Annotated in this window: 54 protein-coding genes (1 of these 54 cut by a window edge); 24 read left to right on the forward strand and 30 right to left on the reverse strand. The window is 71.4% G+C overall.

Features of this window, described 5'->3' with window-relative positions:
• Positions 1-58: 58 nt before the first annotated feature.
• Positions 59-961 carry a LysM domain-containing protein gene (locus tag EDF31_RS14465; protein ID WP_131846616.1) on the reverse strand — a complete coding sequence of 301 codons (903 nt, stop codon included), beginning with the start codon at positions 959-961 and terminating at the stop codon, positions 59-61.
• 140 nt (positions 962-1101) lie between these two features.
• Between EDF31_RS14465 and EDF31_RS14470 the strand changes: the two genes are divergently transcribed.
• From EDF31_RS14470 to EDF31_RS14485, 4 genes are all read left to right on the forward strand, one after another.
• On the forward strand, positions 1102-1656 hold the full coding sequence (locus tag EDF31_RS14470; RefSeq protein ID WP_131846617.1) for a hypothetical protein: 555 nt from the start codon (positions 1102-1104) through the stop codon (positions 1654-1656).
• Positions 1653-2456: a zeta toxin family protein gene (locus tag EDF31_RS14475; protein WP_123338485.1), complete on the forward strand. Its 804-nt coding sequence runs from the start codon at positions 1653-1655 to the stop codon at positions 2454-2456. Before EDF31_RS14470 ends, EDF31_RS14475 begins: the two co-directional genes overlap by 4 nt.
• 40 nt (positions 2457-2496) lie before the next feature.
• Positions 2497-3030, forward strand: coding sequence for a hypothetical protein (locus tag EDF31_RS14480; RefSeq protein ID WP_131846618.1), 534 nt, complete (start codon positions 2497-2499; stop codon positions 3028-3030).
• A 158-nt stretch (positions 3031-3188) separates the two neighbouring features.
• A complete protein-coding gene (locus EDF31_RS14485; protein ID WP_123938434.1) occupies positions 3189-4646 on the forward strand; it encodes a sugar porter family MFS transporter in 1458 nt (485 codons plus the stop codon).
• A gap of 91 nt (positions 4647-4737) precedes the next feature.
• On the opposite strand, the gene EDF31_RS14490 is transcribed toward EDF31_RS14485, so the two are convergent.
• Genes EDF31_RS14490 through EDF31_RS14500 form a run of 3 tightly spaced genes read right to left on the reverse strand, consistent with a single transcriptional unit; the run spans position 4738 to position 6657 of the window.
• Positions 4738-5712 (reverse strand): zinc-binding dehydrogenase, encoded by a 975-nt coding sequence (locus EDF31_RS14490; protein WP_131846765.1) that lies wholly within the window; start codon positions 5710-5712, stop codon positions 4738-4740.
• 27 nt (positions 5713-5739) lie between these two features.
• Positions 5740-6162, reverse strand: coding sequence for an organic hydroperoxide resistance protein (locus EDF31_RS14495; protein WP_017885422.1), 423 nt, complete (start codon positions 6160-6162; stop codon positions 5740-5742).
• A 21-nt stretch (positions 6163-6183) separates the two neighbouring features.
• Entirely contained in the window at positions 6184-6657 is a 474-nt protein-coding gene (locus EDF31_RS14500) for a MarR family transcriptional regulator (protein WP_207896235.1), read from the reverse strand.
• A gap of 81 nt (positions 6658-6738) precedes the next feature.
• Between EDF31_RS14500 and mvk the strand changes: the two genes are divergently transcribed.
• The 5 genes from mvk to EDF31_RS14525 are packed head-to-tail and all read left to right on the forward strand — an operon-like array spanning position 6739 to position 12052.
• Positions 6739-7734, forward strand: a complete 996-nt coding sequence (mvk, locus tag EDF31_RS14505; RefSeq protein WP_131846619.1) for a mevalonate kinase — start codon at positions 6739-6741, stop codon at positions 7732-7734.
• On the forward strand, positions 7734-8759 hold the full coding sequence (gene mvaD / locus EDF31_RS14510; protein WP_243650068.1) for a diphosphomevalonate decarboxylase: 1026 nt from the start codon (positions 7734-7736) through the stop codon (positions 8757-8759). Before mvk ends, mvaD begins: the two co-directional genes overlap by 1 nt.
• Positions 8756-9838 carry a phosphomevalonate kinase gene (locus EDF31_RS14515; protein WP_131846621.1) on the forward strand — a complete coding sequence of 361 codons (1083 nt, stop codon included), beginning with the start codon at positions 8756-8758 and terminating at the stop codon, positions 9836-9838. Before mvaD ends, EDF31_RS14515 begins: the two co-directional genes overlap by 4 nt.
• A complete protein-coding gene (locus EDF31_RS14520; RefSeq protein ID WP_131846622.1) occupies positions 9831-10895 on the forward strand; it encodes a hydroxymethylglutaryl-CoA reductase in 1065 nt (354 codons plus the stop codon). Before EDF31_RS14515 ends, EDF31_RS14520 begins: the two co-directional genes overlap by 8 nt.
• Positions 10892-12052, forward strand: coding sequence for a hydroxymethylglutaryl-CoA synthase (locus tag EDF31_RS14525; RefSeq protein ID WP_131846623.1), 1161 nt, complete (start codon positions 10892-10894; stop codon positions 12050-12052). The genes EDF31_RS14520 and EDF31_RS14525 overlap by 4 nt, the downstream gene beginning before the upstream one ends.
• Before the next feature lie 133 nt (positions 12053-12185).
• On the opposite strand, the gene EDF31_RS14530 is transcribed toward EDF31_RS14525, so the two are convergent.
• Positions 12186-13169, reverse strand: a complete 984-nt coding sequence (locus EDF31_RS14530; RefSeq protein WP_131846624.1) for an SRPBCC family protein — start codon at positions 13167-13169, stop codon at positions 12186-12188.
• Complete coding sequence (locus EDF31_RS14535) at positions 13169-13513, reverse strand: metalloregulator ArsR/SmtB family transcription factor (RefSeq protein ID WP_123291783.1); 345 nt, start codon at positions 13511-13513, stop codon at positions 13169-13171. The genes EDF31_RS14530 and EDF31_RS14535 overlap by 1 nt, the downstream gene beginning before the upstream one ends.
• A gap of 158 nt (positions 13514-13671) precedes the next feature.
• On the opposite strand from EDF31_RS14535, the gene EDF31_RS14540 reads away from it, so the two are divergent.
• Genes EDF31_RS14540 through EDF31_RS14555 form a run of 4 tightly spaced genes read left to right on the forward strand, consistent with a single transcriptional unit; the run spans position 13672 to position 16586 of the window.
• Positions 13672-14061 (forward strand): hypothetical protein, encoded by a 390-nt coding sequence (locus tag EDF31_RS14540; protein ID WP_123938427.1) that lies wholly within the window; start codon positions 13672-13674, stop codon positions 14059-14061.
• A complete protein-coding gene (locus EDF31_RS14545) occupies positions 14061-14966 on the forward strand; it encodes a hypothetical protein (protein WP_131846625.1) in 906 nt (301 codons plus the stop codon). The genes EDF31_RS14540 and EDF31_RS14545 overlap by 1 nt, the downstream gene beginning before the upstream one ends.
• A gap of 4 nt (positions 14967-14970) precedes the next feature.
• Positions 14971-16182 carry an alpha/beta fold hydrolase gene (locus tag EDF31_RS14550; protein WP_131846626.1) on the forward strand — a complete coding sequence of 404 codons (1212 nt, stop codon included), beginning with the start codon at positions 14971-14973 and terminating at the stop codon, positions 16180-16182.
• 8 nt (positions 16183-16190) lie between these two features.
• A complete protein-coding gene (locus tag EDF31_RS14555; protein WP_131846627.1) occupies positions 16191-16586 on the forward strand; it encodes an ATP-dependent DNA ligase in 396 nt (131 codons plus the stop codon).
• Between the two features lie 398 nt (positions 16587-16984).
• Here EDF31_RS14555 and EDF31_RS14560 read toward each other — a convergent pair whose 3' ends face one another.
• The 3 genes from EDF31_RS14560 to EDF31_RS14570 form a co-directional block, all read right to left on the reverse strand.
• Complete coding sequence (locus tag EDF31_RS14560; RefSeq protein WP_131846628.1) at positions 16985-18775, reverse strand: sulfite reductase subunit alpha; 1791 nt, start codon at positions 18773-18775, stop codon at positions 16985-16987.
• Positions 18772-24339, reverse strand: coding sequence for a glutamate synthase-related protein (locus EDF31_RS14565; RefSeq protein ID WP_131846629.1), 5568 nt, complete (start codon positions 24337-24339; stop codon positions 18772-18774). Before EDF31_RS14565 ends, EDF31_RS14560 begins: the two co-directional genes overlap by 4 nt.
• 341 nt (positions 24340-24680) lie before the next feature.
• Complete coding sequence (locus EDF31_RS14570) at positions 24681-25967, reverse strand: bifunctional glycosyltransferase family 2/GtrA family protein (protein WP_243650070.1); 1287 nt, start codon at positions 25965-25967, stop codon at positions 24681-24683.
• Between the two features lie 131 nt (positions 25968-26098).
• Between EDF31_RS14570 and EDF31_RS14575 the strand changes: the two genes are divergently transcribed.
• On the forward strand, positions 26099-26929 hold the full coding sequence (locus tag EDF31_RS14575) for a helix-turn-helix transcriptional regulator (RefSeq protein ID WP_131846631.1): 831 nt from the start codon (positions 26099-26101) through the stop codon (positions 26927-26929).
• 39 nt (positions 26930-26968) lie between these two features.
• On the opposite strand, the gene EDF31_RS14580 is transcribed toward EDF31_RS14575, so the two are convergent.
• The 9 genes from EDF31_RS14580 to EDF31_RS14620 form a co-directional block, all read right to left on the reverse strand.
• Positions 26969-27457: a hypothetical protein gene (locus EDF31_RS14580; protein WP_111084734.1), complete on the reverse strand. Its 489-nt coding sequence runs from the start codon at positions 27455-27457 to the stop codon at positions 26969-26971.
• Between the two features lie 273 nt (positions 27458-27730).
• A complete protein-coding gene (locus EDF31_RS14585) occupies positions 27731-28000 on the reverse strand; it encodes a hypothetical protein (protein WP_131846632.1) in 270 nt (89 codons plus the stop codon).
• Between the two features lie 108 nt (positions 28001-28108).
• Positions 28109-29719: a HAMP domain-containing sensor histidine kinase gene (locus EDF31_RS14590; RefSeq protein WP_131846633.1), complete on the reverse strand. Its 1611-nt coding sequence runs from the start codon at positions 29717-29719 to the stop codon at positions 28109-28111.
• Positions 29716-30438 carry a response regulator transcription factor gene (locus EDF31_RS14595; RefSeq protein WP_131846634.1) on the reverse strand — a complete coding sequence of 241 codons (723 nt, stop codon included), beginning with the start codon at positions 30436-30438 and terminating at the stop codon, positions 29716-29718. Before EDF31_RS14595 ends, EDF31_RS14590 begins: the two co-directional genes overlap by 4 nt.
• Before the next feature lie 35 nt (positions 30439-30473).
• Positions 30474-32648: a glycosyltransferase family 39 protein gene (locus EDF31_RS14600; protein WP_243650071.1), complete on the reverse strand. Its 2175-nt coding sequence runs from the start codon at positions 32646-32648 to the stop codon at positions 30474-30476.
• A 287-nt stretch (positions 32649-32935) separates the two neighbouring features.
• The gene (locus tag EDF31_RS14605; protein WP_131846635.1) at positions 32936-33748 is read right to left on the reverse strand and encodes a fructosamine kinase family protein; all 813 of its coding nucleotides are present in this window, start codon (positions 33746-33748) and stop codon (positions 32936-32938) included.
• A 45-nt stretch (positions 33749-33793) separates the two neighbouring features.
• On the reverse strand, positions 33794-34360 hold the full coding sequence (locus EDF31_RS14610) for a PIN domain-containing protein (RefSeq protein ID WP_132099842.1): 567 nt from the start codon (positions 34358-34360) through the stop codon (positions 33794-33796).
• Positions 34361-34388: 28 nt separating this feature from the next.
• Positions 34389-34823: an excisionase family DNA-binding protein gene (locus tag EDF31_RS20410; RefSeq protein WP_243650073.1), complete on the reverse strand. Its 435-nt coding sequence runs from the start codon at positions 34821-34823 to the stop codon at positions 34389-34391.
• A 74-nt stretch (positions 34824-34897) separates the two neighbouring features.
• Entirely contained in the window at positions 34898-35746 is an 849-nt protein-coding gene (locus EDF31_RS14620; RefSeq protein ID WP_131846637.1) for a LysR family transcriptional regulator, read from the reverse strand.
• A 71-nt stretch (positions 35747-35817) separates the two neighbouring features.
• Here EDF31_RS14620 and EDF31_RS14625 point away from each other — a divergent pair, with 71 nt between their 5' ends.
• Together EDF31_RS14625 and EDF31_RS14630 are read left to right on the forward strand one after the other, a co-directional pair.
• Entirely contained in the window at positions 35818-36741 is a 924-nt protein-coding gene (locus tag EDF31_RS14625) for a DMT family transporter (RefSeq protein ID WP_131846638.1), read from the forward strand.
• Entirely contained in the window at positions 36738-37607 is an 870-nt protein-coding gene (locus EDF31_RS14630) for a UbiA family prenyltransferase (RefSeq protein ID WP_243650075.1), read from the forward strand. Before EDF31_RS14625 ends, EDF31_RS14630 begins: the two co-directional genes overlap by 4 nt.
• Positions 37608-37637: 30 nt before the next feature.
• On the opposite strand, the gene EDF31_RS14635 is transcribed toward EDF31_RS14630, so the two are convergent.
• From EDF31_RS14635 to EDF31_RS14645, 3 genes are all read right to left on the reverse strand, one after another.
• Positions 37638-38819, reverse strand: a complete 1182-nt coding sequence (locus tag EDF31_RS14635) for an NAD(P)/FAD-dependent oxidoreductase (protein ID WP_131846639.1) — start codon at positions 38817-38819, stop codon at positions 37638-37640.
• Positions 38820-38912: 93 nt separating this feature from the next.
• Positions 38913-40046, reverse strand: a complete 1134-nt coding sequence (locus EDF31_RS14640; protein WP_165901437.1) for an acyltransferase — start codon at positions 40044-40046, stop codon at positions 38913-38915.
• A gap of 89 nt (positions 40047-40135) precedes the next feature.
• On the reverse strand, positions 40136-40708 hold the full coding sequence (locus EDF31_RS14645) for a TetR/AcrR family transcriptional regulator (protein ID WP_131846641.1): 573 nt from the start codon (positions 40706-40708) through the stop codon (positions 40136-40138).
• Positions 40709-40817: 109 nt separating this feature from the next.
• On the opposite strand from EDF31_RS14645, the gene EDF31_RS14650 reads away from it, so the two are divergent.
• The gene (locus EDF31_RS14650; protein WP_131846642.1) at positions 40818-41723 is read left to right on the forward strand and encodes an SDR family oxidoreductase; all 906 of its coding nucleotides are present in this window, start codon (positions 40818-40820) and stop codon (positions 41721-41723) included.
• A gap of 108 nt (positions 41724-41831) precedes the next feature.
• On the opposite strand, the gene EDF31_RS14655 is transcribed toward EDF31_RS14650, so the two are convergent.
• The 3 genes from EDF31_RS14655 to EDF31_RS14665 form a co-directional block, all read right to left on the reverse strand.
• Positions 41832-43166 carry an NAD(P)/FAD-dependent oxidoreductase gene (locus EDF31_RS14655; RefSeq protein ID WP_243650077.1) on the reverse strand — a complete coding sequence of 445 codons (1335 nt, stop codon included), beginning with the start codon at positions 43164-43166 and terminating at the stop codon, positions 41832-41834.
• 67 nt (positions 43167-43233) lie between these two features.
• Complete coding sequence (locus EDF31_RS14660; RefSeq protein WP_131846644.1) at positions 43234-43782, reverse strand: dihydrofolate reductase family protein; 549 nt, start codon at positions 43780-43782, stop codon at positions 43234-43236.
• A gap of 19 nt (positions 43783-43801) precedes the next feature.
• Positions 43802-44308 (reverse strand): hypothetical protein, encoded by a 507-nt coding sequence (locus EDF31_RS14665; RefSeq protein WP_131846645.1) that lies wholly within the window; start codon positions 44306-44308, stop codon positions 43802-43804.
• A gap of 83 nt (positions 44309-44391) precedes the next feature.
• On the opposite strand from EDF31_RS14665, the gene EDF31_RS14670 reads away from it, so the two are divergent.
• Positions 44392-45165: an alpha/beta fold hydrolase gene (locus EDF31_RS14670; RefSeq protein WP_131846646.1), complete on the forward strand. Its 774-nt coding sequence runs from the start codon at positions 44392-44394 to the stop codon at positions 45163-45165.
• Positions 45162-45893 (forward strand): alpha/beta hydrolase, encoded by a 732-nt coding sequence (locus EDF31_RS14675; RefSeq protein ID WP_347812694.1) that lies wholly within the window; start codon positions 45162-45164, stop codon positions 45891-45893. The genes EDF31_RS14670 and EDF31_RS14675 overlap by 4 nt, the downstream gene beginning before the upstream one ends.
• A 133-nt stretch (positions 45894-46026) precedes the next feature.
• Here EDF31_RS14675 and EDF31_RS14680 read toward each other — a convergent pair whose 3' ends face one another.
• Together EDF31_RS14680 and EDF31_RS14685 are read right to left on the reverse strand one after the other, a co-directional pair.
• The gene (locus EDF31_RS14680) at positions 46027-46413 is read right to left on the reverse strand and encodes a VOC family protein (RefSeq protein ID WP_131846647.1); all 387 of its coding nucleotides are present in this window, start codon (positions 46411-46413) and stop codon (positions 46027-46029) included.
• A gap of 33 nt (positions 46414-46446) precedes the next feature.
• Positions 46447-47454, reverse strand: a complete 1008-nt coding sequence (locus EDF31_RS14685; protein WP_131846648.1) for a LacI family DNA-binding transcriptional regulator — start codon at positions 47452-47454, stop codon at positions 46447-46449.
• A 164-nt stretch (positions 47455-47618) separates the two neighbouring features.
• Here EDF31_RS14685 and EDF31_RS14690 point away from each other — a divergent pair, with 164 nt between their 5' ends.
• From EDF31_RS14690 to EDF31_RS14700, 3 genes are read left to right on the forward strand one after another with little or no spacing between them, the layout of a single operon-like run.
• On the forward strand, positions 47619-48608 hold the full coding sequence (locus tag EDF31_RS14690; protein ID WP_243650079.1) for an ABC transporter permease subunit: 990 nt from the start codon (positions 47619-47621) through the stop codon (positions 48606-48608).
• A complete protein-coding gene (locus EDF31_RS14695; RefSeq protein WP_123291805.1) occupies positions 48605-49531 on the forward strand; it encodes a carbohydrate ABC transporter permease in 927 nt (308 codons plus the stop codon). Before EDF31_RS14690 ends, EDF31_RS14695 begins: the two co-directional genes overlap by 4 nt.
• 5 nt (positions 49532-49536) lie before the next feature.
• Entirely contained in the window at positions 49537-51159 is a 1623-nt protein-coding gene (locus EDF31_RS14700; RefSeq protein ID WP_131846649.1) for a hypothetical protein, read from the forward strand.
• A gap of 158 nt (positions 51160-51317) precedes the next feature.
• Here the strand turns inward: EDF31_RS14700 and EDF31_RS14705 are convergent, their stop codons facing one another.
• Complete coding sequence (locus EDF31_RS14705) at positions 51318-51971, reverse strand: CatA-like O-acetyltransferase (protein ID WP_131846650.1); 654 nt, start codon at positions 51969-51971, stop codon at positions 51318-51320.
• Entirely contained in the window at positions 51968-52660 is a 693-nt protein-coding gene (locus EDF31_RS14710; RefSeq protein WP_131846651.1) for a maleylpyruvate isomerase family mycothiol-dependent enzyme, read from the reverse strand. The genes EDF31_RS14705 and EDF31_RS14710 overlap by 4 nt, the downstream gene beginning before the upstream one ends.
• Before the next feature lie 40 nt (positions 52661-52700).
• On the opposite strand from EDF31_RS14710, the gene EDF31_RS14715 reads away from it, so the two are divergent.
• A complete protein-coding gene (locus tag EDF31_RS14715) occupies positions 52701-53240 on the forward strand; it encodes a YbaK/EbsC family protein (RefSeq protein ID WP_131846652.1) in 540 nt (179 codons plus the stop codon).
• Here the strand turns inward: EDF31_RS14715 and EDF31_RS14720 are convergent, their stop codons facing one another.
• Positions 53241-53609: a VOC family protein gene (locus EDF31_RS14720; protein ID WP_131846653.1), complete on the reverse strand. Its 369-nt coding sequence runs from the start codon at positions 53607-53609 to the stop codon at positions 53241-53243.
• Positions 53610-53783: 174 nt separating this feature from the next.
• Between EDF31_RS14720 and rmuC the strand changes: the two genes are divergently transcribed.
• Positions 53784-55373, forward strand: coding sequence for a DNA recombination protein RmuC (gene rmuC, locus EDF31_RS14725; RefSeq protein WP_243650081.1), 1590 nt, complete (start codon positions 53784-53786; stop codon positions 55371-55373).
• Positions 55374-55428: 55 nt separating this feature from the next.
• Here the strand turns inward: rmuC and hrpA are convergent, their stop codons facing one another.
• Positions 55429-56527, reverse strand: partial view of an ATP-dependent RNA helicase HrpA gene (gene hrpA / locus EDF31_RS14730; protein ID WP_131846654.1) — the 3' end only. Its footprint extends 2777 nt past the window's final position; only the last 1099 of its 3876 coding nucleotides appear in the window; the start codon falls outside the window, past its right edge; the stop codon is at positions 55429-55431.

A 56527-nucleotide genomic window follows, 5' to 3' on the forward strand; every position in this document is an offset into this window, starting at 1 on the left:
GATGTGCGCCGATGTTCCGCGGAAGAGTGTCGCTTTCGTGGAGGGGTCACCGCCGCGGTCAGCGGGCGAGCGGGTCGAGGTTGAGCGTCGTTCCCTCGTAGAGGTGCTGGTCCGTCCCGAACACCTGCACGCCCTCGTTGAGCCAGACGAGCGCCCGCACGCTGATGCCGAACCGCGCGGCGACGTCCCCGATGAGGTCGTCCGGCGCGACCGTGTACGACCGCGGCGCCCCGCCCGTCGTCGTCGCGGTGACCGGACCGGTCGCGTTCGCCCGGGCACCGGCGTCCTCCGGGTGCACGTTCGTCTGCCGCGCCGGGACGGACCACCGCACGGTCGTCACCGCGAGCACCTTGCCGGCAGCGATCTCGACCGGGACCTCCTGCCCCGGAGCCGCCGCGGAGTAGGTCACGAGCGTGGTGAGGTGCGACGGGTCAACGCCGGAGCCGCTCAGCGGGACGTCCACCGCGGTCGCCGTGCTGGTCGGCCCACCGAGCGTCCGGTCGCCGACGCCGGGGTAGGTCAGGCCGTCGCCGACCGCGCGCGGCAGGTCGAACAGGCCGACCCCGACCGGCACCGGCAGGGTCGAGGTGAAGCCGGAGTACTGCGCGGTGAACGTGTCGTCGCCGACCGCGACCACGCGGAACCGGAAGTGCACGCTGCCCTTCGGGGACGCGACGTCACCCTGGGCGAGGACGGTCCCGGCGGGGATCGGCGTCAGCGTCGGCGCCGGAGCCGCTGACTCGGTGGGTTCCGGGGTCGGCGTGCGGGGGTGCGCCGACGACTCGAGGAGGTCACCCTCCGGGTCGGCGTCCGGCGTCGGTGTCGGCGTGGCGGACGAGGTCGGCGTCGTCGCCGGGGTGGACGGGGCGGGGAGGGCTCGGTCCGACCCGCGCAGCAGCGAGCACCCCGACAGTGCCACGGTGGCCGCGACGACGACCCCGATCGCGAGCGTCCGGTTCATGATTCCCCCTCAGCTCGATGCTAACCGCGCGGTGTCCCCGGGGCGAACGCAGCGCCTCCGTCCTGTGTCTGCAGACGTACCGCGGATCCTCCGTCGTCCACGACGAGTGATACCGTCGGTATCAACGAGAGCAGGTGGTCATGGGCGTCAGGGTGGTCCCCGGGCAGCGCGGTGGGCCGGACCCGCGTCGACCCGACACGGAAGCCGTCGTGCGCGCGTTGGCCGGTCGGACCGACAGTGCGCCCGCGACCGTCCGTGCGGCGGTCGAGCACGTCCTGCACAGTCGTGAGCAGCAACACCACGCTGAGATGGAACTGCGGCGCGGGATCTTCAAGCTCGCCGACCTCGGCGTCCCGCAGCGCGAGATCGCGAAGCTCGCCGGGATCTCCCAGCCCGAGGTCTCGCGGCGGCTCTCCCGCCGGACCCTGACCACGAAGCGGCCGTCTCCGCGTGAGGTCATCTCCCGGCGCGAGGGTGGCCAGATCGACTCGGAGACGATGCTGCGCGAGCTGTCGTCGATGGCGTTGACGCACCGCACCCCGAAGCGTGGTGCGGCGTTCGACGGTGCCGCCTCGGCCACCGGCACCACCAAGGAACTCGCGGCGGCGTTCCAGGACGGCCTCCTGTCCGAGGTCGAGTACGAGACCGTCCGCCGGGCGATCGCCGAGCGGCAGACCCGCAAGCGCACCCGGTGACGGAGCTCCGCGACCGGGTGGCCGTCGAGCTGGGCCGTGCGCTCCGGGCCGACTCGCTCGACAACCCCTGGTCGGACACTGCCGGCGCGAGCACCAGGACGATCTACGCGCCGGACGGCTTCCTGTACGAGGCGAGCCGCCTGCGGTTCCACGAGTCCGTGCTCGAGGAACACCGCGCGCTGACCCCGTCGCCGGTCACCGACGGCTCGCTCGCGGTGGTCGTGACGGCCGGGCCGCCCGGGTCGGGGAAGTCGACCGCCCTGGAGCGGATGCCCGAGCTGTGCGGGTACCGGTCGATCGACGCCGACGAGTTCAAGGACCCGCTGCTCCTGCGCGCACAGGCGGACGGTCTGGTGGACCGGTGGACGGCTCGTCGCCTGGCCGACGACCGGCCGGTGCAGCTCCGTGAGATCGCCGGGTTCGTGCACGCCGAGTCGACCACCGTTGCCGACACGCTGCGCCGCCGAGCCCTCCGCAACGGCGAGAACGTCGTCGTGCACGGCACCCTGTCGAGCGTGGACTACCTCGACGACCTCCTCGCCGAGCTCGACGACGCCGGGTACGAGAAGCTGCGCATCGTCACCGTGGAGGTCCCGCTCGAGACGGCGATCGCGCAGGCCACCGATCGGTGGTGGAGCGTGCGCGATGCCGCCACGGATCCGCTCGGTGGTCGGTTCGTCCCCGAAGCAGCCATCCGTCGCTACTACCCGACCGGGTCGACCGAGTCGGTGTGCGGCGCGAACGCCCGGGTCCTCGGTGACCGGGCCGCCGACCTCGGCTGGGACGTGTCGATCGTCTGAGCGGTCGCCGGTGTCGGTCGGAACGGCTACCGTCGAGGCCATGGAGCGTTCGGAGATCCTCGCCGCGGCTGCCGCCGCGCACGCCGCCCGCATCGCAGAAGAAGGCGGTGACGACGGCGCTGCTCGTGAACGGGCGGAGAGTGTCCGGCGCCGGGCCGACGGCCTCACCGACCGGCACGACACGGTCGAGGGTGCGAGCGAGTCCGCTGCTCGCGACGCCGCGCGCCGGAGAGCGGGCGAGGCCGACCGGGCGGCCTCCCGGACCGAGGGCGTGCTGTCCGACTGGCACCGCATGGGCACCCGACGCGGTGTGACGCCGGACGCCCAGGTGCGCACGGCGTGGACGGTCACCGGGGTGCCCGAACGCGGCGACGCTCGGGCGCTGGCGAACGTCCTGCTCTCGACCGCGGGGCACGCGGGCCGGGTGGCCGATGCCGCGCGACGCAACCCGGCGCTGTCCGGTGCCGCGAGCGCAGCTGCCCGACGGACCGTCCGGCGCTACACCGACCACGGCGCGGACATCGCGTCGCTCGGTGACGTGCTGGGGGACAGCCCGACGCCCGACGAGTCCTGACGGTCGAACGGGGGCCGTTGGACCGCTCCCGTCCTGATCAGGCGTTATGTGGACCGATCCAATCGTCCTGACGACAGAATGTCCAATTGACAGGACATGGAATCGGGTTACCATCGGTGCACGCACTGAAGCGCGATCACCGACGAAGGAGTCACCGAATGGTCGACATCAAGCCGACAGCCCCGACTGTCGCACTGCCCCCGATCGGGACCGGACCACACCGACGCCGCCTCGGCGTCCTGGCCCTCGTCGCCACGTTCGGCGGGCTGCTCTTCGGGTACGACACCGGCGTCATCAACGGCGCCCTGAACCCGATGAAGGCCGAGCTCGGCCTGACGAACTTCACCGAGGGCGTCGTCACCAGCTCCCTGTTGTTCGGCGCCGCGATCGGTGCCATGCTCGGCGGCCGCATCGCCGACGGGTGGGGGCGTCGCAAGACGATCATCGCCCTCGCCGTGACGTTCTTCCTCGGCACGCTCATCTGCGTCTTCGCACCGACGTTCGGTGTCATCGTCGTTGGTCGTGTGCTCCTCGGCCTCGCAGTGGGTGGTGCATCGACGGTCGTCCCGGTGTTCCTCGCCGAACTCGCTCCGTACGAGATCCGGGGTTCGCTGTCCGGCCGCAATGAGCTCATGATCGTGATCGGGCAGCTCGCCGCGTTCGTGGTCAACGCCATCATCGGCAACCTGTGGGGTGAGGGCAACGGCGTCTGGCGCGTCATGCTGGCCGTCTGTGCGCTCCCTGCCATCGCACTCTTCGTCGGCATGCTCCGGGTGCCGGAGTCGCCGCGCTGGCTCGCGTCGAAGGGGCGGTACGACGAAGCGCTGTCCGTCCTGCAGCAGGTCCGCACCACGGAGCGTGCGACCGCCGAGCTCGACGACATCAAGCGGAGCAACGACCTCGAGGCGAAGGCCGATCGCGTCAGCGGGTGGCAGACGCTGCGCGGCAACAAGTGGCTCATCCGCATCGTGCTCATCGGTGCCGGGCTCGGCGTCGCCCAACAGCTGACCGGCATCAACTCGATCATGTACTACGGGCAGACCGTCCTCATCGAGTCCGGGTTCCAGGCATCGGCAGCCCTCATCGCGAACATCGCCCCCGGTGTGATCGCCGTGGTCGGTGGCGTGATCGCGCTGTACAACATGGAGAAGATCAACCGCCGGACGACCCTGATCATCGGCTTCTCGTTGACGACGGTCTGCCACTTCCTGATCGGCATCGCCTCGGTCGCACTGCCCGAGGGCAACCCGGCTCGCCCGTGGGTGATCCTGTTCCTCGTCGTCGCGTTCGTCGGCTCGATGCAGACCTTCCTCAACATCGCCGTGTGGGTGGTGCTGTCGGAGATCTTCCCGACCCAGATCCGCGCGCTCGGCATGGGCATCTCGGTGTTCTGCCTCTGGATCGCCAACGCGTTCCTCGGGCTCTACTTCCCGACGATCGTCGCCGCGACCGGCATCACCGGGACGTTCTTCGGCTTCGGCATCGTCGGTCTGCTCGCGCTGCTCTTCATCTGGAAGTTCGTGCCGGAGAGCCGCGGTCGCACCCTCGAAGAGGTGGAAGAGGGCGTCACCACCGGCAACATCTTCACGGTCCCGCAGAAGGCGTCGCGTGGCTAGGTAGCGCACGTGGCGCGGTGATCGCCCGCACGGACGGACGGGAGGCCCGGTGCCAGCTGGCACCGGGCCTCCCGTCCGTTCAGTGGTCGCGCTACGGGCGCAGGAGCACCTTGCCGACGCGGCCGGCGGTGTCCGAGGCACGCACGGCGTCGCGGACGTCCTCGAACGCGAAGGTCTCCGCGACGGGGAGCGTCAGCGAGCCGTCGAGCACGCGGGTGATGAGCTCGCCGAAGAGCTGGCCCTTCGTCTCGGCCGGCATCGTCTTGCTGACGACGCTGCCCCAGAAGCCCTTCACGGTGAGCTGGCCGAAGATGACCTTGCCGGACGGGATCTCGAGCGTGGGCGAGGCCATCGCGCCGAAGACGACGAGGGTCGCGTTCTCGCCGAGCACGCTGGCGATGTCGCCGGCGGCCTTGCCACCGACGGACTCGACACCGGCGACGATCGGGGCGCCTCCGGTGAGCGCGGCGACCTGGTCCTTCCAGCCGTCCGCGTCGGTGGCGACGATGCGCTCGATGCCCTGCTCGCGCAGCTCCTCGACACCGGCGGCGCGACGCACCAGGCCGATGACGTTGATGCCGCGGGCCGCGCCGAGCTGGGCGACCATGCGCCCGACGCCACCGTTCGCGGCGTTCTGGATGAGCCAGTCGCCCTCGTGCAGGTCGAGCGAGTGCAGCAGGCTGATGGCGCTGAACGGCATCGAGACGAGCTGTGCTGCGGCCTCGTCGGTCATGGCGTCCGGTACCGGGACGAGCCCGGCGGCGTTCGCGGTGTAGTACTCGGCCCAGACGCCGAAGGCACCGCCGGCGACGCGCTGGCCGACCGTCAGGTTCGTGACGCCCTCGCCCAGGGCCTCGACGACGCCGAGTGCCTCGGTGCCCGAGGCGGCGGGGAGCTCCGGCTTGAAGCCGTAGGTGCCGCGGACGGTCCACAGGTCGTGGTTGTGGATGGGGGAGAGGACCGTGCGGACGAGGACCTCGCCGGCGCCGGGCGTCGGGACGGGGCGCTCCTGCACCTCGAGGACGTCGGCGGGCTCGGCGAACGTCTCGTGGACGACGGCGCGCATGGTGGTGGGGGTGGTGGTGCTCATGGGTCAGTCCTCCGAGACGACGATGGTGACGTCGATGTTGCCGCGGGTCGCGTTCGAGTACGGGCAGACCTGGTGGGCTGCGTCGGCGAGTGCCTGGGCCTGGTCGTGCTCCAGGCCGGGGATGACGACCTCGAGCATGACGGCGAGCTGGTAGCCGCCGTTGCCGTTCGGGCCGATCTGCACGCGGCCGCCGACGGACGAGTCGGTGATCTTCACCTTCTGGCTGCGGGCGACGCCCTGCAGTGCGGAGTGGAAGCAGGCGGCGTACCCGGCGGCGAAGAGCTGCTCGGGGTTCGCGCCGTTGCCGGAGCCGCCCATCTCCTTGGGGATGGCGAGGTCGAACTCGACCGTGCCGTCGCTCGTGGCGACGTGGCCGTTGCGGCCTTCGCCGGTGGCCAGGGCCTCGGCGGTGTAGAGGGCTTCCATGGTGTTCCTTCCTTCGTGGGGTCAGTGGTCCGCGGCGGCGCGGTCGGGCGTCACGGCGGTGTCGTTCGTGGCCGCGGCGTGCATCGTCTCGGTCAGCCGGTGCAGGGTCGCGATGAGCTCCGTGGCGGCCTGCTCGTCGGGGAGCCCCATGCCGGCGGCGATCGTCGCCGGGATGTGCGCGAGGTCGGCACGGATGGTGCGGCCGCGGTCGCCGAGCGTGATCGTGACGACGCGCTCGTCGGCGCTGCGGCGCTCGCGGCGGACGAGCTCGGACTGCTCCATGCGGCGGAGCAGGGGCGACAGGGTGCCGGAGTCGAGCTGCAGGTGGTCACCGAGGCTCGAGACGGTCTGGTCACCCTCGATCCACAGGGTCACGAGCACCAGGTACTGCGGGTAGGTCAGTCCCCAGGGTTCGAGCAGCGAGCGGTACGCCTGCGTGGTCGCGCGGCTCGCTGCGTAGAGGGAGAAGCACACCATCTCGTCGGTCACGGGCATGCCACCAGGATCGCACGCAACTCGGTTGTGCACAACCCAACACGTGCTCCGGCCCGGACGGTTAGGCTGACGTGACCCACGATGACCAGCAGCGACCTCGACTCCACCACGACCCCCGGCTCCGGGACCGCGTCGTCCCACGGCAAGACGATCCTGATCGGTGAGCACGCCGTGGTCTACGGCGCACCCGCACTCGTCCTGCCGGTGCTCGACGCCCGGGTCGTCGCGACCGTGAGCCCCGTCACCGCCGGCGTTGACGAGGCCACCGGCACGGTCGTCGGGCACACCCTCGAGTCCACGGTGCACACCGGCCCGCTCGACCTCGCGCCTGCAGCAGTGATGCCGACCGTCACCGCCGTCACCGCGACCCTGCGGCACTTCGGGGTGACCGACCGGCACTTCCACGTCCGGGTCGACAGCGAGGTCCCGACCGCCCGGGGCATGGGGTCGAGCGCAGCGGTCGCCGCCGCCGTGACGGCAGCCGTCGCGGACGCCCTCGGCGAGACCCTCGATGCCGAGACCCACCACGACCTCATCCAGGAGTGCGAGCGGGTCGCCCACGGCCGTCCGTCGGGACTCGACGCCCGCGGTGTCGTCGCCGCGGTGCCGGTCTGGTTCGAGGGCGGCCGCATCGAGCCCGTCGCCCTCGGGGCCCGCTTCACCTTCGTCGTCGCCGACACCGGTGTCCCCGGCCACACCCGGCAGGCGGTCGCGGCGGTGCGGGAACGGCACGACCAGGACCCGGTCGCCGTCGACGCGGTCATCGACCGGATCGGCGCGCTCGCACGGCAGGCACGGGGGACACTCGAGGCTGGCGACGCACAGGGGCTCGGTGCCACGATGGACGCCGCGCACGACCTGCTCAGCGCACTCGACGTGTCGAGTGCCGACCTGGACCGGCTCGTCGACGCCGCACGTGCTGCGGACGCCCTCGGCGCGAAGCTGACCGGCGGCGGGCGGGGCGGGTGCGTGCTCGCACTCGCCGCGGACGACGACCACGCGGACCGCATCGCGGCCGCACTCCGCGGCGCAGGGGCCGCAGCCACCTGGACCACCACGATCGGAGCCCGCGCTTGATGACCGCCACCGCCGTCGCGCACCCCAACATCGCCCTCGTCAAGTACTGGGGCAAGGCGGACGCTCAGCTCGCGCTGCCCGCCACGGGCAGCGTCTCCATGGGTCTCGACGTGTTCCCGACGACGACGACCGTCACGCTGGACGGCGGGTCCGCCGCCGGCCAGGAGGCCCGTGACCGGTTCACGCTGAACGGTCACGTCGTCGAGGACGGCGCCCTGGTGCGCGTGCAGCAGTTCCTCGACCTCGTGCGGGAGCTCGCCGGCAGCGACGCCCGCGCGTCCGTGGTGTCCGAGAACACCGTGCCGACCGGCGCCGGATTGGCCTCGAGCGCCTCGGGGTTCGCGGCGCTCGCCACCGCGGCCTCGGCGGCGTACGGCCTCGACCTGTCCCCGCGCGACCTGTCCCGCCTGGCCCGACGCGGCTCGGGGTCGGCCACGCGGTCGATCCCCGGCGGCGTCGCCGTGTGGCACGCCGGCGACGACCAGGGGTCCTTCGCCGAGCCGATCCCGGCACCGCCGATGGCCATGGTGGTCGTGACGATCGACGCCGGACCGAAGCCCATCGGTTCGCGCGAGGCGATGCGCCGCACCATCGCCACGTCGCCGTTCTACCCGGCGTGGGTCACGTCGACCACCGAGACCGTCGGCGACATGCTCGACGCGTGCGCAGCCGGCGACTTCACGCGCATCGGCGAGATCACCGAGAGCAACGCGCTGCGCATGCACGCCACGATCGAGGGCGCCTTCCCGCCCATCCGCTACCTCAACGCGCGCAGCGTCGCCGTGTTCGACGCCGTGGGCGAACTCCGCGCCGCCGGGCTCGAGGCCTACGCCACCGCCGACGCCGGCCCGAACGTGGTCGTGCTCTGCCGGCCCGAGGACCGCTCCGCCGTGGCCACCGCGCTGGCGTCGTTCGGCGACGTCATCGAGTCCGGCACCGGACCTGCCGCTCGGGTGCTCCGCTCCGAAGAGATCGGGGTCGCCGCAGCGAGCGACAGCCCCGACCAGAAGGAGTCCGTGCAGTGATCGAGTTCCGCGCCCACGGCAAGCTGTTCGTCGCCGGCGAGTACGCCGTCGTCGAGCCCGGCCAGCCGTCCGTCCTCATCGCCCTCGACCGCGCCATCACGGCACGTGTGTCCGAGGCGCACGGTGCGGGCAGCGTGCACTCGGAGGAGTACGGCCACCTGCCGCTCACGTGGACGCGGGACGAGGACGGCCTCGCCCTCGACCGCGAGCACCACCCCTACGACTACGTGATGGCGACGATCGACCTCGTCGAGAAGCTCCGCGCCGAACGGGGCATCGCGCCGCGGTTCCACGACCTGCGCATCGAGAGCCAGCTCGACGACGCCAGCGGCCGGAAGTTCGGGCTCGGGTCCTCCGCGGCGGTGACCGTCGCCACGGTCGGTGCCCTGGACCGCTTCTACGGGATCGGCCTGACCCAGCGGCAGCGCTTCCAGGTCGCCCTGCTCGCCACCATCCGGGTGAACCCGCGGGCATCCGGCGGCGACCTCGCCGCGAGCACGTTCGGCGGCTGGCTGCGCTACAGCGCCCCGGACCGTGACCGTCTCGCCTCGCTCGTCGACGAACGCCGGGTGACCGACATCCTCACCGACGCCGATGCGTGGGAAGGCTTCGACGTCCAGCGCCTGCCGGCCCCCGAGAACCTGCAGCTCCTGGTCGGCTGGACCGGCTCGCCGGCCTCGACCACGAAGCTCGTCGGCGTCGTGCGTCGACACCGCAACGGCGGGTACCAGGCGTTCCTCGACGAGAGCCGCAGCTGTGTCGACGACCTGACCACGGGCCTCCAGACCGGCGACGCCGAGCAGACGCTCGACGCGCTCCGACGTGCCCGGGTGCTCATGCAGCGCCTCGGCGACTCGGTCGGGTCGAAGATCGAGACCGACCGCCTGGCGACCCTGTGCGACATCGTCGAGGCCGCGGGCGGCGCGGCGAAGCCGTCCGGTGCCGGCGGCGGCGACTGCGGCATCGCGCTCGTCCCGGCGGACATCGACCCCGCCGGCATCCACCGCGCCTGGGAGGCGCACGACATCAGACACCTCAGCGTCGCGGTGCGAGCACCAGAAGGAGCCCTCGATGAGTGACCTGCTCACGCCGATCCCGACCAAGTGGGTCGGACCGATCCGCATCAGCGGCAACGCGGTCCAGGGCGAGCACGAGGTCCCGCTCGCCACGTACGAATCGCCGCTCTGGCCGTCCGTCGGCCGCGGTGCCCGGATCTCGCGCACGGTCGACGACGGCATCGTCGCGACCGTCGTCGACGAGCGCATGACCCGCTCGGTCGTCGTCCGAGCAGCCAGTGCCGCCGCGGCGCACGTCGCTGCGGGGCAGATCCTGGCACGACAGGACGAGCTCGCGGCGCTGGTCGCCGGGCAGAGCCGGTTTGCGAAGCTCATCGAGGTGCACCCCGAGATCGTCGGTGACCTGCTGTTCCTGCGGTTCGCCTTCACGACCGCTGACGCCTCGGGCCACAACATGGTCACGCAGGCGGCGGACAAGCTCCTGCCCGCGATCCTGGCGTGGCAGCCGGGCCTGCGGTACGTGTCCGTGTCGGGCAACTTCTGCACCGACAAGAAGGCCAGCGCGGTGAACGGCATCCGTGGTCGTGGCCGCAACACCATCGCCGAGATCGTGATCCCCGGCGAGATCGTCGAGAAGCGCCTGCGGTCGAGCACCGAACGCATCGTCGAACTGAACATCGCGAAGAACCTCATCGGCTCGACCATCGCCGGGGCGCTCCGCTCCGCGAACGCGCACTACGCGAACATGCTGCTCGGCTTCTACCTGGCCACCGGGCAGGACGCTGCGAACATCGTCGAGGGCTCGCAGGGCATCACGAGTGCCGAGAACCGCGACGGCGACCTGTACTTCGCCACCTCGCTGCCGCACCTGATCGTCGGCACGGTCGGCAACGGCAAGGGCGGGGACCTGCCCGTCGTCGAGGACGCCCTGGTGCGCCTCGGCTGCCGCGAGGACCGCGAGCCCGGTGCGAACGCCCGTCGGCTCGCCGCCCTGTGCGCCGCCACGGTGCTGTGCGGGGAACTCTCGCTCCTCGCCGCCCAGACGAACCCCGGGGAGCTGATGGCCGCGCACGTCGCCATGGAGCGACGGGGTACGAAGCCGGCCGGAGGCGCAGCATGACGCGCATCGGCATCCACGACATCGCCATCGCGACGGGGCACCACGTGCTCGAGCTCGACGACCTGGCCGAGCGCCTCGGCGTCGACCCGGCGAAGTACCACGTCGGCATCGGCCAGGACGCCTTCAGCGTGCCCGCCCCGGACGAGGACATCGTCACGATGGGGGCCGCCGCGGCCAAGGAGGTCATCGACCGCCACGGTGTCGAGGGCATCCGCACCGTGCTGTTCGCCACCGAGTCCGGCGTCGACCAGTCCAAGGCCGCCGGCGTCTTCGTGTACGGGCTGCTCGGCCTGCCGAAGAACGTCCGCGTCGTCGAGCTGAAGCAGGCCTGCTACGGCGGGATGGCCGCCGTGCAGCTCGCCCTCGGCATCATCGCCCGGGCACCGCACGAGCGCGTGCTCGTCATCGCCGCCGACGTCGCCCGCTACGACGTCGACACCGCCGCCGAGCCCACGCAGGGTGCCGGTGCGGCCGCGATCCTGGTGTCCGCCGACCCCGACCTCATCGAGATCGAGCCGGCAGCGGGCGTGTTCACCGCCGACGTCGACGACTTCTGGCGCCCGAACGACCGCTCCACCGCGCTGGTCGACGGCCGCCTGTCCGTCAGCGCCTACGTCGACGCGTTCGTCGGCGCCTGGGACGACCTGGCGGACCAGGGCGGACCGGCGTACGAGGACATCGTGCGCTTCGTCCACCACCAGCCGTTCACGAAGATGGCGCTCAAGGCCCACCGGAAGCTGACGCAGCACGTGGGCGTGCCGTTCGACGAGTCGGAGCTGTTCGTCGGATTCACGTACAACAAGCAGACCGGCAACACGTACACGGCGTCGCTCTGGATCGGGCTCGCCGCGCTCCTCGACCTCGACGAGGACCTGGCGGGTGAGCGCATCGCCCTGTTCAGCTATGGCTCGGGCAGCGTCGGCGAGCTCCTCACCGGCATCGTGCAGCCGTCCTACCGTGACCACCGTCGCGTCGGCCGCGTCCGGCAGCTGCTCTCGGCCCGCGTTCCGCTGACCGTGGACGCGTACCGCGAGCTCCACGCGACCGGCGCCGCGACGAGCGACGACGTCGAGCGTTCGCGCGTCACGGCAGGGCCGTACCGGTTCGCCGGAGTGCGCGGCGGCGCGCGCCACTACGAGGCGACCGCGCAGGCCTGACCCCTCCGCGCAGGCCTGACCCCTCCGCGAAAGCGACAGATCTGTGCGGAACGTTCGCAGGGATCTGTCGCTTCCGCGTGACGGACGGGAGGCCCGTGGCGGCCCCGCCACGGGCCTCCCGTCCGTCCGCTGGTCACGTGGCGGACAGGACCTCGCGTTCCAGACGCTGGTAGCTGGTCTCCATGCCGTCGGTCATGCCGGTGGCCAGGATCACGTCGCGCTGCGTCTGGTCGGGGTAGGTGATGCGCAGCGTCAGCAGGGTGACGCCGTCGGCCTCGTCGAACTGCAGGTCGTTCGTGTTCGGCGGGAACGGCGCACCGGTCATCCGCTCGGTCGACACGATCCGCCGCTCCGGTTCCACGACGAGGTTCTCGCCCTCGAACCCGAACGGCTCGCCCTCGGTGTCACCCGTCGGCGCCCACGCCTGCCGGAACGTGCCACCCGGCGTCAGGTCGTTCTCGTACACCGTCATCTCCCACCCGTCCGGTCCGAGCAACCACTGCCGGACGAGCTCGGGCTCGGTGTGCGCCCGCCACAGCAGGTGGCGTGGTGCTGCGAAGGCCCGCGTGATGCGGACGTGGGTGTCGTCGACGAGCTCGGTGACGGTGCCGTTGCCCAGGGCGTACTCGCGCAGGTCGGCGAGGACGGCGTCGAGCTGTCCGAAGGCCTGCTCGTAGCCCTCGACCATGCCCATGTCCACCATGGTCTCGAGGTCGGCCGTGGACCCGAACGACGACCGGACGGTCACCCGCGACCCGGTTCCGACGGTCTCGAACGACAGGACGGTCTCGCTGGCCGGCAACCCGTCGTCGACCTCGCCGTCGGCGTCGGTGAAGAGGTCGCGGAACACGATGCGGTGTGGCTCGTCGACCTCGGTGACCTGCCAGACCGCGTGGAACCGCTCGCCCTGTGGTGACGTCATCCGGTAGTCGGCGCGGCCGCCGGGCCGCAGGTCGAACGAGGTGAAGGTGGCGGGGAAGCCGGGTGGGCCCCAGAAGCGTTCGAGCTGACGGGGATCGGCGAAGGCGCCCCAGAGGCGCTCGACCGGGACGGGGAACTCGGCGATGAGCGTCAGCGCGAGGGCCTCGGGATCGGTGTGGACGGACGTGGTGGGCATCATTGCTCCTTGTCGGTGTCGAGCAGGGTGTCGAGGCGGTCGAGCCGGCCCCGCCAGAGGTCGCCGTAGGCGTCGAGCAGGTCGCGCACCCGGGCGAGCTGCCCCGGTTCGGCGCGCACGATGCGGGTGCGGCCGCGTGCTTCCTTGCTCACGAGTCCGGCTCCTTCGAGGACGGCGACGTGCTTCTGGACGGCGGCGAACGACATCGAGTACGCGTCCGCGAGGTCACTGACGGACGAGGACCCGACGAGCGTGCGTCGGACGATGTCACGACGGGTCGCGTCGGCCAGTGCGTGGAACACCCGGTCGACCTCGGCGTCGGACAGTGCAATTCGTACAACCATTTGGTTGTACGTTACGACTGTCCACCCTCGTGCGCAAGGGGGACGTGCAGGTAGTCTGTCCGCGGAGATCGAAAGGGGCGATGCCAGTGGGCTCGAGCGCGTCGGACACCGTCAGTGCCCTCGTCGCGACCCTTCCTCCGTCGCCGAGGCTCCCGGACGTGGTCGCCGGGGTCGGTCGGTTCGTCGGCAAGCCGACCCGCGTGGTCGACGTCGACGGTCCGAGCTGGGGGCCGCTCACCGCGCTGGTGTCGCAGTTCGAGCACGAGAACCTCGTCCTGGTGCCGGCCGGCGCCCCCGAGCTGTACCGGATGCACTGCGTCCTGCACGAGCTCGGACACCTCGTGCACGGCGACGCCGGAGCCCCGACCACCACCTCGATCGCCGAGTTCGCCTCGGGCGGGCACGTGTGCCGCCGCGCCCTCGACGGCGACACCGGACTGGTGAGCATCTCGGACGACGACGAGCACTTCGCCGAGCGGTTCGCGTACGAGCTGGCGACCGTGCTGCTCGCCGGCAGCGCGAGCGCGGACGAGCGGGCCTACGGCTGATGGCCGTCCTGCACGCCGCCGCCTTCTGGTGCGCGGCGCTGATCTTCCTCGCCCGCACGCCCTACGTGTTGCGGAACCCACGTGGCCGCGCCGCCTGGGGCGCGACCGGCGTCGGTGCGCTCGGGCTGCTGACACTCGGCAGCGTCGTACCGCAGACCGTGCTCGACGGTGCCCTCGGGGGCACGAACCTCATCAACCTGGTGCAGAACGTGTGTGCCACGGCGGCCTTCTGGCTGATGCTCCGGGCGAGCACGTCCGACCTGCCGAAACGGCCGGGGTTGGCGAGCCCGCTCGCGCTCCTCGTGGTGGTCGTGGCCTTCGCCGTCCCGTTCTTCGCCGTGCGCGACCGGGGCGGCACCGACTTCCACTTCATCGTGCGGGAGATCCACCAGCCGGCGATGTGGCTCTACGGGTCGGTCTACATGGTCGGTGTCGGCGTGATCGCCGCCGCGACGCTCCGGTACGGCGTGCTGCAGAACCCGGTCGCGCTCGTAGTCTTCCAGGTGGGCCTGTCGCTCGTGGTCATCGCGAGCATCGACGAGCTCCTCTCCCTCACCGCCGACCACTTCGGGTGGTTCCCCGCTCCGCTGCGCGACGGACTCCGTCTGGGCTTCGACCCGCCGTTCTACCTGGGCATCGTCCTCATCGTCGTCGCGATGGCGTCCCTGACGTTCCGCCGGTGGTGGCGGGACGTGACGTGTCGTCGGCACCACCGACGGCTCCGCCGCATCGCCCGGCGCCACGAACTGCGCGCCGTCGAACGGGACGGCGACGTGCAGGCACGGACCTACGACCTCGTCATCGCGATCCGCGACGCCGAGGTGCAGGGCCGCACCCTCGACGACGCCGAACTCGCCCAGGTGCGCTCGGCGGAACTGACCCTGACCCGCAGTCTCGGAGGCTGATGCGATGACGATCGTCTGGTGGGTGCTCGGCGTGCTCGTCGTGCTGGCGGCGGCGTTCCTGCTCGTGGTGCGGAAGGTCGTCGGCAAGATCGTGCTGCCCGGCGGCGACCGCTGGACCCCGGTGCTCGAGACGACCGACGACTCGATCCGGCTCCCGATCACCGACGACACCGTGCGCCCGGGGGAGTACGGCCTGTGGCACGACGGTACCGGGCACACCACGGTCGGACCGGTGCTCGACGTCGACGAGGCCGCCGGCACCGTGCGGCGTGCAGTGGTCCGGACGACGGGCGACGTGTCGACACGGGTGCGGTGGAGCGGGCACGTGCACCCGGACCCCGCCGCGATGGACGTCGACTGGGCGGAGGTCGACCTGCCGACGCCCGTGGGACCCGCGCCGGCCTGGGTCATCCGGCCCGGTGGCCCCGAGGCCGAGCTCGCGCGGGCCACCGCAGACGCGCCCGGCGCCGACGCGCCTGGCGCCGACGCGCCCGCCACCGACGCGCCCGCCGCGACCTGGGCTGTCCACGTGCACGGCATCCGCACCACCCGCGTGACGGCGCTCCGGACCGTGCCGGCGGCGCTCGAGGCCGGCTGGACCTCGATCGTCCCGTCGTTCCGCGGCGACGGCGAAGCACCCTGGCAGGGCCGCGCCTCGCACCTCGGCGCCCGCGAGTGGCCCGACGTCGAGGCCGCACTCGACCACGCCGTCGCGAACGGCGCCGAACGGCTCGTCATCGTGGGGTGGTCGATGGGCGCGACGATCACCCACGAGCTGCTCGCGCGGTCGGCGCACCGCGACCGGTTCGTCGGACTGGTCCTCGTCTCGCCGGCGCTCGACTGGGCGACGACGGTGCGCTCCCAGGCCGGTCGTGCCGGGCTCCCCGGGTTCGTCGTCGGTGCCGCGCTCCGGGCGATGGCGCTGCCGCTCGTGTGCCGTCTCGTCGGGCTCCGTTCACCCGTGGACGTCCGCGCGCTCTCCTGGTTGCACGCGCCGCGGAGCCTGCCGCCGACCCTGCTCATCCACTCGTCGGGGGACACCACCGTGCCGTTCGCCGTCAGTAGGGAGTTCGCCGACGCGCACCCCGACACCGTGACATTGGCGGTGAGTGAGCCCGCCGAGCACGCCTGGGAGCGGAACGTCGACGCCGTCTGGTTCGACACCACGATCACGACCTGGGCGAGATCGCTCGACCACACCGGCACCATGGAGTAGAAGGGGCCATGGGTCAGCTCATCTACGACGGCCAGCCGCTCGACCTCCGCATCGACGACCGCGCCATGACACACCTGCAGATCGTGATCGTGAACATGCTCCGGCGTGATCACCGGTTCGCGTTCTCGTGGAAGGACGACGTCGTCCACGGCAACGGCCGCAGCACGATCTGGTTGAACCCCAACGTCGGCCTGCACTTCAAGTTCTCCGGCAGCCGGGTGCCGTCGATCAACCGCAGTTGGCTCGAGGACCTCTACGCCTCGGCCACGTCCGGGTCGGGGCTCGTCCTGACGCCGGAGCCGCCGGACACGAGCACGGCGGCCGACTCGGCGTGGTCGCGGGCGATCGCACCGGGGGACGCCGACGACGCTTCGGGGACACCGAGCGGTAGCACGGCTGAGTGATTCCCGTCAACGGGTTCCGAAGATCCGCCGATCGTCGTAGCGTTTCTGTACCGCGGATCAGAGTCGTCCCTTCGGGCCGGCATCCAGGGAGCCGGTGACGGCAACGAACCGCGGCAGGAGGGGGACCCGAATGACCGTGACGCAGTGCGCGCCCGGCGCCGACCAACCATCGGCGATCGAGTGGCGAGCACGACGAGAGTCCCGGATCAGGAGACTCGTCGTCCAGGAAGCCGGGTCATCGCACCCGGGTCCTTGCGTCACGCCACTGGGCTCGTCGGTCAGGCCTCACTGACCGGCACCCTTCCACAGGACGCCCCGGCAGTCGGATTCGGGTTCCGCTACCGGGGCGTTCTGCTGCCCGGGCGTTCTACTGCCCGGATCGGGCGGGCGCTGCTGGCTCAGTAGACGTCGCGGACGTACCGCTTCGTGCGGCGCAGGTCGGCCAGGTACGACAGCGCGTCGTCCTCGTCGCGGCCGCGGCCGGTGCGGATGACGTCGAGCAGCGCGGCCTCGACGTCCTTCGCCATCCGCGAGGCGTCGCCGCACACGTACACGTGGCCGCCGTCCTCGAGCCAGGCGAACAGCTCGGCGGACTGCTCGCGCATCCGGGTCTGCACGTAGACCTTCTCGGCCTGGTCGCGTGAGAACGCCAGGTCGAGGCGGTTCAGCACGCCCTGCTCCTGCAGCTCGGTGAGCTCGTCCTGGTAGACGAAGTCGGTATCGCGGTGCTGGTCGCCGAAGAACAGCCAGTTGCGCCCCGTCGCACCGGCCGCGGCCCGCTCGTGCAGGAACCCGCGGAACGGGGCGATGCCGGTGCCCGGACCGATCATGATCATCGGTGCGGACGCGTCGGCCGGCACGCCGAACGACGCGTTCGGCTGCAGGTAGACGTCGACCGTACCGTCGGGGTCGACCCGGTCCGCCAGGAACGTCGACGCGACACCGGCGTACATCCGGTGCGGGTCGCCGTACCGGACGGACGCGATGGTCAGGTGGATGCGGTCCGGGTGCGCCAGTGGGCTCGACGAGATCGAGTACTGGCGTGCCTGCAACGGGCGCAGGTTCGGCAGCAGCTCGTCGAGTCCGGGAGCGGCCGGTCCGGCGTCGCGCAGCAGGTCGAGGACGTCACGGCCCCACAGCCAGCGGTCCAGTTCGTGCTTGTCGCCGTGCGAGACGACCGCGGCGAGTTCGCTCGCCGGGGCGCGCTGCACGAGGTCCGCGATGAGGTCCTTCGACGGCGTGCGGACCTCGCGGTCGCTCCGCAGCACCTCAGTGATCGGTCGGCCGTCGAGCGCCTCGCCGCCGTTCGCGCCGACCTGCTCGAGCAGCTCCGCGACGAAGACCTCGTCGTTGACCGGCACGACCGCCAGGGCATCGCCGGCGGCGTACTCGATGCCGGAGTCGCCGAGGTCGAACTCGTAGTGCCGGATCTCCTTCGCGCTGCGCGGCGAGGAGAGCAGGCGGTTCTCGGCCAGTCGCGACGGGTACGGGTTGCGCTTGTTCCACTGCGACCCCGGCCGGGAGGCACGACCCGCGCCCGCCCCGCCGGTCGCGGTGGCACCGCCGTCGGCACCACTGCCCGTGGTCGCGCCGGGTGCGCCCGTCGCGCCGGCCTCGGCAGCGAGCCGGTCGAGCACGGCGGCGCTCCAGAGTGCGGCGGCGTCCTCGAAGTCGACGTCGCAGTCCACGCGGTCGTGCACCCGGGTCGCGCCGAGCTGCTCGAAGCGGGTGTCGAGGAGCTTGCCGGCCTGGCAGAACTCGTCGTAGCTGGTGTCCCCGAGGCCGAGGACGGCGTACTGCAGCCCCTCGAGCCGCGGCACGGTGGACGCCTGGACCGCCTCCCAGAACAGACCGGCGTTGTCGGGCATCTCGCCCTCGCCGTACGTCGAGGTGACGACGAGCACGTGGGTCATCCCGGCGAGCTGCTCCGGGGTGACGGCGTCGAGTGCAGCGGCACGGCCACCGAGCCCGCGGGCCTTCGCCCCGGCGACGAGCTCGTCGGCCAGGAACTCCGCGTTGCCGGTCTGCGTGCCGAACAGCACGTCGATCGTCGTCGTGGGGGCGGCGCCGGACGCCTTCTTGCCGGCGGCGGCGATGCCCGCGATGAACCCGGCCAGCCAGGACTCCTGGGCAGCCGAGAACGGTGCGTCGACGGGGATCAGCGATCCGGTCGGGGGGAGCAGGCTCACGCGGACACCGCCTCGGTCGGCGCCTGGGGTGCACGGCGGGCGATGTCCTCGAGCGCCGCGGTGGCGAGCAGCTCGTCGAAGCGGGCCTCGCGGACGCGGCCGTCGTTCTTGGCGTTCTGGTGCATGATCCACCCCGTGGTGCCCGGTGCGTCCATGCTGCGGTTGTTCCGCTGCGTGAGCGCACGCTTGTAGTCGTCGAGCCGCTTGATCGCGATGAGCGTCGCGAGCTGGTCGTCCGCGAACCGGTCGAGCGTGCCGCGCAGGTACTTCACGACGCGCTGCTTCACGGAGAAGTCCTCGGTCAGGACGAGGTTCTTCACCGCTTCGGTGACGCGGGGGTCGTTCGGACCCGCACCGGGGACGCGCTCGAGGGCGACGTCCTGGGCGACACCGAGCACCGTGTACGACGACAGCAGCGAGAACATGTCGTCGCCCTGGTCGCCGAGGGCCGGGGCCCGGCCGTCGAGGACGGTGCGCTGGTCGCGGTAGTCGACCTTGAACGCACGGAGCTTGTCCGTGGCGATCGAGGACGCGAGCTCGTCGAGCAGCTCGGAGCGGGTGGCCGCCGCGAGGATCTCGCCGGCGTCCTGCGAGAGCAGCAGGGCGCGCGGCATGCCGACGAAGACGTGCTGCCGGGTGGTCTCCCAGTCGGCGAGCAGCCGCTCGGCCAGCGCCGACCCGGTCGCCTCGAGATGCCACTCGAGCAGCAGGCGCGCGCCGGCCTCGTGGAACGCGCCGCGCTCGGTGTCGGTGACGGGGAACACGAGGAGCGAGTCGGTGCTGGCGCGCTGGGCGACCTGACCGGACGGGTCGTACTGGTACAGGAACCCGCCGGACATGCCGTTGCCGAGCCCCTTGCCGAACGCGCCGAGGTTGAACACGGCGCCGCCCGTCATGTACTCGCACCCGAAGTCGCCGACGCCCTCGACCACGGCCGTGGCGCCGGAGTTGCGCACGGCGAAGCGGTCTCCGGCCTCGCCCTCGACGAACGTGCGGCCGCCGGTGGCCCCGAAGAGCGCGAAGTTGCCGATCAGGACGTTCCCGCCCTGGTCGGCACTGCCGCCGCCCGGAGCGCGGACGATGATCCGACCGCCGCTCTGGCTCTTGCCGACGCCGTCGTTCGCGGTGCCGGTGTGCTCGAGCACGATGCCGTCGTTGTTGAACACGCCGTACGACTGACCAGCCGAGCCCTGGGTGCGGATCGTGACCGCACCGTCGACCAGCCGGCGGCGCCCGCGGCCGTCGGTCGCCACGGCGGGCAGCCCCTGGACGTCCTCGGCGCGGAGCTCGTGGTTGAGCAGGCGCTCGACGTCGATGCCGAGCTGACCGCCGACGGACTTGTCGCTGTTGCCGAGCAGGACCCCGTGCACGAGCACGTGCTCCTGGGCGTGGTCGACCAGCGCCGTGCGGATGCGCTCGAGCAGCGCGTCGTCGGTGTGGAAGTCCTTCTCCAGGTACTCCGGGTCCGTCACGACCTTCTCCGGCACCTGCGCGAGCAGGGCGCGGGCGTCCAGACGCCCGACGCTCGCCGGGTGGTCGAGGAGCTGCAGCAGGTCCGTGCGACCCCGTGCCTCGCGCAGCGAGCGCAGACCGAGGCGAGCGAGGATCTGCCGGACGTCGTGGGCGATGTTGAGCAGGTACTGCGCGAGTGCACGCGGGTCGCCCTCGAACGCCTCGGCGTTCGTGGTGAGGCCGGCCGGGCACTTCACGTTGCAGTTCTTCGCCATGACGCAGCCGAGCATCATGAGCGCGGTCGTGCCGAACTCGAAGCTGTCGCCGCCGAGCAGGGCGCTCGTCACGACGTCGGAGCCGGTCTGGTGCGCGCCCGAGCACCGGAGCGTGACCTTGGAGCGTAGGCCGTTCGCGACGAGGGCCTGGTGGACCTCGGCGACACCGATCTCCGCCGAACGTCCCGCGTACTTCAGGCTCGTGACGGCCGCGGCACCGGTGCCACCGGTGTTGCCCGCGACGTTGATGACGTCCGCGCCGGCCTTGGCGACGCCGACCGCGATGGTGCCGATGCCCTCGGAGGACACGAGCTTCACGATCACCCGGACACGGGCGGCCTTGCAGTCGTGGATGAGCTGCGCCAGGTCCTCGATCGAGTACGTGTCGTGGTGCGGCGGCGGCGAGATGAGCTCGACGCCGGGCGTGCCACCACGGGCCGCGGCGATGTCGACCGTGACCTTCGGCGCGGGCAGCTGACCGCCCTCGCCCGGCTTCGCGCCCTGACCGATCTTGATCTCGAGTTCCTCGAGCATGGGGTCGGCGAGGTAGCCCGCCCAGATGCCGAAGCGACCCGAGGCGAACTGCTTGATCCGCGAGCCGCGGATGGTGCCGTAGCGGGAGTGGTGCTCGCCGCCCTCGCCGCTGTTCGACATGCCGCCGACCATGTTCGTGCCGTGCGCCACCGCCTCGTGCGCGGTGGCGACGAGGGCGCCGTGGCTCATCGCGCCGGACGCCAGGGTCCGGGTGATCTCGTGCGCCGGCTGGACCTCGTCGAGCTCGACGCTGTCGGGCGCGCTCTCGAGCAGGGCGAGCAGCCCGACGGCCGCGCCGGTGGCGCGGAGCGTCACCTGGGTGGCGTCGACGGAGTCGACGTCGACCTGGCCCGGGTACAGCAGCGCGAGGCCGTCTGCCAGGGCCGCGTGGCGCAGTGCACCCGTCGTGCCCGTCGACGCGAGCTGCAGGCGGAACTGCTCCGTGCCTCCCGGGAGCTCGTCGGAGAACGCCGGACGCGAGCCGGACAGCCCGCGCACGGTGACGCTGGCGTTGCCGGTCGTCGAGAACCGACCCAGCTCGCGGGCGAAGTCCGAGGCTTCGTCGATGCCGGTGACGTCCGCGGGCAGGGCGAGCACGTCGCGGAGCGCAGCCGGGCGGCGCGACCGTTCGTCGTGCGTGGTCTGCAGGAACGTGACGTAGCCCGGCGTGATCCGGTGCTGGTCGATCTCGGTGTCACTGAGGCGGTCGTAGCCGGTGTTGCGGTACGCCGCGTCGGTGATGCCGAAGGAGTCGTCGAGCTGGCCGAGCGTCAGCAGGCGCAGGGCGTCCGAGTCGCCGGAGCGCTCGAAGGCCGGACGCTCCTCGGTCATCCCGCCGAACCCGCGGACGCTCGCGACGCCGAACGAGTGGCCGGCACCGTCCGAGCGCTCCTTGAACAGGCCGAGCAGGGGGACCTGGCCCTCGGCCGCGACCGAGCGGGCACGCTCGTGCCAGTCGGTCGCCGCCTGGGCGATGCGGGCGAAGCCGACGCCGCCCACGGGGGCCTGCATGTGCGGGAACACCCGCGCCAGGACGTCGTCGCCGGTGTCCAGGTAGTTCGGCTCGAAGAACGCGCCACCGATGTAGCTCTCGGCGGTGCACAGGCCGACGCGACCCATGGTCTTCGCGAGCGCCTTCTCGGCGGCCTTGCGGAACTGCTTCAGCGCGAGGTCCGTCGCGGTGAGTTCACCGGCGGGTGCCGGCGCGGCGGGGTACTTCTCCTCGGCACGCAGGCGCGCGCTCAAGCTGTACACAGCCGAGGCGCCGAAGCCGAGGGCCGTCGCCACGTGGTGTGACGATGGCAGCTGACCGCTCTCGGCGACGACGGACACCCGCAGGCGCAGCCCGGTCTCGATGAGCCGCTGGTTCACGGCGGCCACGGCCAGGATCACGGGCAGGGGCGCACGGGTCGACGAGACCTCGCGGTCGGTCAGCACGGCGATGCCGCCGGACGTCCCCGCGAACTGCTCCACGGCGTCGCACAGGGCGTCCACGGCGTCGCGCACGGCGTCGGCGTTCGCCTGCTCGTCGCCGAGCACCGGCACGTAGAGCATGTCGAAGCGCTCGAGCGGCACGATGTCCTGGTCGCGCAGGCGCACCATGTCCAGGTGGCCGAGGATCGGCGACTGCACGACGAGCTGTCGGCTCGTCGAACCCGTGCCGTCCGGCTTCGCGCCGAGCGCCACGCGCATGCTCATGCCGTCGGCTTCTCGGATCGAGTCGAGCGGCGGGTTCGTCACCTGGGCGAAGCGCTGCGAGAAGTACTTCGCCATGCCGCCCTCGGTGTCGCTCAGGGCGTTGATGGCGTTGCCGTAGCCCATCGCCGAGATCCGCTCCGAGCCGTTCTGCAGCATCGGGTCGAGCATGAACCGGAAGCTCTCCTGGTTCAGCGAGTACGCCACGTACCGGCCGGCGAGCGACAAGTCGCCCTCGTAGCCCAGGGTGGTCGTCGTGCGCTCGTAGTCCGGAGCGGGCAGATCGTCGAGGTCCACACGCGCAGCGTCGAGCAGCGTGCCGTAGTCGCGGCGGGCCGCGAGCATGCGCAGCACCTCGTCCGTGCGCATGCGGGTGCCGGTGCGGTGGTCGACGACGAGCATGCCGCCGGCCTCGATGCGGCCGCGGTGCACGACCTCGTCGGCGTCGAACGTGACCTGACCGGCCTCGGACGACACCATCAGGTACTCGGTCGTCTCGACGGTGCGCAGCGGACGCAGCCCCAGGCGGTCCAGGCGCGCGCCGACCACGTCGCCGTCGCTGAAGATCACGGCGGCGGGGCCGTCGTTCTTCTCCTCGTACAGCGAGAAGTACTCGAGCATGTCCCGCACGTCGGCGGTCAGCGTGCGGTCGTTCTCCCACGCCGGCGGCATGAGCGAGACCACGGCCTCGACGATCTCGAGTCCGTCGTCGAACACGCGGCTCTGCAGCGTCTGGTCGAGGCGGCTCGAGTCCGACTGCCCGGGCGGGCGGACGATGCTGCGGGTGCGGGCTCGGGCCAGAGCCTCGTCCGACAGCCGGTTCTTCCGGTCGGTGTTCAGCTCACCGTTGTGCGCCATCAGCCGGAACGGCTGCGCCATCGTCGGGTGCGGCTCGGTGTTCGTCGAGAACCGGGTGTGGAAGTACAGCGTCCGCACCGAGTGACGCGGGTCACGCAGGTCCGTGAAGTACCCGATGACCTCGCCTGAGTTCAGACGGCCCTTCAGGATCTGGGTCCGGGCGCTGAGCGACAGCGGGTACAGGGCCGCGTGCTCGGCGCGCTGCTCGGCGGCCTCGCCGTAGGACACCGACTCGATCGTGAGCAGGGCACGGTTCGCCGCGGCGTCGACCTCGGTGCGGTCCCACTGCTCGGGCGCGCGGAAGACCCACTGCGCGATCGGCAGCTGGTACTGCTCGGCTTCGGGCCGGGCGACGGAGTGGTCCACCGGGACGTCGCGGACGACGAGCAGCTCGAAGCCCTGCTGCTCGATGGCGTCCGTGACGGTCTGCCGCGCACGGGCGCGCTCGGCGTCCGCCGCCGCACCTGCGCCGCTCGGCACGAAGCAGTTCGCGACACCGAAGTGACCGGCGCGGAGCTCCTGGCCGGTGATGGCGCTGAAGAACTCCACCGACAGGTCGATGCTCACACCGGCGCCGTCACCGACACCCTCGGCTGACTTGCCGCCGCGGTGGGGGATGGCGCAGAGCGCTTCGTCACCCTTGCGGATGACGTCGTGGTGGGGCGTGCCGTCGAGTCGGGTGATGAAACCGACGCCGCAGTCGCTCGATTCGCGGGCAGGGTCGTAGAGACCGAAAGATGTGGGGTTCACGTGTGCGGGTCCAGTGGGGCGTTGCCGGCAGCGGACGGCCAGGCTGCATCGATGGAGCGCTCGCCGCGGGCAGACCGGTGTTGGCAGTCGGGCCCTGTGGGGTTGTGGTGCGGTACGGCGATGCTACGGCGCGGTATACCGCCCACGCAACACCGCGGGTCCGGGCGTGTGATGGTGTCGCACCGTGCGCGCCTGTCCGGCTGGTGCGAGGTTGCCCGCTCGGTGCGCTGTTGTTGCGCTGCACGGAGCATGCAACCTCGCACGGGATGGGCCACACCGCACGGTGCGACGGGCCGCGCGGGCCGAACGACCCCGCACCGAGTGGCCAGCCCCGCACGGTGTCAGGCCGCGCGCTCGCCGGTCCGTTCGTCGACGGTGATCGGCTCCGTCACCGCCGTGCTGGCGTCGGCGGCGGGGGTCGTGCCGGGGCGGATGAGCTCCGGGCGACGGCGGCCGCTGCGGAACACCCACGCCTTGAACAGCACGAACCGGACGCAGGTCGCGACCAGGTTGGCGGCCGTCAACACCAGGATCTCGGCACCGTGCGACGCTCCCGGCACGCTGCTGTGCAGCACGACCAGCGACCCCGACGTGATCGCCCACGCGATGCCGAACACGACCAGCCCCTGCACGTGGTGCCGTCCCGCCCCGGCCCGCCCGCGGAGGCCGAACGTGAACCGCCGGTTCAGTGCGGTGTTGCCGATCGCCGTCAGCAACAGGGCGGTGAAGTCCGCCGTCTGCGCCCCGATCGCCGGACGGAACAGTGCGTACAGCACCGCGAACGCGACGGTCGACAGCACCCCGATGGCGCCGAAGCGCAGCACCTGCCCGAGGAACCCGACGTGCGGTGGCGTGAACGGACGGCGGCCGATGGTCTCGTACACGGCACCCACCGGCACCCGCCCGCTGGCGATGCCCCGCGAGACGCGCCACATGCCCTTGAGGTCCTCGGTGGCCGTCGAGGCGATCTGCACGGATGAGTTCACGTCGTCGACCCAGTCCACCGGGACCTCGTGGATGCGCAGTCCCGCGTGCTCGGCGAGGACGAGCATCTCGGTGTCGAAGAACCACGCGTCGTCCTCGCACAGCGGCAGCAGCTGGTCGGCCGCCCGTTTCGTGACCGCCTTGAACCCGCACTGCGCGTCCGAGAACGACACCCCCATCGTCGTGCGGAGCAGCAGGTTGTACGAGCGGGAGATGAACTCGCGCTTGCTGCCCCGAACCACCCGCGACGAGTCCGCCAACCGCGTGCCGATCGCCAGGTCGGAGTGCCCGGAGAGCAGCGGCGCCACGAGCGGCTCGAGTGCCGCGAGGTCCGTCGACAGGTCCTCGTCGACGTACACGAGCACGGTCGCCGGAGATGCACCCCACACGGCCTTGAGCGCCCGCCCACGACCCTTCTCGGGCAGGTGGACCGCGTGCACGCCGGGCAGCATGGCGGCCAGGTCGTCGGCGATCCGCGCGGTGTCGTCGGTCGAGGCGTTGTCGGCGATCGTGATCCGCCAGGTGTGGTGCAACGACGTCCGGCAGAACGTGTGCAGGCGTCGCACGTGGGCCGCAAGCGTGTCCTGCTCGTTGTAGCAGGGGACGACGATGTCGATGTCGAGGGTCTGGTTCGTCTCCGTCATGCCGCTCATGCTCGGCAGCGGGCACATGCGGACCGAGGCAGTGCGCTGTGCTCCCGGTAAGAACGGCGTTCGGCGACCGTTCACGTCACGGTCGAACACGACAGGTGTCGCGCGGATACGGTCGACGGACGATGACGACCGAGCGCGACGACGCACACCGATCGGCGGTGCTGCTCCCGGGGGAGCGGCTCGGCCTGGCGCTCGACGAGCGGTGTCCGGAGTTCGAGGAGCTCCTGCTCACCCCTCCGCTGCACGGCATCCGACCGGACGGCCACGACTGGCTGCGACGCCGGTACGCCGAGATCGTCCCGCTCGTGCTCCCGGCCGCGCTGCGTGCCGTGGAGCGCGGTGAACCCGTCGACCGCGAGTGCCTCGCCCAGCTGCGCGCGGTGGCGGCCGCGAGCGCGGAGGACCCCCGCGTCGACGTGTCGGTCGTGCTCCGCGGGGCCCTGCCGGCGATCCGGGTCTTCGCCCTCGTCATGCACACGGCCACCCGCGACCACGCCGTCACGCTCGACCACGCCGGGCGGACGATGCTCGCGATGAGCCGCGCCTCGCTCGTCGCCCACGAACTCGGCTCGTGCTGGGCCGAGGCCTGGGCCCAACAGCGACGGCGATCGGCGGGCGAGTCCGCGGCGGCGGTCACCACCGGGGAGATCGACCTCGTCGCCCGTGCGCCCGGCCTCGACGAGACCGAGGAGCAGATGCTCGCGCTCGCCGCGCAGGGGCTCTCCAACGACGAGATCGCGAAGGAGACGGCCTACAGTCGCCAGGCCGTCGCGTGGCACCTCGGACGGCTGATGAAGTCGTGGAAGGCGCCGAACCGGACGGCGCTGGTGTCGGTCGCCTTCGTGAAGGGGTGGATCCGTGCACGGCGCGAGGTCCGCGGTGCAGCACGGACCTGGCCCCCGGCGATCGAGCCCACCGCCGAGCGTCCCGCCACACACGACGACGCCCCCTGAGACCGTGGTCCCCGGGGACGTCGGTGCGGTGCCGGCGGATCAGCCGCCGTTCACGTGGATGACGTTGTCGATGCGTTCGATGTTGCCGAACGCACCCCAGTTCAGCCAGCCGCCGTCGCCGTTGTTCGTGATCGATCCGGGGCCCTTGAACCAGTAGATGACGTAGTTGCCGCCCTTGATGTCGATCGACTGCGCGTCCGCGACGTCGCCGGACACCGTGATGTCCTGGTTCTTGTTGACCACCGCGACGGTGAGGCGGTCGGGGTTGCCGGCGTTCCAGTAGCCGACGTCGAGCGCGGCCTGCACGGCGCCGCCGCGGTCGCTCTGGTCGTTCACGGCGTCCTTGATCGCGTTGACGATCGCGACCGGGTCGAGGTTGACGTTGACGTTGCCGCCGACGGAGGCCGAGGTGCTCGGTGCGGGCTCGGCGGCCTGTGCCGGTGCCGCGACGAACGCCCCGGCGATGACGGCGCCACCGAGTGCGGTGCCGGCGAGGAGCTTGACGGACTTGCGCTTGAACGAGTTCATGATCGTGTTCCCATCTCTGCGGTGGTGACCCGTGTGGGTCGTCCAGCTCGGACAGGACCCAGCCTGCGTCGCCGGGTGCCGGCTTGCACGCGTTCGGCCCGGACGTTGGACGATCGTCTGATGATGCGGACGGTTGCGCCGGGCGCGTGCCATCCTCCGGCGCGGGCCCCATCCGGACGGTTGGGCGCTCGGGTCTTGCGCTTTCCCGGCGAGTTCTGCGGATCAGACGTCGACGACCGTGACGACTGACCCGCAACGAGCACGCGGGTACCGTCAGGGTTGCAGCAGGATCTGCACGACCGCGATGACCGCGAGGACCGCGATCGGCACGCCCGCGATCCACAACCCTGCGCGGACCTGGGTCCGGCGGATCGTCGGCGGCTCGTGGGAACTCCGGGCGAACTCGGTCGCTGCGACGAGCTCCGGTGCGGCCGCCGGCGGTGCAGGTTCGGGCTGCGGACGGTCGTCTTCGAACGCGGGCACTTCGACCACGAGTTCGGACGGGTCCGGGCGGCCCGGCAGCTCGCCGTACTCCTTCGTCATGCGACCAGTATGCGTCGCCGTCGGGGTCGGCGTCCTTGGTGAGCAGCAATGGTCGAGTCGCGCCAGAGGACTCGACCATTTCTGCTCACGGAGCGGGCGAGGCGGACGTCACGAAGCGGGCGCCGGCACCACGTCCGGCAGGTCCACCGTGAACGCCGTCCGACCGGGGCCGGAGGCCACCCGCACGCTCCCGCCGTGCGCCGACACCACGGCCTGCACGATCGCCAGGCCGAGGCCGCTCGTCCCCTGTCCCTGCGCACGGGTCCGCGAGGCCTCACCCCGGGTGAACCGGTAGAACAGGGTCGGGAGGGCTTCCGAGGGGATCGGCGGCCCGTCGTTGGCCACGACGAGGCGAGCGGCCGCACCGGCACCGGACGGCCCCATCCGCTGCAACGACACCACCACCGCGGTCCCGGTCGGGGTGTGCGTCCGGGCGTTCGCGAGCAGGTTCGTCACGATGCGGCGCAGCTGCTCCGCGTCGCCCGTCACGGTCAGCGGGTGGTCGTCGACGATCTGCAGGGTCCACCGGTGCCCGGGCGCGGTGGCCCGGGCGTCCATCGTCGCCTCGACCACGATCGAGGTCAGGTCGACGGGTTCGCGCGCGAGCGGGGACAGCGGAACCCCGGACGCCAGGGCCGTCGCGTCGAGCCGCGCGAGCAGCAGGAGTTCTTCGACGAGGTCCCCCATCCGCACGGCCTCCCGGCCGATCCGGTCGACGTTCCGGTGGATCGCGTCGAGGTCCGACGAGCGCGCGGTCAGCTCGGCGTAGGCCCGGACGGTCGCGATCGGCGTCCGCAGCTCGTGCGAGGCGTCGGCGACGAAGGTCCGCATGCCGGCCTCGGCGTCGCGGCGCACCGTCAGGGCTCGGGCGACGTGCCCGAGCAGCCGGTTCAGTGCGGTACCGACCTGCCCGACCTCGCGGTTCGCGGCGAGGTCGGCGTCGGCGACCCGCACCGGGATGTCGGTGTCGCCGCGTTCGAGGTCGAGGTCGGTCACCCCGGAGGCGACCGCGGCGACGCGTTCGAGCGGTCGGAGGGACCGCCGCACGAGCAGCGCGAGGGCCCACGCTGCGACGACGAGGCCCAGCACCGTGACGATCCCGATGACGAGCAACAGGCGGGCGATGGCGGCGTTCAGGTCACCGAGGGGGAGTGCGGTGACGAACTCGTCGCCGTCGTCCCCGACCGCCTGCACCCGGTAGGTGCCGAGCGAGCCGAGGTCGATCGTCGCCGGGTCGGCGCCGCTGTCGACCGCGGTGAGGGTCTTCCGTTGCGCCGACGACAGCCCGTGCTGGTCGCCGTCGCTGTCGGTGTACCCGCCGAGCACCACGGTGCCGTCGCGGACGATCGCGACGACGGTGCCGGCGGACTGCCCCGGCGCCCCGATGAAGGCGTTGTCTGGATCCGGACGGTCCGACGACGATCCCGACGACGATCCCGACGACGATCCCGACGACGATCCCGACGACGACCCGGGCGGCGGGCCGGTGGGTGCGTCTGCATCGTCCCGGCCACCGACGGTCCGGTTCGCCGCCGTCGACAGCTCCGCGTCGAGGCGGTCGACCAGGTACCCCCGGAACGCGACGACGGTCACCGCTCCGACGACGACGTTCGTCGCGACGAGCAGGAGCGCGACGGCAGCCACGACCCGCCACCGCAACGACGGCACCCGTCCGGCGCGAGTCGGACGGGCCCGGATCGCCTTCGTCGATCGGCTCACGTCGTCGGCCGCAAGACGTACCCTGCCCCGCGCACGGTCTGCAGCATCGGCTCGCGTCCGGCGTCGAGCTTCTTCCGCAGGTACGACACGTACATGTCGACCAGGTTCGACGACGACCCGAAGTCCATGCCCCAGACGCCCGCGAGCAGCTGTTCCCGCGAGAGCACCCGGTTGGCGTTCCGCGCCAGGTGCCGCAGCAGCTCGTACTCGGTCGGTGTGAGCTCGATCGGTTCGCCGGCACGGCTGACGGCGCGGGCGTCCTCGTCGAGGCGGAGGTCACCGACCACCACCTCGGCGCTCCCGCCCGCCGCTGCGACCCGAGCGGAGGTCCGTGCGAGGATCCGCGCCCGGACGAGCAGCTCGTCGATGCCGAAGGGCTTCGTCAGGTAGTCGTCGCCGCCGCCGGTGAGTCCGGCGAGCCGGTCCTCGGGGGCGTCGCGCGCGGTGAGGAAGAGCACACGGACGGAGTCGCGGGAGTCGCGGAGCCGCTCGAGCACCTCGAACCCGTCGATGTCCGGCAGCATCACGTCGAGGACGATGACGTCGGGTTGGAACTCCCGCGCGGCGAACAGGACGTCGCGTCCTCGGTGCACCGCCCGCACGGCCCAGCCGTCCCCCTCGAACGCGAGGGCGACGGCGTCGGCCAGGGCGTGCTCGTCGTCGACGACGAGGGCGCGGACGGGGGTGCCGTCGGTGCGCTGCAGCGGTTGGCCGGTCACGTCCGCGAGCCTATCCACCGCGCCCTCGTCGTCGATCACTTGGCGGTGCTCAGGTCGTAGACGGTCTGCCCGCCGACCGTCGTCGACTCGTAGTTCGCCGCGACCCACTCCTGGATCGCCGATGCGGTGGACGAACCGCCGCCCATGCCACCGCCACCGGAGCCGGAGGAGACGTAGTACCCGATGTCCCCGTCGGCGACGTACGCCTTGAACTGCGCGAGCGTGGGTGCCGGGTCGCTCGACCAGCCACCGATCGCCATGACGGCGGTGTCGGTGTCGAGTTCGAGCTGCGCGGCCGACTGCGATCCGTTGACGGCGGCCGCCCACTTCGCGTCGGACGCCTCGAGCAGCTTCTGCAGGGCCGACGAGGTCGACGCACCTTCGCCACCACCCCCGGTCTGGAGGCCCGTCCCCGACCCACCCTCGGAGGTCGCGTCGTCCGTGCCGTCCTGGCCACTGCCCGGTGCCGTGCCGGACGTGCCGTCCGGCATCTCCGGCGCCTCGCCGGACGCGCCCTCCGGCGGGGTCCCGCCGGGACCCTGCTGGGAGTCGGACGTGCTGTCGGAGCCGCCGTCGTCGGAGCCGGAGGTCGACCCACCCGGTCCGCCCGTGCCTCCCGGGAAGCCACCGGTGCCGCCGCCCATCCCACCGGAGCTGCTGCCCGCCGGACCGACGCTCGGGATCGAACCGGAGTGCGCGACGGTCGTCGTGGCGAGGGCGTAGGCCGTGGTGCCGGTGAGCCCGAACAGGGTGCCCGCGAGGACGCCGACCGTGACTAGCTTGCGGAGCGACGGGACACTGCCGATCACCACGAGCGCTGCGGACAGCAGCCCGCCGGCCAGCATCACCCAGCGGAGCCAGGGCAGCCACGTCGGGTTCTCGTTGAGGAGGCACCAGCCCCAGAAGGCGGTGATGCCGATCATCGCGGCCAGGCCGAGCCGGCCGACGAACCGCGCTCGTGCGTGCCAGAGCAGTGCGCCACCGGTGCCGACGAGCCCGGCGATCGCCGGTGCCAACGCGACCGTGTAGTACGGGTGGATCGTGCCGGACATGTACGAGAACACCAGGCCGGTGACCAGGAGCCAGCCGCCCCACAGGACGAGTCCGGCGCGGGCCGGGTCGGCCAGGTGACGGCGTCCGACGACGACCAGACCGACCACCAGTGCGATGAGCGCTGCGGGCAGGAGCCACGAGATCTCGAGCCCCATCTCGGACGAGAACAGCCGGTTCAGGCCCGTCGAGCCACCGAAGGAACCACCCGCGGTGCCGCCGGTCATGCCGCCGCCTCCGCCGCCGTTGCCCGAGCCGCCGAAGATCCGACCGAGGCCGTTGTAGCCGAACACCAGGTCGAGGACGGTGTTGTTCGTCGAACCGCCGATGTACGGGCGGGACTCGGCCGGCCACAGCCACACGGCGACGACCCACCAGCCGGCCGACACCACGAGGGACCCCGCGGCGATGAGCAGCCCGATGACGCGCTTGCCCCAGGTGGTGCGGGCGGCGAACAGGTAGACGAGGCCGAAGGCCGGCAGGACGAGCAGCCCCTGCAGCATCTTCGTCAGGAACGCGAAGCCGAGGGCGACCCCGGCGAGTGCGATCCACTTCCAGCTGCCCCGCGGCAGCGACCGCACGGTGCAGTACGCGCCGGCGGTCATCAGGAACACGAGCATCGCGTCCGGGTTGTCGAAGCGGAACATCAGGGCCGCCGCCGGAGTGGCCGCGACGACGAAGCCGGCGAGCAGCGCTCCCACGTTCGCGGTGGTGGTGCCGACGCGGGCGAGGGTGCGACGGACCGTGCCCCACACCAGTGCGACGGACCCCACGGCCATGAGCGCCTGGGGGAGCAGCAGACTGAAGCTCGAGAAGCCGAACAGCCGGGCCGACAACACCATCACCCAGAGCGACGCCGGGGGTTTGTCGACCGTGATGAAGTTCGACGAGTCGAGGGAGCCGAAGAAGAACGCCTCCCACGACTTCGTGCCGGCCTGCACGGCGGCGGCGTAGAAGCTGTTGGCGTACCCCGAGACGCTGAGGTCCCAGAGGTACACCACGGCGGTCACGGCGAGGAGCGCCCAGAACGCCGGCCGGAGCCAGCGGGCGTCCTCGCGCTCGCCGAGGAACAGGCGGGCGAGCGGCTTGCGACGCCGATCCTGCGCGTCGGTCTGCGCGGGGCCCCTTCGATCGGTCACGGGTATCGGGTACGTGGTCATGTCGATGAGCATCCGGGGCGTTCCCCGAGCGCGGCACTGCGCCGGCTGTGCGCGGCCTAAGGATGCACGGTGCGAGGTTGGCTGGGGTGGCGCACGCGGGGCTGGCGGGGCTGGGGCGGCGCACGGTGCGCTGTCGTCCGGCCCGTGCGGGATTGCCTGCTCGGTGCGCGGTTGTAGCGCTGCACGGAGCGGGCAACCTCGCACGGAGTGAGCGAGCCCGCACGGTGCGGCGCCGGTCCCCGGTCGAGCAACCTCGCACGGGCCGAGCGAGCCCGCACCGTGCGCGGTCAGGCGTACCGCTGCGCCGCGTGCAGGGCCGCCCCCGTGTAGGACCCGCCGAACAGGAACACGTGCAGCAGCAGCGGCGCGAGCTGGTGGAGCTCGACGCGCTCCTGCCAGCCGTCGGCGAGCCGCGACTCCCGGTCGTAGGCGGCGAGCACCGTCTCCAACCGAGGCAGCCCGAACAGTCCGAGCAGCGCCAGGTCGGTCTCGGCGTGCCCGCCGTGCGCGATCGGGTCGATGAGCACCGCGCCGGTCGGTTCGGACGCGTCCGTCGGCCAGAGCACGTTGCCGGCCCACAGGTCGCCGTGCAGTCGCGCAGGACGGTCCCCGACGAGTGCGGGCTGCGGCGACCCGAGCGTGCCGTCCTGCAACCGGTCGGCGACCCGGTCGAACACGGCCGCCTGGGCGTGGTCGAGCCCTCCGGCGTCGACGATTCTCCGGACGAAGTCGCGGATCCGGTACTCGGCGAAGAACGCGCCCCAGGTACTCGGTGCATGCGCTGCGTCGACGAACGGGGTGCGGGAGCGTCCCATCCGGAGCGCGGAACCCGTCGTCCAGCCGGCGGGCGGTGCGCCCCAGTGGTCGGCGCCGGCGGCGTGGGTGTGCGCGAGGGAGCGTCCGAAGCGCTCGGCCTGTGCGGCGGTGGGGGAGCCGTCAGTGATCAGCTCGAGGTCGAGCACGGTCGGGCTCGGCCGGTCCAGCACCCGCGCGATCCTGGTGCCGCCCGTGTCCTCGGCTTCGGCGAGCCAGACGAGGCCGGCGGCTTCGGCTGCCGCTTCGTCCGGGGTGGTGAAGGTCTTCACGTGCGTCTCGGCCATCGGTCCATCCTGCCGAGGGGTCCCCGTCGTCCGTTCAGCGCACGGTCATCCGGCGAGGAACCGCAGATGTCGTTCCACCCGCCCGGCGAACGTCGGACAATCGGCGTCACGGAGCGCCCCGGGCAGGCTCTTCCGTGCGCCGCGGGGACGGCTGGACCAGTACCGCGCCTGCTCGCGCACGACGTCGCGCACGATCCACGGCGCCGAGTCGTCGACCAGGCTGAAGAACTCGTCACAGCGGTACACCTCGTACATCGCTGCATCCGTCGCGCGGAGACCACGGTCCTGCGTGAGGAGGACGTGCGCCCCGCAGGCGATCGCGGCGGCGTGCACGTGCCGGTCGTCGGGATCGGTTCCGTGGTACTCGACCGTGGCGTCGAAGTCGTCGACGAGCTCGTCGATCGAGTCGAGGATCGCTGCTCGCAGCCGGGAGACGGCCGACCCGGGCCTGTCGGGGTGCAGTCGGCGGAGGGTGTGCGTGGTCTCGGCCAGTACGTCCTCGGTCGTGTGGAGCTGGAACATGCCGTCCGTGTGCAGTCGGAGCAGGCACGTCCAGTCTCGCAACGTCCGGCTGCAGAAGACGTTCGCATCGACGAAGACCCGCTGAAGCATCACATATCAAGCCTAGTGCGACCGGGTGTCAGTCGAAGGCCTCACCGGACTCGAGCAGTTCGCGAGCTGCCGCTGCGCGGGCGACCCGTCGTGTGTCTCGGGCTGCGAGGACGTCCGCGCGCCGGAGCCGGTGGTGGGTCCCGACGGTGTGTGCAGCGATCTCACCTCGGCCGATGGCCTTCATCAAGGTGGGCCGGGAGATCCCAATGACGTCGGCGGCGACGGTCGTCGTCATCTCGTCGGGGAGGATGCTCGTCGAGATGCCAGCCCCGTCGGCCATGCTGCGGACGAGGTTCGCGACGAAGCCCCCGAGTCGCTCCGGGAGCACGAGTTCCGTGCCGTCGTCGAGGTGGAGCTCGACGGTCGCGACCTGTCGATCGCCAGCGCGCTCGACGAGGTCGACGGCCTCGGCGCGAGCGACCTCGTCGACGCGGAGGGGTCGTCGTGTCGTCGTCTGGCGCATCGGGTCTCCGTCTCGCGTCCGTTGGTGGGCAACTGGCTTAACGGTACCGGGGTTGCACTTGCAAGTGCAACCTGTCAGACCGCGTCGACCAGCGCCCTCGCCAGCGGGTGCCACTCGCGCGACGACGGGCCGCTCAGCACCAGGGTCCGCTCGAGTCGCCGGGCCATCGGCACCATCACGAGGTCCGGCGGCAGCATCACCCGGCCGAGCGTCGGCACGATCGAGACGCCCTCGCCCCGTTCGATCATCCCGAACATGGTGCTCATCTCCCGCACGCGGTGGGCGTACCGGAAGGGGCGTCCGTCGAGCTCGTGCAGCTTCTGGATCTGGTACTCGCACCCGCCGCCGCCCGCGACCAGGCCGTCCTCGTGCAGGTCGTCGAGCGTGAGCGCGGGCAGCTCGGCGAGCGGGTGGTCGCGCCGGACGACCGCGGCCATCTCGTCCCGGGCGACGACGACGCCCCCGGCTGGCACCGGCGCGGGGTCGACGAGCACGGCTGCGTCCACGGTGCCGCTCTCGAGCCACTCGGGCATCTCGTCGTCGTCGCCCTCGTAGACCTGCACGTCGACGTCGGGCAACGTCACCGCCCACAGCTCGCGGAGCCGCGGCAGCAGGCCCTGGCAGACGGTGGGGACGGCCGCGAGTCGCACGGTGCCGCGCGCCGTGGCGGGCCGGACCACTGCCTCCAGGGCGTCGACCGAGGCGAGCACGCTGCGGGCGTGGGCGAGCAGGCGGTCGCCCAGGGGTGTCGGGACGGCGACCGCGCCGCGCCGGACGACCGGCCCGCCGACCTCGCGCTCGAGCCCGGCGACGGCGTGCGAGACGGCCGACTGGCCGACGCCGAGCACGGAGGCCGCAGACGTGAACGACCCGGCGTCGAGCGTGGCGACGAACGCACGGAGCTGGGGGACCGAGACGGCCATGCGTGCTCCTCATGTCGGCATGAACCCCATGCGTTTGCCGCATGGGCGTTGGTGGTTCGACACTAGGCCACATGAACGCCCTCCTCTACGGTCTCGTCGCCCTCACCTGGGGCTCGAGCTTCCTCTTCGCGAAGATCGGCCTCGACGGACTCGCACCGCAGCAGGTCGCCACCGTGCGGACCGTCCTGGGCGGCGTGACGCTCGTCGTCCTGTTGCTCGCGACCCGACGACGCTGGCCGCGGGAGCCCCGCGTGTGGGCGCACCTGGCGATCGTCGCGTTCTTCCTGAACGCCCTGCCGTCGTCGCTGATGGCGTGGGCCGAGCAGACCGTGCCGTCCGGGCTCGCGAGCATCTACAACGCGACGACCCCGATCATGACGCTGGCGGCGCTCGCGGTGCTCGTGCCCTCCGAACGGCTGCGGGGCCGGCAGGTGGCCGGGATCGTGGTCGGCATCGTCGGGGTGCTGGTGCTCGTCGGTCCCTGGGACCTGCTCGGCGACCCGGCCGTCCTGGCGAGCGTCCCGGGACAGGTCGCGTTGCTCGGCATGACCGCCTCCTACGGCATCGGCCTTGCCTACCTGCGGCGCGTGGCGGTGGGCAGCGCGTACGACCCGGTCACGATCGCGACGGTGCAGCTCACGCTGGCGTCCGGCATGCTCCTGCTGGTCGCGCCCGCCATCGCCACCGGCCCGGTACAGCTGGACGGGAGGATCGTGGCCGCGATGGTCGCGCTCGGTTGCGTCGGCACCGGGCTGGCCTACGCGTGGAACACGCGCCTGGTGCAGGCGTGGGGCGCCGGTCGGGCGTCGACGGTCACCTACCTGACGCCGGTGGTCGGCGTGGCGCTCGGCGTGCTCGTGCTCGGTGAGCGCGTGCGGTGGAACGAACCGGTCGGTGGACTGGTCGTGCTGCTCGGCATCGCGCTGGCCTCGGGGGTGCTCGGCCGCCGGAGTCTGCGTCGTCCGGTACGCCCCGCCCGTACGCTGGCCGGGTGACCTCCGGCCAGGACCCCCACGTGGTGCGACTGCTGTTCGCCTCGTCCCACCCCGGCCCGACGGTCACGGTCACGGTGCTCGCCGCCGTCATCGCCGCGGCCGTCGGACACCCGGTGTGGCTCGTGGTCCTGGTCGCGCTGACGGTGGTCGCCGGACAGCTGTCGATCGGCCTGGCGAACGACTGGATCGACGCCGACCGCGACAGTGCCGTCGGCCGGAGCGACAAACCCGTCGCCCGCGGACTCATCGCGGTGGAGACGGTCCGCACGGCGGCGTTCGTGACGGCCGGTGCCGCCGTGGTCCTCTCGCTGTTCCTCGGGCCCGTCGCCGCTGTCGCGCACCTGGTGCTCGTCGCCGCGGGGTGGGCCTACGATGCCGGGCTCAAGCGCACCGTGTGGTCGGTCGTGCCGTTCGTCGTCGCGTTCGGGCTGCTGCCCGTGGTCGCGGTGTCCGCCGGTCCCGAGCAGCTGTGGCCGGCGTGGTGGGCGATCGTCACCGGCGCGGTGTTCGGCGTCGCGATCCACTGCACGAACGTCCTGCCCGACCTGGTCGACGACGCTGCCACGGGGGTCCGCGGGTTCCCGCACCGCCTCGGGCTCCGGGGAGCCGGGATCGTCGCGTTCGGGTCGCTCGTCGTCGCGGCCGGTCTGGTGCTCGGCGGACAGGTGCTCGGTGACGACCCGGTCCGCGGTGTCGGGGTCGTGCTCGCCGTGGTCGGGGCGGTCGTCGTGCTGGTGCTCGCCGTGGTGGGGGTCCGGCTGGTGCTGGCGGGACGGGCGTCGCGGACCCTGTTCCGGCTCGTCATCGCGTCGTCCCTGGTGCTCGTCGTCGAGCTCGGGTTCGCCGGGGCGCGACTCGTCGCCTGACGCGAGCCGGCCGCGCGCCGACGCGAGCCGTCAAGCCCAGCGCATGGCGTAGAGCCGGGCTAGGCCGTGCGCGGTCGGCAGCGACAGGACCGTCCGGAGCAGCGCCTCCCGTCCGATGGTGGAGACGGCACCGAGCGGACGACCGAGCCCCATGTTCGCCTCGGCCTGCCGGGCCGCACGGCGGGCGGCTGCCTGGCGGCGGGCGGCGTAGCCGGGCCACGGTCCGGGCACGCCGGTCCGGACCGCACCGGCGAGCAACGGCGCGAGCTCGGCCGCGTCGAGCCAGCCGAGGTTCATGCCCTGCCCGCCGATCGGGCTGATCTCGTGGGCGGCGTCGCCGACGAGCACGACCCGGCCGACCCCGACGCGGTCGGCGACGCGGCGCCGCACCCGGAAGCCGCTGAGCATCGTGCACGAGGCCGGTTCCGGGACGACGCCCGTGCGTGCGGCGACGATCGCGGCCAGTCGTGCCGCCGTCTCCGGGTCGGGGGTCGCGCCGCTCGGGGCGAACGCCAGCGAGTCCGGCACCAGGGCGACGTACCGGCGCCGACCGTGCGGCAGGGGGAAGGACTCGACGACGCCTCCGGGGCCCACGTCCACCAGGGCCGCGGTCCGGGCGTCAGCGCCTTCGGGGTCGGCGAAGTCGCCCATAACGTAGCGGTCGGGGTAGTCACGTCCGGTGGTACCGATGCCGAGCAGGTCACGGACGACGCTCCGTGCGCCGTCTGCCCCGACGACGAACGCCGCCCGGACGGTGACCCGTGCGCCGTCCGGGCCGGTGCCGACCGCGTCGACGTGGTCACGGTGCCGGGACAGGGCGGTCACCGTCGTCCCGGTGCGCAGCGCTGCTCCGTCGGCAGCGGCGAGCAGGTCCCGCAGCAGGGACTCGGTGCGGTGCTGGTCGAGCGTCGCGACGTACGGGTGGGTGTCCGAGGCGCGGTCGAAGGTCAGCGTGCCGAGCGTCCGCCCGCGGCTCCGCGCGACGCCGGTGCGCACGACGGTGGCCTCGGCGAGCACCGGGACGTCGAGCCCGATCGCGGCGAAGGCGTCGAGGGACGGCGGGTGGATGCCGATGGCGCGCGACCCCTCGGGTGGACCGGGGCGACGCTCCCACACCTGCACGGCGATGCCCCGCGCAGCCAGCAGCGCGGCGAGGAAGAGGCCGACGGGACCACCGCCGACGACGAGGACGTCGGTGCGCTCCGTGGTCACGGGCCGAGCCTACGGTCGGGCGGTCGAGCCGCGCACAGCTGCACTGCTCGTGCGCAGCCGGCGACGGAGCCGCTCCACGGGGACCTCGACCGCCTAGGCGGCACCGATCGACACGAGCAGCACGATGCCGACCAGCCCGACCGTGCCCCACGCGCCGATCGCGAACGTGCCGAGCAGCGCGATGACGAGCGGGTGCCACAGGTAGGCCGAGTACGACACCCGTCGTCCGAACCACGCCACCGGGGTCCAGCTCAGCGCCGTGGCGACGGGCGAGCGCACCGACACCAGGCCACCGATGAGCATCGCCGAGATCACCCCGGTGACCGGCAGGACGACACCGAAGGTCCAGGCGTGCTGCGTCCAGTCGTCGTCGATCCAGAGCAGCACACCCACCAGGAGACCGAGGCCGGTCCAGGTCGCGACGTGTCCGGCGACCCCGGCTGCCCGGACGCGCACCCGTTCGTCGTCGAGCAGCAGCGCGAGCGCGCACCCGAGCGCGAGCGGTACGACGCCGAGCACCGGCGAGAAGTACACGTCGGGGGTGGCGCCGCCGCTCGGGGACCGGTAGCTCGCCCACGACGCCGCTGACGCCCCGACCACCAGGACGCCGAGGCCCGTCAGCAGCCAGCGCCGTCGAGCCCGCAGGGCCGCGAGCAGCACGAGCACGGGTGGCCAGACCAGGTAGAACTGCTCCTCCATCGACAGGCTCCACGTGTGCGCGAACACGCCCTGCGTGGTGTCCCAGAACGCGCGGAAGAGGTTGCCGGTGTAGGTCAGGGCGATGACCCCGGCCTCGCCCGCCGAGAACGACGCGCCCTTGTAGTCACCGACCCAGTTCCACAGCAGCAGGCCCACCGCGACGAACACGAGCAGCGCGGGGTAGAGCCGGAGCAGGCGCTTGAGCCAGAACGACCCCAGCCGGACACGACCGGTGCGTCGGCGTTCACCGAGCAGCAGCGTGGTGATCAGGAAGCCGGACAGCACGAAGAACACCGTCACGCCGATGAAGCCGCCCTCGAACTGCGGGACGTGCAGGTGGTACAGGACGACGGCGAGGATCGCGATGGTCCGGAGTCCGTCGAGGGCCGGTGCACGGTGGGTGAGCGGGAGCGGGGGCGGGGGCGTCCGGCCCGTCGGGTCGCCGTCGGCCCGGCCCCGCGCGGTCGTCGCGTGGCCGGGCGCGGTCGTCGCGCGGACCAGCTCGGGCGACAGCACGTCGGACGTCACGGGCACCTCCAGCGCGATCGGGCGGCCACGACAGCGGGACGCGTCGTGACCGGATCGTCACATGATGCGCGCGGCAGGTAAGAGCCGACTCAACGCCCGGGGTGCACCAGCGTCGCCAGGGCGTCGAGTCGTTCGTGCACGATCGCAGCGAACGGGCGGTCCTCATCCGGAGCGATCCACTGGGCGAAGGACAGGTGGAACACCGTCACGGCGGTCTCGGCGGCCATCGTCGCCGCCGGTTCGGGGACGCCGCGCTCGCGCATGACCTCGCCCAGGCGTGCCTTCAGGGTGGCGAGCTTGCCGAGCTCCCGTTCGCCGAGCGCTGCGTTCGCGTCGATGATCGTCTGCCGGGCCCGCGACCACGACCGGCGGTCCTCGGGGAAGAACCCGGCGGCGGCGTCGAGGGCGCGTCCGACCAGGTCGAAGGGCGCCGCGTCGGCCGGGGCGGCCGTGATCGGGTCGACGAACATCGCGAGGAAGTCGTCCTGGCCGGCGAACAGGACCTCGCGCTTGTCGGCGAAGTGCCGGAAGAAGGTGCGCTCGGTGACCTGGGCCTCGGCGGCGATCCGCGCGACCGTGGTGCAGTCGTAGCCCTCGGAGGCGAAGAGCTGCAGCGCGACCGCCTGCAGTCGATCACGCGTTCCGGGTTGCCATCGGGCCATGCGCAGAGTCTACTGATCAGGACACCTTGATGACAGCGGCTGACATCGAGTGTTACGGTGATGTCAGTTCATGACATCAGCGCCGTGGACACCTGTGAAAGGACCACTCATGCACGTGTTCGTCACCGGGGCCTCCGGCTGGATCGGCTCCCACACCGTCGACGACCTGCTCGCCGCCGGACACACCGTCACCGGACTCGCCCGGTCCGACGCCTCGGCCGCAGCACTCGAGGCGAAGGGCGTCGACGTCGTCCGGGGCGACCTCGACGACCTGGACGCCATCCGCCGCGGCGCTTCCGAGGCCGAGGGCGTGCTGCACCTCGCCAACAAGCACGACTGGGCGAACGCCGCCGCCACCAATGCCAGCGAGCGGGCCGCCGTCGAGACCATCGGTGCAGCGCTCGTCGGCACCGACCGCCCGTTCGTCCTCGCGTCGGGCGTCGCCGGGCTCGCCCAAGGCCGCCCCTCGAACGAGACCGACGCCAACCCGTTCGTCGGGCCGGACAGCATGCGTGGCGGCAGCGAGAACCGCGGCTTCGACTTCGTCGACCAGGGGGTGCGCACGATCGCGGCCCGGTTCAGCCCCACCACGCACGGCACCGGTGACCACGGCTTCATCGCCGCGATCGTCGGCGCCGCCCAGCAGCGCGGCGTCTCGGGCTACGTCGGCGACGGCACCAACAGCTGGTCCGCCGTGCACGTCACCGACGCCGCCCGGCTCGTCCGCCTCGGTCTGGAACAGGCCCCCGCCGGCACGCGGCTGCACGCCGTCGCCGAGACCGCGATCCCGACCCGGGCGATCGCCGAGGCCATCGGCGAGGTCCTCGCGCTGCCGGTGACCTCGATCGACCCGGCGGACGCGGACGCGCACTTCGGGTTCATCGGGCGGTTCTTCGGCATGGAGATGTCCGCCACGTCCGAGGCCACCCGCGAGCTCCTCGGATGGGAGCCGACCGGCCCCGGCCTGCTCGAGGACATCGCCGCTGGCGCCTACTCCGGCGTGCGGGTCGCGTAGGCGGCTCGGAGCACCCGCGGATGGTGAGCAGAAATGGTCGGGTTCCGTCTCCGGACCCGACCATTCCTGCTCACGAAGCGAGCGTTGCGAACGCCGCTAACACCCGCGCTACTCGGACTTCTGCATCTGCCACGGCTCCGGCTCGCGGTCGCCGTTCGGGCGCACGGGCCGGACGTCGCCGACGATCGGGATCGCACGCTTCCGCATGAACCACAGGTAGCGGACGAAGAAGTGCGACAGCGTCGACAGCCGGTTGCCGTTGCCGAGCAGCGACGCAATGTGCACCGCCACCCACGCCAGCCACGCGACGGGGCCGACGAGCGTGATGCCACCCCGCAGCTGCGCGACCGCGGCGTTCGTGCCGATGGTCGCCATCGTGCCCTTGTCGAAGTACTTGAAGTGCTCGGTGGGCTTGCCCTCGAGCAGACGCTTGATCTGCTTCGCGACGTGCCGTCCACCCTGCAGCGCCGGCTGGGCCAGCTGGGCGAGGGCATCGGACTGCGCCGCGATGTCCCCGGCCGAGAAGATCCGCTCGGCGCCGTTGACGCGCAGGTCGTCGCCGACCTGGATGCGTCCGCCGCTGGTCTGCGGCAGGCCCCAGCCCGACACCTCCTTGTGGGCGGCGACGCCGGTGGCCCAGATGACCTGCGAGGCGGGGATGAACTCGCCGTCGGCCGTCATCACGCCGTCGGTCTTGACCTCGGAGACGCCGGTGTTCAGCCGGAGGACGACGCCGCGCTTCCGCAGGACCTTGGCCGCGTACCGGCGCAGGCGCGGGGCGAACGGTTTGAGCAGCTCGCCACTGCGGTGCACGAGGGTGATCGTGATGGCACCCTTGTCCAGCTCGGGGTACGCCCCCTCGAGTGCCTGGTCGCGGAGCTCCGCGAGTGCGCCGGCCATCTCGACGCCGGTCGCGCCGCCGCCGACGATGACGATCTTGATCTCGTCGGGGCCCTGGTTCGCGGCGGCTTCTTCCAGCCGGGTGAACAGCTCGTCGCGGATCCGCAGGGCCTGCGAGCGGGAGTACATCGAGTACGCGTACTCGTAGGCGCCCGGGGTGCCGAAGTAGCTCGTGTTCACACCGTTCGCGAGCACCAGGTAGTCGTAGTGCAGGTGCTCGCCGTCGGACATCTCGGCGATGCGTTCGTCGGTCCGGATGCCGGTGAGCAGGCCGTGCCGGAACTCGGCGTTGTGCTGCTTGGCGCGCAGGCTGCGGAGGAAGTACGTCACGTCGCCGGCGTTCAGTCCGCCCGTCGCCACCTGGTACATGAGGGGCTGGAACATGTTGTAGACGTGCCGGTCGACGAGCGTCACCCGGACGGGAGCGTCCGCCAGCTCGCGCATGGCAGCGACACCGGCGAATCCACCGCCGACGATGACGACGTGCGGGCGGGTGTCCTGGGGCATGCTGATCCGGCTTTCTTCGGTTCGTGAGGTGGTCACCCACGAGGGTACGCGCGCTGTGGACCGCTCCCGTCCACTGCCGACCGGGAGGCCCGGGTCGGCTCCGTCAGGCGTCGAGCCGTGTGTAGGTGCTCACGACGTTCCCCTTGCTCGTCACGGTGCTGTCGACCAGCCGCAGGCGCGTGGCCGGGTCGGTCGGCTCGAACAGCTTCCGGCCGGAGCCGGCGATCGCCGGGTGCACCATCAGCTGGAGCTCGTCCAGGAGCCCCGCGAACAGCAGGTGCCGGACGACGCTCACGCTGCCGCACACCGCGATGTCGGCGCCGTCGCGTTCCTTGAGCTCGCGGACGAAGGTGTCGAGGTCGCCCGGGATCCTGGTGGTGTTCTGCCACGTCAGGTCGTCGCCGAGCGTCGTGGAGGCCACGTACTTCTCGATCGGGTTGATCCACTGCCCGAAGCCGTCGTCGGGGTGTGCCGGCCACCACTCGGACCACTCGAGGTAGCTGTTCCTGCCGAGCAGGACGGTGTCGGTGCGGGCCATGAACGCGCCCATCCCGGCCCCGAGCTCGTCGTCGAAGCTGTCGTACTGGAACTCGTACGGGTCCTGCACGACGCCGTCGACCGACGTGAACAGCCCTGCGGTGACCTTGCGCATGGCCGGAGCGTACTGCGGATCAGCTGCCGGTGCCGGTGCCGGTGCCGCTGTCGCTGCTGCTGCCGTCCGTGCCGCTGCCGGATCCGTACCCGGGGAGCTGCCCGGTGCCGTTGCCCGGGAACTGGTTCGTGCCGCCGTTGGTCCCGCCGTTCGTGCCGGGCACCTGCGTCGTCGACTGGGACTGGTCCCCACCGATCGCATGCCCGATGGCGAAGCCGATGCCGCCCCCGACGAGCAGTGCTGCGAGTCCGACGATCGCAGCCAGGACGGGCCAGAACCACGGCGGCTTCGGTGTGCTCTTCCGGCTCGTCGGGGCCGAGGCGCCGTACCACGGGGTGGCGCCGTTCGGGTCGCCGGCGTTCCAGGATCCGGCGTCGGAGCGGTAGGGCTGCTGGGCGTACTGGTTCGGTGCGGGTGCGTCGAGGGTCGGCGTCGGGGCCGAACCCCAGCCGGCCGGTGCCGCTGCCGAGGGCGTGCGGGCGGCGTTGCCCGGCTCGTGGCCGTTCGTGGGAGTCGTGTCGCTCATGGAAGGCAGTGCACACCGCGCCCCTATGTGCGGCCGATGACGACGCTGATCCGGCGCTGCGAACCGCCGCGTAGCCTCGGTTCGTGCGCGCCAAGGTGGAGACGATCCGGATCGAGGGCTTGCCGGTGCGCCTGCACACCGCGGCACCCGCCGGTCGGCTGCGCAGCGACCTCGCCCCCACGGTCGTGCTGGTCCACGGCATCGGGATGTCCCATCGCTCGTTCGCCCGGTCGCAGCGTGCGCTCGCCACGACCCACCGCACCGTCAGTGTCGACCTGCCCGGCTTCGGTGGGCTGCCCGGTGCCGGCCGGACCCTGTCGATCGGCGAACTCGGCGACCTGGTCGTCCGGGCCGTCCGTTCGCGGGGTGCCGACGACCTCGTGCTCGTCGGGCAGTCGATGGGTGCGCAGGTCGTGACGGAGGCAGCCCGGCAGCACCCCGGGTCCGTCGGCTCCGTCGTCCTGGTCAGCCCGGTGATCCCGGTGGAACGCCGGTCCCTGCCGCTGGTGGCGTCCGACCTGTTCCGCGACGGAGCGGGTGAGGGGTTCCGGATGAACGGCGTGCTCGTCACCGACTACCTGCGGAGCGTCCGGCAGTACGTCCGTGAGCTGCGCCCGATGCTCCGGTACCGGCTGGAGGACACGATCGCCGAGGTGCGCCGACCCGTCCTCGTCGTCCGGGGCACCGAGGATCCGATCGTGCGCCGCGACTGGGCCGTCCGCGTCGCCGCGAACGCTCCGCGAGGATCGTTCGTCGAACTCCCTGGGCCGCACCACGCGCAGGAGCGGCACCCCGTCGCGTTCGCCCGACTCGTCGGCGAGTTCCGACGCTCGCACGCGTCGGAGGGCATCCGATGACCGAGCCGACCACCTCGGCGACGGGATCGGCGCGCACGGGCCGACCCGTGCCTCCCGGCATCCCGCCGGTGCGACGCGCGAGGTGGGCCGCACTCGACTGGTGGTACGCGATCTCGTGGCAGGTGCGGAGCCTCGGGCCCACCACCGCTGACGACTACCGGACCGGCGACGGCCAGCCCGTCGTCGTGATCCCCGGCGTCTACGAGACCTGGCACTTCATGCGGCCGCTCATGGACGCCCTGCACGACCGCGGGCACCCGGTGCACGTGCTGCCGGTGCTGCGGCACAACCTGCGGCCGGTGCCGGACTCGGCGCGCGACGTGTTCGCGTACCTCGAGGAGCACGACCTGCGGAACGTGCTCGTGCTCGCGCACAGCAAGGGCGGGCTCATCGGGAAGTACGCGATGACCCAGCTCGACGACCACGGCCGCATCGACCGCATGGTCGCCGTTTCGACGCCGTTCGCCGGGTCGGGCTACGCGCGACTGGCTCCGGTACGGCACCTGCGGGTGTTCCGGGCGGCCGACCCCGTGCTGGCCGGACTGGCGCGGGAGCTCGACGCGAACGCCCGCATCACCTCGGTCTACGGGGTGTTCGACACGCTCATCCCCGAGGGCAGTGAACTGTCCGGGGCGACGAACGTGCGGCTGCCGGTGGGCGGGCACTTCCGGATACTCGGTGACGCCCGCACGCGCGCCGCGGTGCTGGCAGCCGCCGACCCGGCCTGAGCGCGGCTCCCCGTCTCGTCTCGTCCCCGAGGTTCCGAAATCTCGGCATGTCGGCGCTCGGATCGCCGCAGTTCGGAACCTCGGCGGCGATCACCCGGCATGTTGTGGAACCTCGGGGCGCGGCCGGCCTGCCTCAGGCCCCGGGCAGGAACAGGCAGAACGGGTGCCCGTCGGGGTCGAGCAGCACCCGGACGTCGTCCTGCGGTTGGAACGCGGCCTGTGTGGCACCGAGCTCCTCGGCGCGGGCGACGGCTGACGTCATGTCCTCCACCTGGAAGTCGAGGTGCAGCTGCATGCCGGGGGCATCGGCGGTACCGGGCCAGGTCGGCGCGACGTACTCGGGCTCGTACTGCACGGACAGACCGGGGCCCTCGGCGGGGCGGATGCGTGCCCAGGTCGGGTCGTCCTCGTACACGGTCCACCCGGTCAGGGCGCCGTAGAACCGGGCGAGGGCGGTCGGCTCTGGGGACTGCAGGACGGTCGCGGCGAGCGTCGGAATCGAGGCGTCTTCGCTGGTCATGCCGCGGAGCGTACGCCGATCAGCCATCAGCGATCAGCGATCGGCGACGCTCGCGCGCTCGACGATGCGGTGCGGCACCACCACGGTCTCGGGTGGCAGGCTCCGGTCCTCGATCCGTCGGGTCAGCAGGTCGAGCGCTGCCGTCGCGAACGCCCGCCGGTCGAACGACACCGTGCTGAGCGCGGGGATCGCGTACGCCGCACCGTCGATGTCGTCGAACCCGATGACGCTGACGTCTTCAGGGACGCTGACGCCTCGTGCGGCCAGGACGTGCAGCACGCCGAAGGCGATCGAGTCCGTGAACGCGAACACGGCGTCGGGCAGGGGGTGCTCGTCGAGCCAGGCCGCGAACGCCGTCGCTGCCGAGCTCGTCGTCCAGGACGGCAGCGGCACCCGCAGTGCGGGGTCCGGTTCGATCCCGGCGGTGGCGAGTGCGGCGAGGTACCCGCGCTCCCGCAGCTCGCTGGTGGCGGTGGGCTCGGACGCCCGGGCGGCACCGACGACCGCGATCCGGCGGTGGCCCCGGGACACCAGGTAGGCGGTGACCTGCTCGGCGGCGGCCCGGCTGTCGACGTGCACCTGGTCGACGTGCTCGGGTTCGACCTCGCCGATCACGACGGTCGGCGGCAGCCCCTCGGTCGAGGCCAGGACGCTCGCGCTGAGCGACACCGGGTTGAGCACGAGGCCGTCGACGAGGTGGGCGCGGGCTCGTGAGACGAGTTCGCGCTCGCGGGCCGGGTCGTTGCCGGTCTGGTCGAGCTGGACGACCCATCCGCGCTCGCGGGCGAGTTCGACGAACCACTGCGCGAGTTCGGCGGAGTAGGCGCTGCCCATCTCGGGAAGGGTCAGGGCGATCGCACCGGAGCGGCCGTTCCGCAGCCCGCGGGCGGACAGGTTCGGCACGTAGTCGAGTTCGGCGACGGCCCGCTCGACGCGCTCGCGGGTCTCCGGGCGCACCACCACGCCGCCGTTGATGACGTTGGAGACGGTCTTCGGCGACACCCCGGCGAGGGTGGCCACGTCCCGCACGGTTGCGCGCATCGGGACGAGCGTAGCGCGGCCGGTCTCCGGTGGAGTCGTCGTGCGGGGCTGCGGGTGTGCGCTCACTGGAGCGTTACAACGATGGAAACGTTTGGCAACGGATTGCCACGTTGTAACTCCGCACGCCAGGGTCGCTGCAGGAATCCAACGGAGGAGGCCACCGAGTGACGAAGCTCGACGTCCGCGCGACGACCACCGCGCACACCGCATCACCGCCCGACCCCGGGCTCCGCCGACGGAGCACGTGGCAGCGGATCCGCCGCGACCGGGTGCTGCTGTTGATGGGCCTGCCGGGAGTCGCCCTGCTGATCGGGTTCCACTACCTGCCGCTGCTCGGGAACCTCATCGCGTTCCAGGAGTACCTGCCGTTCGTCCCGCTCGGCCGCAGCCCCTGGGTCGGGTTCGAGAACTTCTCGGTGGTGTTCGACGGCAACGGCGAGTTCCTCGGCGCGCTCCGGAACACCCTCGTGATCACCCTCGTGCAGGTCGTGTTCGTGTTCCCCGCGCCGATCATCCTGGCGCTCATGCTCAACTCGCTGCTGTCCGAGCGGATCAAGGGCGTCGTGCAGTCGATCCTGTACCTGCCGCACTTCTTGTCGTGGGTGATCGTCGTCGCGGTGTTCCAGCAGATCCTCGGCGGCTCCGGGCTCGTGAACAACGCGATCCGTGCCGCCGGCGGCGACGCGATCGACTTCCTCGGCAACCCCGACGGGTTCATCGCGCTGCTCACCAGCCAGGTGATCTGGAAGGACACCGGCTGGGCGACGATCCTGTTCCTCGCCGTCCTCAGCTCGATCGACGCCAGCCTGTACGAGGCGGCGAAGATGGACGGCGCCTCGCGCTGGCGGCAGCTGTGGCACGTCACCCTGCCCGGCATGCGCGGCATCATCATCCTGCTGCTCATCCTGCGGCTCGGTGACTCGCTCACCGTCGGCTTCGAGCAGATCATCCTGCAGCAGCAGGCCGTCGGTCGTGCCGCGAGCGAGGTCCTCGACACCTACGTCTACAACAACGGCGTGCTCGGTGGGCAGTGGGGTGTCGCCGCGGCCGTCGGACTCGTCAAGGGCGTCGTGGGCGTGCTGCTCGTGCTCGGCGCCAACAAGCTCGCGCACGTCTTCGGTGAAGCGGGCGTCTACCAGAAGGAGTCGCGATGACCGCCACGCACACCGTGACCGTCCCACGGGCGAAGAAGCGCAAGCGCGGTGGCCCGGACGCGGCTCCGCTACCCGGACGGCTGCTCACCGGAGCGGTCCTGCTCGTGATCTGCCTCGTGGTGATCCTGCCGTTCGTCGGCATCGTGTCGACGAGCCTCGCACCTACCAGCCAGGTGAACGACGCCGGCGGGTTCGTGATGTGGCCGAAGGGCTTCGACCTCAGTGCCTACGAGAGCATCTTCGCCGGCGGTGTCGTCACCCGGGCCCTGGTCGTGAGCATCGGCATCACCACCGTCGGCACGCTCATCAGCCTGTTCGTGAGCGCGATGCTCGCCTACGCCCTCAGCCGTCCGGGCTCCTACGGGTCGGGCGCCGTGCTCGGCCTCGTGCTCGTCAGCCTGCTGTTCGCGCCCGGTCTCATCCCGAACTACCTCGTCGTCAAGCAGTTCGGGCTGCTCGACTCGTACTGGGCGCTCATCCTGCCCACCGCCCTGAGCGCCTTCAACGTCATCGTGATGCGGTCGTTCTTCATGGCGATCCCGCAGGAGCTCCTCGAGTCGGCACGCATCGACGGCGCCGGTGACTTCGCGGTGTTCTGGCGGATCGTGCTGCCGCTGTCGAAGGCCGTCCTCGCCGTCATCGGCCTGTTCTACGCCGTCGGCTACTGGAACGCGTTCTTCAACGCGCTGCTCTACATCAACGACACCGCGAAGTGGCCCCTGCAGCTGGTGCTCCGCACCTACGTGATCAACAACGCGCAGCTCGGCGGCGCCGACCTCGGGGCGTCCGCCGATGCCCTCCCACCGCAGGCCTCGATCCAGATGGCGATCCTCGTCGTCTCGATCGTGCCGATCCTCATCGTCTACCCGTTCCTGCAGCGGCACTTCGCCAAGGGTGTCCTGACCGGTGCGGTGAAGGGCTGACCAGCGTGACGAACAACGGAATCACCCGCCGCGCGCTCATCGCGGGCGGTCTCGGGGTCGCAGCCACGGGCCTCCTGGCCAGCTGCTCCACCGTGACCCGCTCGACCGACGTCAAGGCGATCAACCAGGCGGTCACGCTGCCGGACTACGTGCCGTGGGCCGGCGGGCCGGAGCCGGCGTTCCCGAAGACGAGCGCCCTCATGCCGAGCGCCTTCCGGAAGATCCCGGCGTCGCTCGTGCCCACCGACGGCAAGCCCGGCGACGGCTCGACCGTGCACGGCAGCGTCCCGACGAACTCGCCCGTGCCGCCCTCGAAGGGCAGCAACCCGTACTGGCAGGGGCTCGACCGGCGGATGGGGATCGACCTCGACCTCACCATCACGCCGAACGCCGACTTCGGCAACAAGTTCGCCACGCAGGTCGCGGGCGACACCCTCGGCGACGTGTTCACGGTGTTCGGGTCGTTCCCGTACCTGCCGCAGTTCCTCGAGGCCAAGGCCGCCGACCTCAGTCCGCACCTGTCCGGCAGCGGCGTCCGCGACTACCCCTACCTCGCCAACCTGCCGACCGCGTCGTGGCGCGGCACCGTCTTCTCCGGCGGCATCTACGGCGTCCCCGTCCCGCGCGGACCGTTGACGTCGCAGGCCCTGTACCGCCGGCAGGACCGGTTCGAAGCCCTCGGCGTCGACCCCGCGTTCTCGAGCGTCGACGAGTTCGTCCAGGTCTGCCGCGACGTCTCGGACCCGCACAGCAACCGGTGGGCGCTCGCCTCGGTGCCGACGAACATCCTCGGTCCGATGCTCGGGCTGCCGAACCAGTGGCAGGTCGAGGGTGGCCGGTTCACCCACATGTACGAGCTGGACGAGTACCAGGACCTGCTCGAGGTGTCGCGGAAGCTCATCGCCGAGGACCTCGTCCACCCGGACAGCATCACCGCCTACAACGGCAAGGTCTGGTTCGTGCAGGGCTCCGCCCTCATGCTCTCCGACACGTACAGCGCCATCCCCGGACTGCTGCAGCAGGCCACCCCGGGCAGCGGGTTCGAGCTGACCATCGCCCCCTTCGTCGGACCGTCCGGAGCGGAGTCGAAGCCGTGGCTCGGCGACCCGAACAACGCGATCGCGGCCGTCGCCGCCGGCGGTGAGGACCGCGTGAAGATGCTCCTCGAGGTCCTGAACTGGTGCGCGTCGCCCTTCGGCACCGAGGCCTGGATGTACCGCAAGTTCGGCATCGAGGGCCGCGACTTCGAGTACCGCGACGGATCCCCTGTCCTGACGAAGACGGGCAACAGCGAGACCGCACTCGGTGAGTTCCCGCTGCAGTACTTCACCGAGTGCCCGCTGCCGTTGTACTACTCGGGCAACCCGACGATGACGGACACCGTCTACGAGTCGCTGTCGTCGTGGGTCGACCGCGGGCTGCCGAACCCCGCCTACGGCCTGTACTCGCCGACGAACTCGACGACCGGGCCGGCCCTCGGCACCTTCGCGACGAACGCGATCAACGACGTGCTGCTCGGGCGGGCGAAGGTGTCGTCGTGGAAGGGGACCGTGCGGGAGTGGCGTCGCCGGGGCGGTGACGCGATCCGCCGCGAGAACCAGCAGGCGTTGGCAGCGCGGTCGTCCTGACGCGATCGTCGTCGCGTGGTGTGGCGCCCAGGCGCCGCGCCGTTTCGCGGCGTCTCGCGCACACGATGGCCTCCTGCGCGGCCCTGGACTCGGGGCGAGCGGACGGGAGGCCCGTGGCGGGGTCCGCCACGGGCCTCCCGTCCGTCAGCGTGGCGCGCTCACACCAGCCACGACGGATCGGCGAGCAGGTCCTCGAGCTCCTGGACCAACCGCGAGGTGTGGAAACCGTCGGCTGCCGCGTGGTTGATCTGCAGCGCCAGCGGCATCACGGTGCGGTCACCCTCCGTCCGGTACCTGCCGAGCGTGATGATCGGCAACAGGTGGTCGTACCCGTCGCGGACGTGCAGCGCGAACCCGGTGAACGACGTGCGGGGGAAGGTGGAGACGTCGAACACGTTCCGGGGCCGGTCGTCCTGCGGGAACATCCGGACGTCGTCCCGGTACCGCTCCATCGTGTCGACCGCGGCGGCGTGGAACCGGCCGGGGTCCTCGTCGTAGGGCACGACCAACGCCGAGAAGGTCTCCGTGTCCGGGTGGAACACCGTGAACATCGGGTGCACGACGTCCCAGACGCCGGGGGAGCCGTCGTCGAGCAGCTGCATCCGGAACTCGGCGTGGCGGTTGACGACGGTCGCGATCGCCCAGATCTGGGACGCGTAGGTCTTCGCCGCGCTCGTGCGGACCGCTGCGACGAAGGCCGTGACGTCGACGTCGACGGTCACCTCGTAGGTGCACTGCACACGCTGCCGGTAGTGCTCGAAGTGCTCGCGGCGGGGCCAGGTGTCCAGGTCGATCGGTCGGATCTCCGTCATGGCACCAGTCTGGTCGCGAGTGCGGCGTCGAGTGCTGCCCGCTCACCGTCGATCGTCAACGCGACCTCGACGAGCGCCCGTCGCTTCCACAGGAGGAGCAGCACGTCCTCCGCCCGACCAGTGACGATGACGGCGGCGTCGCCACCGTCCGCGCCGTCGAGCGAGGCCTCGCCGGGTGCGTCGGAGAACGCGAACACGACGGTCCGCGCCAGCGCCGCGATGCGGCCGAGCCGCACCTGACGCGGGTACAGGTCACCGACGACCTCACGAACGCCGTCGGTCGCCAGCTCGACCGGGAGGCCCGGCTCGACTCCCAGCGCCCGCTGCGCATCCCACAGGTGGATCGCGGTCTCGTGCGCCTGGCGACGTGCCCAGGTCGCGGCCGTGTCCGGCGGGTAGATCGCCGAGCACGGGGTGTCCGAGGAGCGTGCCCGGAGCGCCGCGACGAGTTCGTCGGCTCCCGTGCGGAAGCGGTCCGCGAGGTCGTCGTGCGCGAGCGGTGCGGGCTCCGAACCGGTCAGCTGCCCGAGCGCCCACCGGTGCACGTCGGTCAGATGGACACCGAGGTCCTCGACGGACCAACCAGGGCACGACGGCACCGGTGCCGCGCGGTCGCCGGACCGCAGGACGTCGTCGAACCGTTGCGCTGCTCCGGCGAGGGCGGTGAGGTGGGTGTCGTACGTCGACATGGAGCCAGCATGGTCACGAGGTGCTCCCTAGGGTGGAGCCATGCCGACGCTCGAACGGGTTCCCGCCCTGACCGCCCCGGAACTGCTGGCCGCACCGGTCGCCGCAGCGCTCGCCGCGTTGCCCGCCGATGTCGCCGCACGGATCGAGGCAGCTCCGATCGACCCTGACCTGGCCGACACCGCCGCGTTCTCGGAGGCGTACGGTTTCCCACTCGACGGCGGGGCGAACTGCATCGTCGTCGCGGGCAAGCGCGGCGAGGACGTCCGGTTCGCCGCGTGCGTCGTGCTCGCCCACACCCGCCTCGACGTGAACCGTGTCGTCCGGAAGCTGCTCGACGTGCGGAAGGCGAGCTTCGCGCCGATGGACCAGGCCGTGGAGCTGACGGGCATGGAGTACGGCGGGATCACCCCGATCGGGCTGCCCTCCGCTTGGCCCGTGTACGTCGATTCCCGCGTGCTCGATGCCCCGGACGCCGTGATCGGGGCAGGCCGCCGCGGCGCGAAGGTGTTCCTGCCCGGCTCCGTCCTCGGAGCGCTGCCGGGTGTGCAGGTCGTCGAGGGCCTGGCGACCGAAGCCTGATCAGTCGTTCGGGCGGATGAGGCAGAACGGGTGCCCCGCCGGGTCGAGGTAGACGCGGAACGTCGGGGTCGCCGAGCCCGTCGCGGTCGCACCGATCGCCAGGACCGCGGCCTCGCCGTCGTCGAGGTCCTCGACCTTCACGTCGAGGTGGCTCTGCTGCGGGACGAGCTGGCCGGGCCACTCCGGTGCGCGGTAGTCCTCGACCTGCTGGAACGCCAGGAGCGGCCGCTGGTCGGTGAAGGGGAGCGCGACCTCGGCCCAGTCCTCGTCGAAGCCGACGATCTCGCCGCCGAGCATCTCCGCGTAGAAGCGCGCCAGGCCGCGAGGGTCTGCGCAGTCCAGGACGACCATGTCGAGTGTGCCGATCATGGCCGTCACGATAGGCGGCCGCTGGCGAGCAGGTTCGCTCGATTCATGGCACCAAGTGGCAATCCTGCACCAGAATCCAGAATCAAATTTAGTATTTCGACAGTGGCCCGCGATCTGGGTACTGCGCTGCCCTCTCTGCTCCGCAAGGATGCTTAAAACGAAGGAGTCTCACTCATGACGGTTCTGGTCACATCGATCGCCGTGCTCGTTCTCTTGGTGATCCTCCTCCAGGTGGTGGTCCTCCTTCGGATGCCACCGAAGTCGGAGGGCTCGCAGGAGGCGGTTCGTGAGTTCGTGCGTACCGAGCTCCGTGTCAGTACCGACGCCATTCTGCGAGACTTGAGCGGTCAACGGACTGAGCTCATCGACGGCGCCGGTCAGGCAGCCGAGCGGCTTGACCGCCGTCTTGCGCAGGACGCGCTGACGCGCGCTCAGGAAGCTCAAGCCCACAGTCTGCAGGCCATCGCCGAGCACGAAGCGCTCGTCAAGTCCCTCCAGGGACTGGCAGATCGAGCCCGCGAGGATGCAGCTTCAATGGCGGCCGCGCACGCCGAGCTCAAGTCGGCCGTGGAACAGCGGTTCGACGAGCTCCGAGTGTCGAATGAAGCTCGTCTCGACCGGGTCCGCGACGCTGTTGAGACGTTTCAGGCAAAGAACGCGCAGACGCTCGATTCCAACTCGAAGCGCGTCCAGGAACTCATCGACTCCAACCTTGCACGGCACCGGGAGCTTCAGGACCGGCTCGGATCGGAAATGGAGAAGCTACGCGCGGGAAACGAGTCGAAGCTCGAGCACATGCGTCAGACGGTCGACGAGAAGCTACAAGGAACGCTGGAGAAGCGGCTCGGAGAATCGTTCGCCCAGGTCAGCGACCGCCTCGAACGCGTGCAGCAGGGCCTCGGCGAGATGAAGGTGCTGGCATCGGATGTCGGGGGACTCAAGAAGGTCCTCACCAATGTGAAGAGCCGTGGAAGCTGGGGTGAGGTTCAGCTTGCGCGCCAATTGGAGGACATGCTCGCCCCGGAGCAGTACGAGGCAAACGTGGCCGTTCGGCGGGACAGTCAAGAGCGGGTTGAGTTTGCGGTCCGGCTACCGGGTCGGGACGCTGACCAACCGGTGTACTTGCCGATCGATTCCAAGCTCCCGCAGGACGAGTACGAGCGAGTTCTTGCAGCCCAGGACGAAGGGGACGCGATCGCCACTGATGCTGCGACGAAGAGCCTCGAAAGGGCAATCATTCTCCAAGCGAAGCTGATCTCAAGCAAGTACTTGAACCCGCCGCAGACCACCGATTTCGCGATCATGTACCTTGCGACTGAGGGTCTCTTCGCCGAAGTCGTGAGGCGCCCTGGGCTTGCAAGCCGACTCCAGAACGACCATCGGATCCTCATCACTGGCCCGACCACCTTGATGTCGCTGCTCAACAGCTTGCAGATGGGATTCAAGACCCTTGCGATCGAGAAACGAACGTCGGAGGTCTGGAGTGTGTTGAGCGCGGCCAAGACGGAGTTCCAGAAGTACGGGGACGTCTGGGACAAGCTCGGCAAGCAACTCGAGACCGCGCAGCGGACGGTCAAGGATGCGGGGGTGCGCAGTCGAGCCGTCGAACGGAGGCTTCGTGACGTCTCCATCGAGCAGGCAGTCGATCACCAGGTTGATGCTGCCCCGGATCTGGTGGCCGCGGTCGAGAGCGCAGTGGACGGCATCGAGTTCGCACCGACGAGCCCGATCGACGCTGAGACAGATGTCCCGTCGGATCATTAACGGACGCATCTCTGGGATAGCCACGGAGCGGTATCCCAGGGCAGAGTCGTAAGCGTCAGCGCGCCGCGGTCAGGGCCTTCGTGATCCGCTGCAACGACACCGTCTCGGCGGTACCGAGTTCCTGCGCGAACAGGCTGAGGCGGAACTCCTCGAGCATCCACCGCGCGTGCACGAGCTCGGGGTGCGAACCGACTGTCGGAGGGAAGGCTCCGCCGGCGTCGACGTAGCGGTCGGTGGCGACGGTGACCTCGCGCATCCAGGTGGCATCGCGCCCGGGGTTCTGCAGCAGCTTCTGCACGCGTGCCTCGATGCCCTGCAGGTAGACCCGGATGCGTCGGAGCCGGTCGAGCCCGGCAACCGAGACGAACCCCGGGTACACGAGTCGCTCCATCTGCTGGCGCATGTCCGTCAGCGCACCGAGCAGGGACATCGAGTTCGCCTGCTTGAGTGCTCGTTCGGCGGACCGTTGGGCGAGGAGTACGGCAGCGAGCTCCGACGTCGCCGTGAACATCGTGTCGACGACCGTCGCCGACACAGCGTCACGGACCGCTTCGAACGCAGCCTTCGTGAACACGAGCCCGTCCGGGTGAGCGCGACGGATCACCGCGTCGACGACGGCCGCGAGCACGTCGTCGAAGAGTGCGTTCGTGGAGGCGTACGGGCTCGCGGCGAGTGCGAGCTTCTCCTGCGCGGTCAGGTGCGACTGGATGTACGACACCGGCGACGGCACCGCGAGCATCACCAGGCGACGGACCCCGGCGGGCATGCGCACCTGCCGGTCGGACGGCGTCGCGAGCAACTGCACGCCGACGGTCGCCTTCGGGCCGGAGCCCTCTTCCACCAGGGACGGGTACGCGCGGATGACGCCACCGGCCTGCTTGGTGTCGAGGGTCTGCGGCAGGTCCTGGGCCGGCCACGTGGTGAGGCCGGACTGCTCCACCCCGGCACCGCCACCAGCGGCGGCGACGCGAGCCGCGCCTCCTGGCTGTCCCGCACCTCGCACCGTGGCGGAGGCGACGCTCTGCTGCGTGCGGTCCTTGAGCTTGGTCTGCAGGACCGACAGGTCCTTGCCGGCCTCGACGCGTCGGCCACGTTCGTCGACGACTGCCCAGGTCGGCAGCAGGTGTGATGGCACGCGGGCCAGGTCGAAGTCG

The sequence above is a fragment of the Curtobacterium sp. PhB142 genome (genome assembly GCF_004341255.1).
GTDB lineage: Bacteria > Actinomycetota > Actinomycetes > Actinomycetales > Microbacteriaceae > Curtobacterium.

Coding starts and splice junctions, on each gene's coding strand:
- EDF31_RS20410 (WP_243650073.1), bottom strand. CDS start 34,823: ATGCGCCAGACGACGACACGACGACCCCTCCGCGTCGACGAGGTCGCT.
- EDF31_RS14480 (WP_131846618.1), top strand. CDS start 2,497: ATGGAGCGTTCGGAGATCCTCGCCGCGGCTGCCGCCGCGCACGCCGCC.
- EDF31_RS14650 (WP_131846642.1), top strand. CDS start 40,818: ATGCACGTGTTCGTCACCGGGGCCTCCGGCTGGATCGGCTCCCACACC.
- EDF31_RS14605 (WP_131846635.1), bottom strand. CDS start 33,748: ATGGCCGAGACGCACGTGAAGACCTTCACCACCCCGGACGAAGCGGCA.
- EDF31_RS14620 (WP_131846637.1), bottom strand. CDS start 35,746: ATGGCCGTCTCGGTCCCCCAGCTCCGTGCGTTCGTCGCCACGCTCGAC.
- rmuC (WP_243650081.1), top strand. CDS start 53,784: ATGACGGTTCTGGTCACATCGATCGCCGTGCTCGTTCTCTTGGTGATC.
- EDF31_RS14585 (WP_131846632.1), bottom strand. CDS start 28,000: ATGACGAAGGAGTACGGCGAGCTGCCGGGCCGCCCGGACCCGTCCGAA.
- EDF31_RS14645 (WP_131846641.1), bottom strand. CDS start 40,708: ATGGCCCGATGGCAACCCGGAACGCGTGATCGACTGCAGGCGGTCGCG.
- EDF31_RS14545 (WP_131846625.1), top strand. CDS start 14,061: ATGGCCGTCCTGCACGCCGCCGCCTTCTGGTGCGCGGCGCTGATCTTC.
- EDF31_RS14500 (WP_207896235.1), bottom strand. CDS start 6,657: ATGCCCGTGACCGACGAGATGGTGTGCTTCTCCCTCTACGCAGCGAGC.
- EDF31_RS14675 (WP_347812694.1), top strand. CDS start 45,162: ATGACCGAGCCGACCACCTCGGCGACGGGATCGGCGCGCACGGGCCGA.
- EDF31_RS14665 (WP_131846645.1), bottom strand. CDS start 44,308: ATGAGCGACACGACTCCCACGAACGGCCACGAGCCGGGCAACGCCGCC.
- EDF31_RS14715 (WP_131846652.1), top strand. CDS start 52,701: ATGCCGACGCTCGAACGGGTTCCCGCCCTGACCGCCCCGGAACTGCTG.
- EDF31_RS14600 (WP_243650071.1), bottom strand. CDS start 32,648: ATGACCACGTACCCGATACCCGTGACCGATCGAAGGGGCCCCGCGCAG.
- EDF31_RS14720 (WP_131846653.1), bottom strand. CDS start 53,609: ATGATCGGCACACTCGACATGGTCGTCCTGGACTGCGCAGACCCTCGC.
- mvk (WP_131846619.1), top strand. CDS start 6,739: ATGACCAGCAGCGACCTCGACTCCACCACGACCCCCGGCTCCGGGACC.
- EDF31_RS14570 (WP_243650070.1), bottom strand. CDS start 25,967: ATGACGGAGACGAACCAGACCCTCGACATCGACATCGTCGTCCCCTGC.
- EDF31_RS14610 (WP_132099842.1), bottom strand. CDS start 34,360: ATGCTTCAGCGGGTCTTCGTCGATGCGAACGTCTTCTGCAGCCGGACG.
- EDF31_RS14625 (WP_131846638.1), top strand. CDS start 35,818: ATGAACGCCCTCCTCTACGGTCTCGTCGCCCTCACCTGGGGCTCGAGC.
- EDF31_RS14705 (WP_131846650.1), bottom strand. CDS start 51,971: ATGACGGAGATCCGACCGATCGACCTGGACACCTGGCCCCGCCGCGAG.
- EDF31_RS14555 (WP_131846627.1), top strand. CDS start 16,191: ATGGGTCAGCTCATCTACGACGGCCAGCCGCTCGACCTCCGCATCGAC.
- EDF31_RS14535 (WP_123291783.1), bottom strand. CDS start 13,513: ATGGTTGTACGAATTGCACTGTCCGACGCCGAGGTCGACCGGGTGTTC.
- EDF31_RS14695 (WP_123291805.1), top strand. CDS start 48,605: ATGACCGCCACGCACACCGTGACCGTCCCACGGGCGAAGAAGCGCAAG.
- EDF31_RS14495 (WP_017885422.1), bottom strand. CDS start 6,162: ATGGAAGCCCTCTACACCGCCGAGGCCCTGGCCACCGGCGAAGGCCGC.
- EDF31_RS14580 (WP_111084734.1), bottom strand. CDS start 27,457: ATGAACTCGTTCAAGCGCAAGTCCGTCAAGCTCCTCGCCGGCACCGCA.
- mvaD (WP_243650068.1), top strand. CDS start 7,734: ATGACCGCCACCGCCGTCGCGCACCCCAACATCGCCCTCGTCAAGTAC.
- EDF31_RS14575 (WP_131846631.1), top strand. CDS start 26,099: ATGACGACCGAGCGCGACGACGCACACCGATCGGCGGTGCTGCTCCCG.
- EDF31_RS14530 (WP_131846624.1), bottom strand. CDS start 13,169: ATGCCCACCACGTCCGTCCACACCGATCCCGAGGCCCTCGCGCTGACG.
- EDF31_RS14660 (WP_131846644.1), bottom strand. CDS start 43,782: ATGCGCAAGGTCACCGCAGGGCTGTTCACGTCGGTCGACGGCGTCGTG.
- EDF31_RS14550 (WP_131846626.1), top strand. CDS start 14,971: ATGACGATCGTCTGGTGGGTGCTCGGCGTGCTCGTCGTGCTGGCGGCG.
- EDF31_RS14465 (WP_131846616.1), bottom strand. CDS start 961: ATGAACCGGACGCTCGCGATCGGGGTCGTCGTCGCGGCCACCGTGGCA.
- EDF31_RS14710 (WP_131846651.1), bottom strand. CDS start 52,660: ATGTCGACGTACGACACCCACCTCACCGCCCTCGCCGGAGCAGCGCAA.
- EDF31_RS14680 (WP_131846647.1), bottom strand. CDS start 46,413: ATGACCAGCGAAGACGCCTCGATTCCGACGCTCGCCGCGACCGTCCTG.
- EDF31_RS14485 (WP_123938434.1), top strand. CDS start 3,189: ATGGTCGACATCAAGCCGACAGCCCCGACTGTCGCACTGCCCCCGATC.
- EDF31_RS14470 (WP_131846617.1), top strand. CDS start 1,102: ATGGGCGTCAGGGTGGTCCCCGGGCAGCGCGGTGGGCCGGACCCGCGT.
- EDF31_RS14525 (WP_131846623.1), top strand. CDS start 10,892: ATGACGCGCATCGGCATCCACGACATCGCCATCGCGACGGGGCACCAC.
- EDF31_RS14490 (WP_131846765.1), bottom strand. CDS start 5,712: ATGCGCGCCGTCGTCCACGAGACGTTCGCCGAGCCCGCCGACGTCCTC.
- EDF31_RS14520 (WP_131846622.1), top strand. CDS start 9,831: ATGAGTGACCTGCTCACGCCGATCCCGACCAAGTGGGTCGGACCGATC.
- EDF31_RS14685 (WP_131846648.1), bottom strand. CDS start 47,454: ATGCGCGCAACCGTGCGGGACGTGGCCACCCTCGCCGGGGTGTCGCCG.